Source organism: Antrihabitans cavernicola (genome assembly GCF_008297975.1).
Taxonomy (GTDB): Bacteria; Actinomycetota; Actinomycetes; order Mycobacteriales; family Mycobacteriaceae; genus Antrihabitans; species Antrihabitans cavernicola.
This window is the reverse complement of sequence record NZ_VLNY01000018.1, coordinates 1-57,671: the sequence shown is the minus strand read 5'-3', so window position 1 is coordinate 57,671 and position 57,671 is coordinate 1. Positions and strand designations below refer to the sequence as shown.

37 protein-coding genes and 1 pseudogene (1 of these 38 running past the window's edge) are annotated in these 57,671 nt (G+C 64.5%); 7 read left to right on the top strand and 31 right to left on the bottom strand.

Features of this window, described 5'->3' with window-relative positions:
• From FOY51_RS24180 to FOY51_RS24145, 9 genes are all read right to left on the bottom strand, one after another.
• Positions 1-19,005 carry part of the coding region annotated (locus FOY51_RS24180) for a non-ribosomal peptide synthase/polyketide synthase (RefSeq protein WP_149432840.1) on the bottom strand (this coding region is incomplete at its 3' end). Its footprint begins 7,188 nt before the window's first position, so 19,005 of the 26,193 annotated nt are shown.
• A 239-nt stretch (positions 19,006-19,244) separates the two neighbouring features.
• Positions 19,245-19,388: a hypothetical protein gene (locus tag FOY51_RS27320; RefSeq protein ID WP_187776451.1), complete on the bottom strand. Its 144-nt coding sequence runs from the start codon at positions 19,386-19,388 to the stop codon at positions 19,245-19,247.
• 40 nt (positions 19,389-19,428) lie between these two features.
• Entirely contained in the window at positions 19,429-20,175 is a 747-nt protein-coding gene (cobM, locus tag FOY51_RS24175) for a precorrin-4 C(11)-methyltransferase (RefSeq protein ID WP_149432839.1), read from the bottom strand.
• 16 nt (positions 20,176-20,191) lie between these two features.
• Positions 20,192-22,156 (bottom strand): acetoacetate--CoA ligase, encoded by a 1,965-nt coding sequence (locus tag FOY51_RS24170; RefSeq protein WP_149432838.1) that lies wholly within the window; start codon positions 22,154-22,156, stop codon positions 20,192-20,194.
• Positions 22,157-22,172: 16 nt separating this feature from the next.
• Positions 22,173-22,979 (bottom strand): HpcH/HpaI aldolase/citrate lyase family protein, encoded by an 807-nt coding sequence (locus FOY51_RS24165; protein WP_149432837.1) that lies wholly within the window; start codon positions 22,977-22,979, stop codon positions 22,173-22,175.
• Positions 22,976-23,473: a MaoC family dehydratase gene (locus tag FOY51_RS24160; protein ID WP_149432836.1), complete on the bottom strand. Its 498-nt coding sequence runs from the start codon at positions 23,471-23,473 to the stop codon at positions 22,976-22,978. Before FOY51_RS24160 ends, FOY51_RS24165 begins: the two co-directional genes overlap by 4 nt.
• Entirely contained in the window at positions 23,470-24,633 is a 1,164-nt protein-coding gene (locus FOY51_RS24155) for an acyl-CoA dehydrogenase family protein (protein ID WP_149432835.1), read from the bottom strand. The genes FOY51_RS24160 and FOY51_RS24155 overlap by 4 nt, the downstream gene beginning before the upstream one ends.
• A complete protein-coding gene (locus FOY51_RS24150; RefSeq protein WP_149432834.1) occupies positions 24,630-26,621 on the bottom strand; it encodes an acetyl-CoA carboxylase biotin carboxylase subunit in 1,992 nt (663 codons plus the stop codon). Before FOY51_RS24150 ends, FOY51_RS24155 begins: the two co-directional genes overlap by 4 nt.
• 5 nt (positions 26,622-26,626) lie before the next feature.
• Positions 26,627-28,165 (bottom strand): carboxyl transferase domain-containing protein, encoded by a 1,539-nt coding sequence (locus FOY51_RS24145; RefSeq protein WP_149432833.1) that lies wholly within the window; start codon positions 28,163-28,165, stop codon positions 26,627-26,629.
• Between the two features lie 136 nt (positions 28,166-28,301).
• Between FOY51_RS24145 and FOY51_RS24140 the strand changes: the two genes are divergently transcribed.
• A complete protein-coding gene (locus FOY51_RS24140; protein WP_149432844.1) occupies positions 28,302-28,853 on the top strand; it encodes an SACE_7040 family transcriptional regulator in 552 nt (183 codons plus the stop codon).
• 152 nt (positions 28,854-29,005) lie between these two features.
• Positions 29,006-30,406 carry an HNH endonuclease signature motif containing protein gene (locus tag FOY51_RS24135; RefSeq protein ID WP_149432832.1) on the top strand — a complete coding sequence of 467 codons (1,401 nt, stop codon included), beginning with the start codon at positions 29,006-29,008 and terminating at the stop codon, positions 30,404-30,406.
• Positions 30,407-30,415: 9 nt separating this feature from the next.
• Here the strand turns inward: FOY51_RS24135 and FOY51_RS24130 are convergent, their stop codons facing one another.
• The 10 genes and pseudogenes from FOY51_RS24130 to FOY51_RS24085 all read right to left on the bottom strand — a co-directional run bounded on the left by FOY51_RS24130 (position 30,416) and on the right by FOY51_RS24085 (position 41,580).
• Positions 30,416-31,078, bottom strand: coding sequence for a pyridoxamine 5'-phosphate oxidase family protein (locus FOY51_RS24130; RefSeq protein WP_149432831.1), 663 nt, complete (start codon positions 31,076-31,078; stop codon positions 30,416-30,418).
• 4 nt (positions 31,079-31,082) lie between these two features.
• On the bottom strand, positions 31,083-32,234 hold the full coding sequence (locus FOY51_RS24125; protein ID WP_353961387.1) for a YbfB/YjiJ family MFS transporter: 1,152 nt from the start codon (positions 32,232-32,234) through the stop codon (positions 31,083-31,085).
• Between the two features lie 23 nt (positions 32,235-32,257).
• Positions 32,258-32,803: a TetR/AcrR family transcriptional regulator gene (locus tag FOY51_RS24120; RefSeq protein ID WP_149432830.1), complete on the bottom strand. Its 546-nt coding sequence runs from the start codon at positions 32,801-32,803 to the stop codon at positions 32,258-32,260.
• A gap of 97 nt (positions 32,804-32,900) precedes the next feature.
• Complete coding sequence (locus FOY51_RS24115; protein ID WP_187776450.1) at positions 32,901-34,226, bottom strand: MFS transporter; 1,326 nt, start codon at positions 34,224-34,226, stop codon at positions 32,901-32,903.
• A gap of 220 nt (positions 34,227-34,446) precedes the next feature.
• Positions 34,447-36,381 carry a flavin-containing monooxygenase gene (locus FOY51_RS24110; RefSeq protein ID WP_149432828.1) on the bottom strand — a complete coding sequence of 645 codons (1,935 nt, stop codon included), beginning with the start codon at positions 36,379-36,381 and terminating at the stop codon, positions 34,447-34,449.
• 26 nt (positions 36,382-36,407) lie between these two features.
• Positions 36,408-37,553, bottom strand: coding sequence for an alpha/beta hydrolase family protein (locus FOY51_RS24105; RefSeq protein ID WP_149432827.1), 1,146 nt, complete (start codon positions 37,551-37,553; stop codon positions 36,408-36,410).
• Positions 37,554-37,601: 48 nt separating this feature from the next.
• Positions 37,602-38,378, bottom strand: coding sequence for an SDR family NAD(P)-dependent oxidoreductase (locus FOY51_RS24100; RefSeq protein ID WP_149432826.1), 777 nt, complete (start codon positions 38,376-38,378; stop codon positions 37,602-37,604).
• Between the two features lie 325 nt (positions 38,379-38,703).
• The gene (locus tag FOY51_RS24095; protein WP_149432825.1) at positions 38,704-40,122 is read right to left on the bottom strand and encodes an NAD(P)(+) transhydrogenase (Re/Si-specific) subunit beta; all 1,419 of its coding nucleotides are present in this window, start codon (positions 40,120-40,122) and stop codon (positions 38,704-38,706) included.
• Positions 40,122-40,454, bottom strand: coding sequence for an NAD(P) transhydrogenase subunit alpha part 2 (locus tag FOY51_RS24090; RefSeq protein WP_149432824.1), 333 nt, complete (start codon positions 40,452-40,454; stop codon positions 40,122-40,124). Before FOY51_RS24090 ends, FOY51_RS24095 begins: the two co-directional genes overlap by 1 nt.
• A pseudogene (locus tag FOY51_RS24085) lies at positions 40,454-41,580 on the bottom strand (NAD(P) transhydrogenase subunit alpha). The gene FOY51_RS24090 and the pseudogene FOY51_RS24085 overlap by 1 nt, the downstream one beginning before the upstream one ends.
• A 408-nt stretch (positions 41,581-41,988) precedes the next feature.
• Between FOY51_RS24085 and FOY51_RS24080 the strand changes: the two are divergent.
• Genes FOY51_RS24080 through FOY51_RS24065 form a run of 4 tightly spaced genes read left to right on the top strand, consistent with a single transcriptional unit; the run spans position 41,989 to position 44,128 of the window.
• On the top strand, positions 41,989-42,693 hold the full coding sequence (locus tag FOY51_RS24080) for a DUF8020 domain-containing protein (protein ID WP_149432823.1): 705 nt from the start codon (positions 41,989-41,991) through the stop codon (positions 42,691-42,693).
• Positions 42,694-42,703: 10 nt separating this feature from the next.
• Positions 42,704-43,069, top strand: coding sequence for a YidH family protein (locus tag FOY51_RS24075; RefSeq protein ID WP_149432822.1), 366 nt, complete (start codon positions 42,704-42,706; stop codon positions 43,067-43,069).
• Positions 43,066-43,386 carry a DUF202 domain-containing protein gene (locus FOY51_RS24070; RefSeq protein ID WP_149432821.1) on the top strand — a complete coding sequence of 107 codons (321 nt, stop codon included), beginning with the start codon at positions 43,066-43,068 and terminating at the stop codon, positions 43,384-43,386. The genes FOY51_RS24075 and FOY51_RS24070 overlap by 4 nt, the downstream gene beginning before the upstream one ends.
• Positions 43,387-43,420: 34 nt before the next feature.
• Positions 43,421-44,128 (top strand): sulfite exporter TauE/SafE family protein, encoded by a 708-nt coding sequence (locus FOY51_RS24065; protein WP_149432820.1) that lies wholly within the window; start codon positions 43,421-43,423, stop codon positions 44,126-44,128.
• 4 nt (positions 44,129-44,132) lie between these two features.
• Here the strand turns inward: FOY51_RS24065 and FOY51_RS24060 are convergent, their stop codons facing one another.
• The 8 genes from FOY51_RS24060 to FOY51_RS24025 all read right to left on the bottom strand — a co-directional run bounded on the left by FOY51_RS24060 (position 44,133) and on the right by FOY51_RS24025 (position 52,268).
• Positions 44,133-44,657 (bottom strand): DUF779 domain-containing protein, encoded by a 525-nt coding sequence (locus tag FOY51_RS24060; protein WP_235916701.1) that lies wholly within the window; start codon positions 44,655-44,657, stop codon positions 44,133-44,135.
• Positions 44,657-46,180, bottom strand: a complete 1,524-nt coding sequence (gene exaC / locus FOY51_RS24055) for an acetaldehyde dehydrogenase ExaC (protein WP_149432819.1) — start codon at positions 46,178-46,180, stop codon at positions 44,657-44,659. Before exaC ends, FOY51_RS24060 begins: the two co-directional genes overlap by 1 nt.
• Positions 46,181-46,266: 86 nt before the next feature.
• On the bottom strand, positions 46,267-47,556 hold the full coding sequence (locus FOY51_RS24050; protein ID WP_149432818.1) for a sigma-54-dependent transcriptional regulator family protein: 1,290 nt from the start codon (positions 47,554-47,556) through the stop codon (positions 46,267-46,269).
• Positions 47,557-47,620: 64 nt separating this feature from the next.
• A complete protein-coding gene (gene mftG, locus FOY51_RS24045) occupies positions 47,621-49,063 on the bottom strand; it encodes a mycofactocin dehydrogenase MftG (protein ID WP_149432817.1) in 1,443 nt (480 codons plus the stop codon).
• A 3-nt stretch (positions 49,064-49,066) separates the two neighbouring features.
• Complete coding sequence (gene mftF / locus FOY51_RS24040; RefSeq protein WP_149432816.1) at positions 49,067-50,464, bottom strand: mycofactocin biosynthesis glycosyltransferase MftF; 1,398 nt, start codon at positions 50,462-50,464, stop codon at positions 49,067-49,069.
• Positions 50,465-50,565: 101 nt separating this feature from the next.
• A complete protein-coding gene (gene mftE / locus FOY51_RS24035) occupies positions 50,566-51,255 on the bottom strand; it encodes a mycofactocin biosynthesis peptidyl-dipeptidase MftE (RefSeq protein ID WP_149432815.1) in 690 nt (229 codons plus the stop codon).
• A gap of 16 nt (positions 51,256-51,271) precedes the next feature.
• Positions 51,272-51,676: an SRPBCC domain-containing protein gene (locus tag FOY51_RS24030; protein ID WP_149432814.1), complete on the bottom strand. Its 405-nt coding sequence runs from the start codon at positions 51,674-51,676 to the stop codon at positions 51,272-51,274.
• Entirely contained in the window at positions 51,663-52,268 is a 606-nt protein-coding gene (locus FOY51_RS24025; RefSeq protein WP_187776449.1) for a CGNR zinc finger domain-containing protein, read from the bottom strand. Before FOY51_RS24025 ends, FOY51_RS24030 begins: the two co-directional genes overlap by 14 nt.
• Positions 52,269-52,289: 21 nt before the next feature.
• On the opposite strand from FOY51_RS24025, the gene FOY51_RS24020 reads away from it, so the two are divergent.
• Complete coding sequence (locus FOY51_RS24020) at positions 52,290-52,682, top strand: RidA family protein (RefSeq protein WP_149432812.1); 393 nt, start codon at positions 52,290-52,292, stop codon at positions 52,680-52,682.
• A gap of 32 nt (positions 52,683-52,714) precedes the next feature.
• Here FOY51_RS24020 and FOY51_RS24015 read toward each other — a convergent pair whose 3' ends face one another.
• The 4 genes from FOY51_RS24015 to FOY51_RS24000 form a co-directional block, all read right to left on the bottom strand.
• Positions 52,715-54,673 carry a mycofactocin system FadH/OYE family oxidoreductase 2 gene (locus FOY51_RS24015; protein WP_235916700.1) on the bottom strand — a complete coding sequence of 653 codons (1,959 nt, stop codon included), beginning with the start codon at positions 54,671-54,673 and terminating at the stop codon, positions 52,715-52,717.
• On the bottom strand, positions 54,670-55,482 hold the full coding sequence (locus FOY51_RS24010; RefSeq protein ID WP_149432811.1) for a mycofactocin-coupled SDR family oxidoreductase: 813 nt from the start codon (positions 55,480-55,482) through the stop codon (positions 54,670-54,672). The genes FOY51_RS24015 and FOY51_RS24010 overlap by 4 nt, the downstream gene beginning before the upstream one ends.
• A 5-nt stretch (positions 55,483-55,487) precedes the next feature.
• On the bottom strand, positions 55,488-57,431 hold the full coding sequence (locus FOY51_RS24005) for a mycofactocin system FadH/OYE family oxidoreductase 1 (RefSeq protein WP_149432810.1): 1,944 nt from the start codon (positions 57,429-57,431) through the stop codon (positions 55,488-55,490).
• Between the two features lie 6 nt (positions 57,432-57,437).
• The coding region (locus FOY51_RS24000) for an alpha-hydroxy-acid oxidizing protein (RefSeq protein WP_187776448.1) at positions 57,438-57,671 on the bottom strand (234 nt) is incomplete at its 5' end.

Here is a 57,671-nt window from a genome sequence, read left to right as displayed (position 1 = left end):
GAAGAACGAATCGTCGACACCCACCCGCTCCACACCCAACACCTCGGCGAACACCGCCGCAATGGTCTCCTCCACCGGCGTCCGCGGAGCCGTGAACGCAACCGCATCCGCGTACACCGGCTCCGGCAACGCCGCCCGATCCAACTTGCCGACCGGTGTCAGCGGAATGCGATCGAGCACCATGATCGTCGCGGGCACCATGTAGGACGGCAGGCGCCCTTCGACGAACGTGGTCAGCGCGGCCACATCGATCGAATGCTGAGCTGCCGCAACCACGTACGACACCAGCGAGACCACACCCGTGCTGCCGCGGTGGCCGATGGTCGTCGCGAAGTCGACGCTCTCGTGCGCTGCGAGCGCGGCGTCGATTTCACCGAGTTCGATGCGGAATCCGCGGACCTTGACCTGGAAGTCGCTGCGGCCCACGTACTCGACAGTTCCCGAGGTGGTCCACCGCACCACGTCACCCGTGCGGTACATCCGCTGGCCGGCGACGAACGGATTCGCCACGAATCGCTCTGCGCTCAGACCACGCCGTGCGTGGTAGCCACGAGCCAACTGGATGCCGGACAGATAGAGCTCACCTGCGACACCGACGGGAACCGGACGCAGTCGACCGTCGAGCACCAGCGACTGCATACCGCGTACCGGTGCACCGATGGTGACGGTTTCACCGACCACCAGCGGATCGCTGATGTTGGTCATGATGGTGGTCTCGGTGGGCCCGTAGCCGTTGAAGAATTCTCGCTTGCCCGCGGAATCCGTTGCGGCCCACTTGGCGACCAGTTCCGGCGGGCAGGCCTCGCCACCGGCCACCACGACTCGAAGATCGTCTATTCCGGTCGGATCGACCGAGGCCAACGCCGCCGGGGTGATGAATGCATGCGTCACGCGCTCGCGGCGCAGCAGGTCGGAAAGTTCCTCGCCGCCGTAAATCGTCGGCGGCGCGACCACAAGGGTGGCTCCTGTGCAGATCGCGAGCAGCAACTCGAGGACGGACGCATCGAAGCTCGGCGACGCGAAGTGCAGTGCGCGAGATTCCGGGGTGATGGTGTACCGCTCACGCTGTTCGGCGCTGAAGTTGGCAAGTCCGGCGTGGGTGACCAGAACGCCCTTCGGCATGCCTGTCGAACCCGAGGTGTAGATGACGTATGCCGGATGCGTCGGCAGCAGATCCCGTACCCGATCGGCATCCGTGATCGCCTCGACCGGAAGCGAATCGGCCCGATCGAGCACGTCGGCGTCGTCGAGTGCCAACCACCCCACGGTGTCCGGCAACGAGTCCCGTGCCGATGCCACGGTGACGCCGACGACGGCACCGGAATCCGACACCATGTGCGCGATGCGATCCGCGGGATAGTTGGGATCGACGGGCACGAAGGCCGCGCCTGCCTTGCTGACAGCCCAGGATGCAAGCACCGAGTCGGCGGATCGCGGGATGCCGACCGCCACAAGGTCTTCCGGTCCCACGCCTCGATCGATCAGTAGGCGCGCGAGCCGGTTCGACCGCTCGTCGAGCTCGGAATAGGTCAGCTCGGTGCCCTCGAACACCACGGCGACACCCGTGGGATTGGCAGCCGCTGCAGCGACCATCAGATCCGGCAGCGGGCGCGGCGTGACCGCCTCGGACCCTCTGCGCGACACCAGGTCCGCGCGCTCCGCGCGGTCGAGGATGTCGAGCTCGGCGACACCGATCTGTGGGTTCGCCGCAACCGCCTGCAATACGCGCAACCACCGCTGCGCGAACAGCGCAATGGTCGATTCGTCGAACAGATCCGTCGCGTACGTGATCGCGGTGGTCATCCCCGACGAGCTGTCCTCGGACAGAGTCAGTTGCAAGTCGAATCGCGCGATGTCCTCGTCGAGATCGAGTGCACCGACATTCAATCCGGGCAGTTCCAGCGTGGTCTGATCCAGGTTCTGGAACGCCAGCATCACCTGGAACAGCGGATGACGTGCCTGCGAGCGTTCGGGGTCGAGAACCTCGACCAGCCGCTCGAACGGCACATCGGCGTGTCCGAACGCATCGAGGTCCACCTGACGCACCCGGCCGAGGAAGTCGCCGAAGGATTCGGTCGGCTCGATGCCGGTGCGCAACACCAGTGTGTTGACGAACATGCCGACAACGGGATCCAACGCGGCCTCGCCTCGACCGGCGACAGGCGTTCCGATCGCCACGTCGTCGGATCCGCTGAGTCGCGCGAGCAGGACGGCAAGGACGCCGTGCACCACCATGAACAGCGTCGAGTTCTGTTCGCGAGCAACCCGTTCCAGGTCGGCGAGCAGATCTTCGCCAATGTGGAAGATACTGGTGCGGCCGCGGTTGGATGCGATCGACGGCCGCTGCCGGTCGGCAGGCAGGTCGAGCTCGTCCGGGATTCCGGCGAGAGCGGTGCGCCAGTAGTCGACCTGCTGAGACAGCAGCGACGTCGCGTCGTCCTCGGTGCCCAATGCGGCGCGCTGCCACAGGGTGTAGTCCGCGTACTGCACCTCCAACGGTGCCCAGGCAGGTGCCGAGCCTTCCACGCGCGCCGCGTAGGCGGCCATGACATCGCGGGTCAGCGGGCCCATGGAGAAACCGTCGGCACTGATGTGATGGACGACAACGGCGAGAACGTGCTCGGCATCGGTTGCACGGAACAACCGGGCGCGCAACGGAATCTGCTCGCTCACGTCGAATCCGGCGCTCACGAAATCGGTGATCGCACCGACAACGGCATCGGGAGCCACCGACACCGGCGCCAAGTCCGGAATCGCGCTCTCGGCACCGACGATCTCCTGATACGGAGTTCCGCCGTGCTCGGGGTAGCGCGTGCGTAGCGACTCGTGCCTGCGCACGACGTCGCCGACAGCGAGGCGGAGGGCGTCGACATCGAGGTCACCGGACAGCTTGATCGCGATCGGCAGGTTGTAGGCAGCGGACTGGGTGTCGTACTTGTTGAGGAACCACATCCGCTGCTGGGCGAACGACAGCGGAATCAGTTCCGGTCGCGGACCCGCGACCAGCGGCCGCCCGGCATCTCCGCCGGAGTGCGATTCTGCCCGTGCGGCAAGCGCTTCCACCGTCGACGCCTCGAACAAGGTCCGCACCGGAATGCGCGCGCCGAGGGCAGCACCGATCCGGGACACCACCCGGGTCGCGATCAGCGAGTTGCCGCCGAGCGCGAAGAAGTCGTCGTCCAGCCCGACCCGCTCCACACCGAGCACCTCGGCGAACACGCCTGCAACGACTTCTTCGACGGGTGTGGTCGGTGCGCGGAAATCGCGCGCCTCCACCGCCGGTGCGGGCAGGGCACGACGGTCGAGTTTGCCGTTGGCGGTGAGCGGTATTGCGTCGAGGACCACCAGCGCCGACGGCACCATGTACGACGGGAGCCGATCGCCCGCGCCGTTGCGGACCGCGTCGATATCGACGGCTGCGCCGGGTGAGGGCACCACGTACGCGACGAGGCGCTGATCGCCGGGAATGTCCTCGCGAACGACCACGGCAACCTGGCCGACCGATTCCTGCGCCAGCACAGCGGATTCGATCTCGCCGAGCTCGATGCGGAAACCACGGATCTTGACCTGATCGTCCGCCCGGCCCAGGTATTCGAGTTCACCTTCGCGGTTCCAGCGCGCAAGGTCACCCGTGCGATAGAGCGACGTTCCGCCCGTGCCGAACGCGTTGGCGACGAAGCGCGCCGCGGTCAGCGCGGGCTGCCCCAGGTAGCCACGCGCCAATTGGTCACCGGCGACGTACATCTCACCGGGCACACCCACCGGCACCGGACGCAGTCGAGTGTCGAGAACGAAGACGCGAAGGCCCGAGATCGCCCGGCCGACGATGCTGCTGGTCGCGGAAGCAGCTGTGACACTGTCGAGTTCGCGATACGACACGTGCACCGTTGTCTCGGTGATGCCGTACATGTTGACCAGGCGCGGCGCGGTATCGCCGTGCCTGTCGTACCAGTCGGTCAACCTGCGCAGCTCGAGAGCCTCGCCGCCGAACACCACATAACGCAGTGCGAGAGGGGGCGCATCGGCGTCCGCGAAGCGGTCTGCCTCTGCCAATTGGTAGAACGCCGACGGTGTCTGGTTGAGCACCGTGACCCGTTCGCGGCGCAGCAATTCGAGGAATTGCTCCGGCGACCGGGAGGTGTAGTAGTCCACGACCACGACGGTGCCGCCGTAGAGCAGCGGCCCCCACAGTTCCCACACCGAGAAGTCGAACGCGTACGAGTGGAACATCGTCCACACGTCGGAGCTGCCGAAGCCGAACTCCGACTCGGTGTTCGCAAACAGCGTCGCGACGTTGCGATGCGGGATCTGCACACCCTTGGGGCGTCCCGTCGAGCCCGACGTGTAGATCACGTAGGCGACATTCGATGGTGTCAGAGTGCCCAATCGATCCGCGTCCGTGATCGGTGCGGCGTCCTGCGCGTCGAGGTCGACTGTGTCGATCTCGACGATCGGCAAGTCATCCGGCAGCGCAATCTCCCGATCGGATGTAGTGATCACGCAGACCGGCAACGCATCGCTGAGCATGTATTCGATGCGGTCCGCCGGGTAGGTCGGATCGACAGGGAGGTAGCCACCGCCGGCCTTGACCGTCGCGAGCAACGCGACAACCAACTCGGCGGAGCGCGGCAACGACACGGCAACAAGGGATTCGGGACCGACGCCTGCCGCGATCAGAACTCGGGCCAGCTGGTTCGCGCGCTCGTCGAGCTCGCGGTACGTCAGCGTCGTGTCCTCGTATCGAACCGCGACGCCGCCGGGATTCTTCGTTGCAGCGGCGTCGAACAGCGACGTCAGAGTCTTGTCGACCTCCGTGCCACGTCCTGCCGAATTCCACAGTTCGAGCACCTGGCGTCGCTCGGCGGAATCGAGCATGTCGATGTCGCCGACGGCTGCATTGGGATCGGCAACGACGGCACGCAGCAGCCGAACCAGTCGGTCGGCAAAGATGACGACTGTCGATTTGTCGAACAGATCGGTGGCGTAGGTGAACAGCGCCGTAATCCCGGCGGGGCCGGCTTCCGTGACCGCTTCCCCGATGGTCAGCTGCAGATCGAATTTCGCAAGGCCGCTGTCGAATTCGACGACCCTGGCATCGAGATCGTCCATCGTGAACGCGGTGTCCAGCGCGTTCTGGAACGTGAGCATCACCTGAACCAGTGGGTGATGCGACTGCGAACGGATCGGGTCGAGAACCTCTACCAAACGCTCGAAGGGAACCTCGGCGTTGCCGAAGGCGGCGAGGTCGGATTCCCGTGCCTGCGAGAGCAATTCGGCAAAGCTGTCGCTGGGATCGATCTCCGTGCGCAGCACCAGGGTGTTGACGAACATGCCGATCACGTCGTCGAGTGCCTGCTCGCCACGACCTGCGACGGGGGTACCGATCGCGATATCGGTGCTCCCACTCATCCGGGCCGCCCACAGTGCGAGCGCCGAATGAACGACCATGAACAACGACGCACCCTGGTTTCGAGCAAGTTCGGTCAGCTTGCCGTGCAGTTCGGCATCGATCGCGAACTCGTGGGTACGACCTCGACCGGTCGTCACCTCCGGCCGCACCCGGTCGGCGGGAAGCTCGAGCAGGTCGGGCAGATCGGCGAGTGTGCGCTTCCAGTAGGCGATCTGAGCGGACACGACGGACAACGGGTCAGTCTCTGATCCAAGGATCTGCCGCTGCCACAGCGTGTAGTCCGCGTACTGCACATCGAGCGGCTTCCAGCTCGGCTGTTCACCGCGGGCCCGGGCGGCGTAGGCAACCAGCACGTCACGCATGAGCGGGCCGAGCGAGAAACCGTCAGCGCTGATGTGATGCAGCACGACGACGATCACATATTCGGACGTTCCCAGCTGCAGCAAGCGAGCACGGAACGACAACTCTTCGGTGACGTCGAATCGTTGCGAGGCGAGCGCGATGACGCGCGCCGCGAGTTCGTCCGGCCGCACTGCTTCGACCGGCAGGTCGACCGTCACGTCGTTGAGCGGCAGGATCACCTGGTAGCCGTCGCCGTCGACGTCGGGGTACACGGTCCGCAGCGACTCGTGCCGCGCCAGCACATCCGCGACAGCCGACCGGAGTGCGGCAACGTCCACGTCGCCTGACAAGCGCACCGCCACCGGGATGTTATCCGCAGGCGAGTCGGTGTCGAATCGATTCAGGAACCACATGCGCTGTTGCGCAAGCGACAGCGGAATCCGTTCCGGCCGATCACGTGCCACCAGCGCGGGACGGCGCCCCTCGCCCGCATGCGCTTCCGCGCGGGCCGCAAGGGCCGATACCGTCGACGCCTCGAACAGCACCCGCACCGGAACCTGGGTGTCCAACGCGGCGCCGATACGGGACGCGACCTGAGTGGCGATCAGCGAGTTGCCGCCGAGCTCGAAGAAGTCGTCGTCGCGACCGATACGCGTTGCGCTGTCACCGATCCCCAGCACCTCGGCAAACACCTCGGCGACGATCTCCTCGACAGGAGTTTCGGGTGCGCGGTACTTCTTGGTCTCGAAGACCGGCGCGGGCAGTGCGCGTCGGTCCAACTTGCCGGATGCGTTGAGCGGCAGATCGTCGAGAACGATGAACGCCGACGGCACCATGTACGACGGCAGCTGTTCTGCAACAGTGGCTTTCAGATCCGCTGCCACTACCGTCGTGCCACGCGCGGGGACAACGTACGCGACGAGCTGCTCGCCTGTCTGTGGATCGCTGTGCACGATCGCAACCGTTCGCGCAACGGTCCGATCGGCGAGCAACGCGGATTCCACTTCGCCGAGTTCGATGCGAAGGCCGCGCAACTTCACCTGGAAGTCGGTGCGGCCCAGGTACTCCACGTTGCCCGCGGTGTTCCAGCGCACCAGGTCACCGGTGCGGTACATCCGGACGCCGTCGGCACCGAACGGATTCGCGACGAAGCGGTCTGCCGACAGATCCGGTCGTCCCGCGTAGCCGCGGGCCACCTGTGCGCCCGCCAGATAGAGCTCACCCGCAACGCCGGGCGGAACCGGACGAAGCCTGCCGTCGAGCACCAGTGCCTGCGCGTTCCAGACCGGGTTACCGATGGGAACGATCTGACCGGGTTCGGCAGGCAGCTCGAACTCGGTGGCGTGCACTGTGAATTCGGTTGGTCCGTAGAGGTTGTGTATCGCGGCGTCCGACACGCGACGCACCGCCGCGACGGCCTCCCGCGGCAATGCCTCGCCCGCGATCTGCAGCACGCGTAGGGACGACACCGAGCCCGGGGCGATCGATGCCGCGAATACGGACAGCATCGACGGGACGAAGGACGTCATCGTGACCTGTTCGGCGGCAATGACATTCGCCAAGTAGGCCGGATCGCGGTGCCCGTCCGGGGTCGCGATCACCATGGAGCCACCGGTGGCCAACGCGCCGTAGAGCTCCCACACCGACACGTCGAAGGTGGGCGGCGTCTTGAACAGCACCACGTCGTCGTGGCCCATCGCGAATCGGTCGGTGATCCACCGAATCTGGTTGACCACTGCGGAATGCGGTACGGCGACGCCCTTGGGGCGCCCGGTCGATCCGGACGTGAAGATCACGTACGCGGTGTTGGCGGGATGCAACGTCCCGAGCCGCTCGTCGTCGCGAACCGGGCCGATCGGATAGCCACTCAGATCCAGCGTGGACACATCGATGGCACGCGGACCGACCGGCAGCGCGAAATCGTCTCCCGAAGTGGTCAGCACCAACTCGGCACGGGCGGTGTCGACTATGTGGGCGATGCGCTCGCTCGGGTGATCCGGGTCCAGCGGCACGTATCCTGCGCCTGCCTCGAGAACGGCATACATCGCGACCACCAGGTCCAGCGAGCGACGCATACCAAGGGCGACAAGAGAATCCGGTCCCACATCGGCGCCGATCAGATAGCGCGCGAGGGCGTGCACCCGGTCGGCGAACTCCGTGTATGTGAGCGTTTCACCGTCGGCGATCACGGCGACAGCAGCGCCGCTGCGCTCGACCTGCTCGGCGAACACGGACACCAGGGTGTCGCCGGCGTCGATCCGATGCTCGGTGGCATTCCAGGTGTCGAGCACCAACGTCTGCTCGGTACTGTCCAACAGGTCGATGTCGCCGACCACGACCGACGGATCGGCGACCACCGCGGCGAGTACCCGCAAGAATCGGTGCGCGAATGCCGCAACCGTGGATTCGTCGAAAAGGTCGGTGGCGTAAGCGAACGTCGCTTCGACCGCCGCCGGATTGCCTGCCTGGTCGTGGTGGTCGACGATGGTCAGCTGCAGATCGAACTTCGCCTGATCGTCGCCGGTCTCCAGCCCGGAAATCGACAAGCCGTCCAGCTCGAGGTGCAGCTGCGCCTGGTTCTGGAAGGCAAGCAACACCTGGAAGAGCGGGTGTCGAGCCTGGGAGCGAACAGGATTCAGGATCTCGACGAGGCGTTCGAACGGGAGGTCCGAATGCGCGAACGCCTGAAGGTCCGTCTCGCGGGCATTGGCCAGCAATTCGGTGAACGGTGCGCTGGTATCGACGTTGGTCCGCAGCACGAGAGTGTTGACGAACATGCCGATCAGATCGTCGAGCGCGCGCTCACCACGGCCGGCAACGGGAGTGCCGATGGCGATGTCGTCGGTTCCGGCGAGCCGTGACAGGAGCGCAGCAAGGGCGGAGTGCACCACCATGAACACAGTCGAATTTTGCTCGCGCGCCAGCGCATTGAGCCCGCGGTGAGTCTCTTGATCGATTTCGAACCGATATGCAGCACCACGATCGGACGCGGTAGCCGGGCGCGGCCGGTCGGAGGGAAGTTCGATCTGGTCCGGCAGCCCCTCCAGGGCGCCTGTCCAGTAGTTCACCTGATCGGAGATCAGCGATTCCGGATCGGTCTCCGCGCCGAGTACCTGCCGCTGCCACAGCGTGAAATCGGCGTACTGCACCGCCAGCGGCTGCCACCCGGGAAGTTCGTCGTGAGAACGGGCCGCGTATGCGGTCATCAGATCGCGCGTGAACGGTCCGACCGAGAAACCGTCCGCCGAGATGTGGTGCACCACAACGGCGAGCACGAATTCGGTGGTGTCCGACTGGAACAAGCGGGCACGGAACGGAACGTCGGCAGTGACGTCGAAGCCGCGAGACAGGAAGGCAACGACATCGGCCAACTGCTCGGCAGGAGTCACGCGCACCGGCGCGAGATCCGGGGTCGCGTCCTGCGCCTGCACCAATAGTTGATGGGGGCCCGCGGCCGAATCCGGGTAGTAGGTGCGCAGCACCTCGTGGCGAGCGACGACGTCCGCCACTGCCGCTTGTAGTGCGCCGACGTTCAGCGGTCCCGACAGCCGAATGGCTACCGGAATGTTGTTGACCGCGGATTCGGTGTCGAATCGGTTGAGGAACCACATGCGTTGCTGCGCAAGGGAGAGCGGCACCCGCTCGGGTCGCGGCTGCGGCACCAACGGCGCCCTCGCACCCGCGCCGGCCCGCTGCTCCGCACGCACCGCAAGTGCTGCGACCGTCGGAGCCTCGAACAACACCCGAACACCGATCTCGGTATCCAACGCGACACCGAGGCGAGCAACCACCTGGGTCGCGACCAACGAGTTGCCGCCGAGTTCGAAGAAGTCGTCGTCCACGCCGACCCGATCGACACCGAGCACATCGGCGAAGGTCGATGCCACGATCTCTTCGACCGGCGTGCTCGGTGCCCGAAACACCTTTGCCTCGAACACCGGAGCAGGCAGGGCCCTGCGGTCGAGTTTGCCGGAGGCGTTGAGCGGCAGACTGTCCAACACCACGAACGCCGTCGGCACCATGTACGCAGGCAGACCACGACTGATGTGCTCGCGTACCGCGTCGATGTCGACCGAGGTGTCAGCTGCCGCCACCAAGTACGCAACGAGCTGATCGCCCAGACGATCATCCGACCGTACGAGTGCAACGGATTGATCGACCCCGGCCACAGCGGTCAACGCGGTCTCGATCTCCCCCAACTCGATCCGCAGACCACGCAACTTCACCTGGAAATCGGTGCGGCCGATGTACTCCAACTCGCCCCGCGAGTTCCACGACACCAAGTCCCCGGTGCGATACATGCGGTCCCCAGCCGAACCGTACGGATTCGCCACGAACCGATCAGCCGTCAGATCCGGCCTGGCAACGTACCCGCGCGCCAACTGGACACCCGCCAAATACAACTCACCCGCAACACCGACCGGCACCGGACGCAACCGACCGTCCAACACGAACAACTCCGTGTTGAACACCGGCGCACCGATCGGGACCGACGCGATATCCGCATCGACCACCTCGTGGAACGTCACGTCGACCGCAGCCTCCGTCGGGCCATACAAGTTGTGCAGATCCGCACCGGTCAACATCCGAAGCCGTTGTGCGGTAGCAGCGGGCAACGCCTCACCCGAGGCAAACACCTGCCGCAACGACGTGCACTCCCTCGCACCGTCGTTGACTTCCCCCGTCGCTCCGCTCGCCCCGGCAGCAACGAACACCGCCAACATCGACGGCACGAAATGCGCCGTCGTCACGTTCATGCCGCGAATGACCTCGACCAGATACGCCGGATCACGATGACCATCCGGCCTCGCGACCACCAACCGGGCACCGGTCTGCAACGGCCAGAAGAACTCCCACACCGACACATCGAACGTCGCCGGCGTCTTCTGCAACACCACATCCGACTCGGTCAATGCGTACGCCGACTGCATCCACACCAAACGGTTCACGATCGCACCATGGGAGACCGCAACACCCTTCGGACGACCCGTCGACCCCGACGTGAAAATCACATACGCCGTACCCGACGGCAACAGATTCGCGGTGCGCTCCGCATCCGTGACCGGGCCATCGGCAAAGCCGGACAGATCGAGCTCATCGATCAACACCGTTCGCCCGGTGACAGCCAACTCGTCGGCACTGGTGGACAACACACACACCGGTCGCGCCGTCTCGAGGATGTAGTCGATGCGCTCCGCCGGATGATCCGGATCCAGCGGCACATACCCGCCACCGGCCACCGACACCGCATACATACCCACAACCAAATCCAACGAGCGGCGCATACCCAGAGCCACAAGCGATTCCGGACCCACACCCTCGGCAATCAACCACCGAGCCAACCTGTGCACCCGAGAAGCGAACTCGCCATACGTCAACGACTCACCCTCGAACGACACCGCCACCGCGTCCGGCGTCCGAGCCACCTGCGCCTCGAACAACGACACCAACGTCGCCGACGAATCGACGTCGAAATTTGTGTCGTTGAAGCCGTGAAGCACCAACCGCCGCTCGGCGGCATCCAACAACTCGATGTCCCCGACTGCGGGAATCGGTCCGGCGGACACGGCGTCGAGCACCCGCAAGAACCGTTCGGCGAATATCGCCATCGTCGATTCTTCGAAAAGATCAGTGGCATAGGACAGTTCGGCGGCGATTCCGGCCGCACCTGCACCGTTGACACTCGTCTCGGACAGGGTCAGCTGCAGGTCGAACTTCGCCATGTGGGCGTCGAACTCCACGCCCGACACGCTCAGACCAGGTAGCTCGAGGTTGACCTGTCCGGTGTTCTGGAACGTCAGCATGACCTGGAACAGCGGATGCCGAGCCTGCGACCGCGATGGGTTGAGGACCTCGACCAACCGCTCGAACGGCACATCGGCATGACCGAACGCCGCGAGGTCGGTTTCGCGGGCGCGGGCAAGCAGATCCGCGAAGGATCGGTTCGGGTCGATCTCGGTGCGCAACACCAGCGTGTTGACGAACATGCCGATCAGATCGTCCAGCGCAGCTTCACCGCGACCTGCGACCGGGGTACCGACGGCGATGTCGTCGGTACCCGACATCCGCGACAGCAGAACGGCCAACGCTGCGTGCATCACCATGAAGACGGATGCGTTGTTCGCCTGCGCCAGCTCGAACAGTCGCTGCTGCGTCTGCGGCGGAACGTTGAATTCGTACGTTCCGCCGCGATACGACGCGACCAGTGGACGCGGGCGGTCAGCCGGGAGGTCGAGCTGATCCGGGAGCCCTGCCAGGGTCTTCGACCAGAACGAAACCTGTTGAGAGATCAGCGAATCCGCTGAGTCTTCGGAACCGAGTACCTCTCGTTGCCACAGCGCGTAATCCGCATACTGAACGGGCAGCGCCGACCACGAGGGTGCCTCCCACGTGGTGCGCGCCGCGTAGGCGACCATCACGTCGCGCGCGAGTGGCCCCATCGACCAGCCGTCGGCCGAAATGTGGTGTACCACCATGCCGAGGATGTACTCGGTCTCGCTGACCTCGAAAAGCCTGGCGTGCAGGGGCACTTCGTCGGTGACGTCGAATCCGACAGACGCAAGCTCGACCAAGTGCTGGGCGAGATTGTCGTTGGTCACGGTGACCGGTGTCAGGTCGGGAACGATCTGCGCGGCGTCGAGCACCAATTGTTCCGGACCGTCGGCAGATTCGGGGAACACCGTCCGCAACGACTCGTGCCGATCGATCACGTCGATGACGGCGACCTGCAGCGCCGCAACGTCGAGTTGACCGGTCAGCCTGATGGCGATCGGGATGTTGTTGACGGCAGACGCGGTGTCGAATCGGTTGAGGAACCACATGCGCTGCTGTGCGAGCGAGAGCGGAATGCGTTCCGGGCGTTCGCGAGCGGTCAACGCTGCGCGGCCACCCGCACCGACGTGCGATTCGACGCGCGCCGCAAGTGCACCGACCGTGGGCGCCTCGAACAATGCGCGGACGGGCACACGGGTATCCAGCGCGGTACCGAGCCGGGACGCCACCTGGGTCGCGATCAGCGAGTTGCCGCCCAGCTCGAAGAAGTCGTCGTCGACGCCGACCCGATCCACATCGAGGACGTCACGGAAGACATCGGCAACGATCTGCTCGATCGGTGTTGTGGGAGCGCGGAATTCGCGAACCTCGTGGACGAGTGCGGGCAAGGCGGCACGATCGAGCTTGCCGACCGGAGTCAGCGGAATCTCGTCGAGCACGATGATCGCCGAGGGCACCATGTGCGCAGGCAGGCTGCGGCCGATGAAGCGGCTCAGGTCTCCTGTGTCGATCGTCTTGGTCGGGCCCGGCAAGACATAGGAAACCAGTGCGGTGGCACCGGTTTCACCGGTGTGCCCGATTGTGACAGCGAAGTCGACGTCATCACTCGCGCGCAGAGCTGCGTCGATCTCACCGAGTTCGATTCGGAAGCCGCGAACCTTGACCTGAAAGTCCGAACGGCCGACGTACTCAACGGTTCCGGCTGAAACATCCCCCGTCGCTCCGCTCGCCCCGGAAACCCACCGGACCACATCCCCTGTGCGATACAGCCGCTCACCGGAATCACCACACGGATCGGCGACAAAGCGAGTCGCCGTCAGCCCCGGTCGATCGTGGTAGCCGCGGGCAAGCTGAATCCCGGACAGGTACAGCTCGCCAGGAACGCCGATCGGTACCGGCCGCAAGCGCTCGTCGAGAACCAGCGAACGCATACCGCGAATCGGGGCACCGATCGTGACCAGGTCAGCGGGCGACAACGGGTCGCTGATATTGGTCATGATGGTGGTTTCGGTGGGTCCGTAACCGTTGAAGAATTCCAGGCCCGGCTGTGCCCAGCGCACGACCAACTCGGCAGGCACCGCTTCACCACCCGCGACCACGACGCGCAGGTCCGGCAGATCGGTCGGCTCGATCGACGCCAGTACCGACGGCGTGAGGAAGGTGTGGGTAACCCCCTCGGCGCGCATCAGCTCGGCGAGTTCTTCACCGCCGTAGATCGACGGCGGTGTGATGACAAGGCGCGCACCGGAACCGACCGCCATGAGGAGTTCGAGCACCGATGCGTCGAAGCTCGGCGACGCGAAGTGCAGGGCTCGCGAGTCGGCGGTGATGCGGTAGCGCTCGCGCTGCTCGGCAGCAAAGTTCGCAAGTCCGGCATGCGTCACGGTGACGCCCTTGGGCACGCCCGTCGAACCGGACGTGTAGATCACGTAGGCGGCGTTGCCGGGTGCCACCGATCCAACGCGCTCGTCGTCGGTGACCGGTTCGGTCGACCTACGCAGGTAGTCACGCTCGAACAGTTCGTCGTCGAGCGTCAGCCACTCCACCGTGTCCGGAAGTTCTTGCCGAACGACGCCGACCGTCAGGCCCAGTACGGCCTTCGAGTCCGTGATCATGTGCGTGATGCGATCCGGCGGATAATTCGGATCGACGGGAACGAAGGCGCCGCCCGCCTTGGCGACCGCCCACACCGCGAGAACCGATTCGAGGGAACGCGGAACACCCAGTGCAACAAGCGAATCCGGACCGACGCCGCGCTCGATGAGCACACGCGCGAGCTGCGAGGAACGCTCGTCGAGTTCGCCGTACGTCAGAGTGCTGTCTCGGTAGGACAACGCGATCGCATCCGGGTCGAGCGCGGCCGCGTCGGCCAGCAACTCCGGGAGGGTACGCGGCGATTCGGCGGGCGGCCCCGTGCGATCGATCAAGTCGGCCCGCTCGGCCGGATCCAGTACCTCGATGTCGCCGACCGCGTTCGCGGGGGCAGCGACCGCCGATTCCAGGATTCGGACGAACTGCTCGCCGACCTGCTCGATCCGCGCGGCGTCGAAAAGATCTGCGGCGTAGATGATCACGGCGGCAATGCCGTCCAGTTCGCCGTTGCCATCGGTGATCTCGGAGAGCGTGAATTGGAGATCGAACTTCGCGATGTCGACTTCGAGTTCGTGAGCGGACACCAGTAGATCGCCGAGTGTGATGCTCTGCTGAGACTGCTGCTCGAAGGACAGCATCACCTGGAACAGCGGATGCCGCCCCTGCGATCGGCGCGGGTTCAACACCTCGACAAGACGCTCGAACGGCACGTCCGAGTTGGCAAATGCTGCCAGGTCGGTGTCGCGTGTGCGGGCAAGCAGGTCGGCGAAACTCTCCGTGCTCTCGATCTCGGTCCGCAGCACCAGGGTGTTGACGAACATGCCGATCAAGTCGTCGAGCGCCTGCTCACCGCGACCGGCGATCGGTGTGCCGACCGCAACGTCACTGCTGCCGCTGAGCCGGGCCAGCAGCACCGCGAGCGCGGTGTGCACGACCATGAACAGGCTGACGCCCTGAGCGCGAGCCAGCGCCGCGATCTGCCGATGCAGGTCGTCGGAGATCTGGAACGAGACGCGATCTCCGCGGAAGCTCTGCGTCGCGGGCCGCGCGTGATCGAGCGGCAGATCCAGCTGCTCCGGTAGGCCGGCAAGCGTGGTACGCCAGTAGTCGACCTGTTGCGCCGCAATGGTATCCGGAATGTCATCGGAGCCGAGGAGGTCGCGCTGCCACAGCGTGTAGTCGCGATACTGCACGGTGAGGGGCGCCCAATCGGGTGCCGCTCCGTTCGCGCGCGCCAGGTAGGCGGCAAGAACATCGCGCGAGAGCGGGCCGAACGAGAAGCCGTCTGCAGCGATGTGGTGAACCACGAATGCGACAGCGAAATCGTCGTCTGCCAGTTGGAAAACCCGAACCCTGATCGGGAGTTCGTGCGAGACGTCGAAACCTGTCGAGGCGAACTCGGTGAGCAACGGCTGCAGTTGCGCCTCCGTCACCCGCACCGGCTCGATGTCGAGGTGGACCTCCGACATCGGCAGCACCCGCTGCAACCCGCCGTCCCCGGACTCCGGGAAGACGGTGCGCAGCGACTCCTGACGTTCGAGCAGATCGTTCAGCGCGGCCCGGAGCGCATCGACGTCGACGTTGCCGCTCAGCTGTACGACGAACGGCAGGTTGTAGGTCGGAACCGTGGGATCGAACTGGTTGAGGAACCACATCCGTTGCTGCGCAAGCGAAAGCGGCACCCGGTCCGGGCGCGGACGAGCGACCAGCGCCGGCCGGGTGGAATCGGTAGGCGCGCCTGCCGCGGCGCGGGCCGTGAGGCCTGCAACGGTCGGCGTCTCGAACAGGGCGCGTACACCCAGCTGCGTCCCGAATGCCGCACCGATGCGCGACACCGTCTGGGTAGCGACCAGTGAGTTGCCGCCGAGCTCGAAGAAGTTGTCGTCGATGCCGACTCGCGACACACCGAGCACATCGCCGAAGATCCCCGCCACGATCTGCTCGGCCTGCGTCCGCGGCGCGCGGTACGACGCGGCGTCGGCACTGAAGACCGGTTCCGGCAACGCTTTTCGGTCGAGCTTGCCACTGGTGTTGAGCGGGAACGCATCGATCACCATGATCGCTGCAGGCACCATGTAGGTAGGCAGCGACTGCGAGACGAACCGCGTGAGTTCCACCGGATCCGCCGTGTGACCCGGCGCGGGCACGACGTAGCTGACCAACTGCTGGCCGGTGGCGGTGTCGGCGACGAGCACGACTGTCTGGCTCACCGTCGGGTGCGCGAGCAAGTCTGTCTCGATCTCACCGAGCTCGATGCGCTGGCCGCGGAACTTCACCTGAAAGTCGGTACGTCCGATGTATTCCAGGACGCCCGTGTCACGCCAGCGCACCAGGTCGCCGGTGCGGTACATGCGAGAACCATGGGGGTCGAGCGGATTTGCGACGAAACGATCGGACGTCAGGTCGGGGCGACCCAGGTAGCCGCGCGCCAACTGCCGACCGGCCAGGTACAGCTCGCCGGGCGCTCCGATGGCGGCCGGTCGCAGTCGCGAGTCCAGCACGTACGCGGCCACGTTCCACTCGGGCACACCGATCGGGACTGTGGTGACGTCGGCGGCCGTCGCCTCCCAGTAGGTGACGCTGACCGCGGCCTCCGTCGGGCCGTACAGGTTGTGCAAACCTGCCGTGCTGATCCGGCGGAAACCGGCGGCAGTCTCCGGCGGGAGGGCCTCGCCGATGACGAAAACGTGTCGTAGCGTGGAACATTGACTTGCGGCGGCCTGCGCGACGAAGACGGTGAGCATCGACGGAACGAAGTCCGTCACCGTGACGCCGTGCTGTTCGATCGCGGCGGCGACATAGGCCGGATCGCGGTGGCCGTCCGGCGTGGCCACGACCAGCTTGGCGCCGACCAGCAGCGGCAGGAAGTAGCCCCACAGCGATACGTCGAAGGTTGTTGCAGTCTTCTGCAGCACCACATCCGACGAATTGAGGCGGTACTCGTCGAGCATCCACAGCATCTGGTTGACGATGGCGCGGTGGGTGACCGCGACGCCCTTCGGACGGCCGGTCGAACCCGACGTGTAGATGACGTAGGCGGTGTTGCCCGGTTGCAGTGGCAGCGTGCGCTCGTCGTCCACGATCGGGGCGGGGTCGTACGTCGACAGATCGACGGTGTCGATTTCGAGGACGTTCGCGCCGTCCGGCAGGTCGATCTCGTCGCGCGACGTGGTGAGCAGGCACACCGGCTTGGAGCTGTCGAGGATGTATCCGGTGCGCTCGGCAGGGTGATCGGGGTCGATGGGAACGTAGGCGCCACCGGCCTTGAGTACGGCGTGCATGCCGACGACCAGATCGAGCGATCGCCGCATACCAAGGGCAACAAGCGATTCCGGGCCGACACCATCGGCGATCAGGCGACGGGCAAGGCGGTTGACGCGGGCATCGAACTCGCCGTAGGTGAGGGCGTCGCCTTCGAATTCGAGCGCAATGTCGTCGCCGCCTGCAACGACCCCTGCGTCGAGCAGTCGCACCAGCGTCGTGTCCGGCACGTCGTGGCCGCTGGCGTTCCAGTCGACTACCGACGTAGCGCGTTCCTGATCGGTGACGACGTCGATGGACCACACCGTGTCTTCGGCATCGGCGGCGAGGAAACGCTCGAAGAAATCTATGAAGCGGGAGTGATGCAGCCGCGCTTCGTCGTCGGAATAGAGGTTGGGGTTGGTCTCGAAGTCGATGTGGGCGCTGGTGCCGGCAACCGACTGATAGAAGTTGACGCCGAGGTCTTCGATGCTGCCGGTCGAGAGCACGTTGAGCTGACCCAGAATCGGGCCGAACGCGATCTCGCTGTGGAACAGCATGATGTTCACCCAGGGTCCGAAGAACTCCTTGGTGTTGTTGTTCTGCGACGCGGTATCGCGTCGAATGTCCTCGTGGCGGTACCGCTGGTGACGCAGTGCGCCGGAGACGCCGACGGTGACGTCCTTGAGCAATTCGGCGACGGTCGTATCGCTGCCGACGCGTAGCCGCACCGGGACGACGTTGGACACCATGCCGCCCGATCGGCGCATCACTGCCGTCGTGCGACCGGTGACCGGAAGGCTGAGGATGACGTCTTCGTTACCCGTGATCTGCGCGAGGTACGCCCCGAACGACGCGATGAGCAACGAGGCGGGCGACGAGTCGTGTTTGGCAACCGATGCCTCGAGCAGGGAGTTCTCACCCGCGGGCAGTTCGGCGCTTGCGATGCCGTTGATCGGTGCGGGCGGCGCGGTGCGGCCGGTGAGGCTGGTGCCCTCTTCCAGCCCGGCGACGCGCTCGGCCCAATAGGTCTTGTCGGTCTGGAATCGGGTGCTGTCGCGGTAGGCGACCTCGGAGTCGTACAGAGCGCGCAGGTCGCCGGCCTTTGCCGGCGCGGGCTCACGGTTCTCGACCAACGCCGAGTAGTGCTCGGCGACGCGGCCCATGAACGTCATTGCGCCGAAGCCGTCGAGCGCGACGTGATGAACGCGGGAGTACCAGTAGAAATGGTCGTCGGCCAACTGCAGGGCGGCAGCGTAGATCAGCCGGTCTTCGACGATGTCGATCGGCTTGCTGTATTCGGCGCGCATCCAGTCGGCGGCAGCGGCGATCGGGTCTTCGACATCCCGGAAATCGACATAGGTCAGCGGCGCATCGAGCGAGAGATCGACCACCTGCAAGGGCTCGGCGTCGCGTTCGATGATCCGGAGAAAACCGGAGCCCACGTCCTCGGCTGCCGCCGCACTTGCCTTCTTCAGGGCCTCGGTATCCAGCTCGCCGTGGAGGTCGACGTACTGCGCGATGTTGATGGGGACTTCGGGATCGAGGTGCTGCGCGTACCACATTCCGAGCTGAGCCGGAGAGAGCGGAAAAGCATCGGCGAACTCGTCGACGGTTGTGCCGTCACCATCAATATCTACCTGGTCCAACCGTAACCTCGTTTCCGGAACGCCCCAAGGTTCCCCGACGACTACTCCCTCGTGCTCGACCGCAACCTTCTATACAACAGCTGCGAGCGAGGATTCGGGACAAGTTCGAATATCAATCAAGTCAAAAAGTTCATAACGTGTATCTACGGAGTGCACACATCCTGTTACAGGTGATCCGGCTGCCATGAATCCCACTCGTGCGCGGACCCGTCCATCGACGCAGTGATCATCCGACCAATCTACCGTTCGCGAAGCGACGGCGACCACAACGGTGCTCCCCCGGCGATCCAACTCTCGTCGAGGATCGAACCGAGGATCCGACGAACCTTGCTCACCGCCTGGTCGTCGCCGAGCCGCATCGCAGTATTGGCCGCGGCCAGCACGGCATCTTTCCACTCAACAGTTTGTACGAACGATCGTATTTTAGACCGGCCTGTTCCGGCAGGGATCGTAAAGGTGCGAGCGGGCTATCCGATCCGGCTCCAGGGCGGCACCGACGATGATCACCGCAGCTTGCCGAAGGTCGGCGGCGTCGACCTGGTCGGCGATGTCGGTGAGGGTGCCGCGCAGTACCAGTTCGTGTGGCTGGCTCGCGCGGTAGACCACCGCGACCGGGCAGTCGGGGCCGTAGTCCGGCAGCAGATCCGTCACGGCGTCGCGGATCCGCGTGATCGCCAGATGCAGCACGAGCGTTGCGCGGGTCTTCGCGAAATTGGTCAGCACCTCCGACTCGGGCATCGCGGTCGATCGCGCGTGGGCGCGGGTCAGCACCACCGATTGCACCAATTCCGGAACAGTCAGCTCTGCACGCAGCAGGGCGGCCGCGGCGGCATAGGCGGGGACACCGGGAGTGACATCCCATGGGATGCTCGCGCCGTCGAGTCGTTCCGTCTGTTCGGCGAGGGCCGAGTAGATCGACGGATCGCCAGAACAGAGCCGTGCCACGTCGTGACCCGCTGCGTTCGCGGCAACCAGGTGCTCGATGATCTGGTCCAGATTCAGCTTCTGGGTGTCGATCAGCGTTGCGCCGGTTGGGCAGTACGCGAGAACGGCGTCGTCGAGATACGTTCCCGCGTAGAGACAGACCTGGCTGGTGCGCAGCAGATCGACAGCACGCACCGTGAGCAGATCGGCGGCGCCGGGGCCTGCTCCGATGAAGTGGACGGTCATGGCATCAGCTTATGGACTACCGCTTCTGTGCCAGATACCAATCGATCAGCTCGGGGTCGTCGACGGCACTGCGGTCGACGATCCGCGCCGCGTCGGCACCCTGGAACATCCGCTTGATCGGCACTTCGAGCTTCTTTCCCGTTCGGGTGTGCGGGATTCCGGGCGCGACGATGATCTCGTCGGGAACGTGGCGCGGCGACGCTTCCTCGCGGATCGCGGTTTTGATGCGGGCGATCAGAGCGTCGTCGAGTTCGGCACCGTCGGCGAGGACGACGAACAACGGCATCCAGTAACCACCATCCGGTTGTTCTGCGCCGATCACCAGCGCCTCGGCGATCTCGGGTAGCGCTTCGATCGCCTGGTAGATGTCGGAACTGCCCATCCGAATTCCGTTGCGGTTCAACGTCGAGTCGGATCGGCCGTGCACGACGACGCTGCCGTGATCGGTGATCGTGATCCAGTCGCCATGGCGCCACACGCCGGGAAAGTGGTCGAAATAAGCGTCGTGATAGCGGTGGCCGTCGGCGTCGTTCCAGAAGCGCACCGGCATCGACGGCATCGGCTTGGTGATCACCAACTCGCCCACCTCCCCACGGACCGGCTTGCCGTCTTCGCTGTACGCATCGAGCGCGACACCGAGGAACGGGGCTGACAGCTCACCCGGCCACACCGGCACCGTCGGCGCACCGCCGATGAAGGCCGACACCACGTCGGTGCCGCCGCTGATCGACGCCACCTGTACGGTGTCGCCGACGTTGTCGCGCAACCAGATCGACGACGACGGCGGCAGGGTGGAGCCGGTGATGCCGACAGTGCGCAATGCACTCAGATCGTGGTCGGTCTTCGGAACCGAACCGGCCTTCGCGCAGGCCAGGACGTATCCCGGGCTGGTGCCGAGCACCGTCGCCTGCAGCCGAGCGGCCGTGGCCCACAGTGCGTCCGTGCTGGGGTACGACGGGCTGCCGTCGTAACAGACGACTGTCGCACCGGTCAGCAAGCCCGCGACCTGATAGTTCCACATCATCCAGCTGGGGCTGGTGTACCAGAAGAACACGTCGTCGCGACCGATGTTCGATTGCAGAGCAACAGCTTTCAGGTGCTCGAGCAGTACTCCGCCGTGCCCATGGACGATGCCCTTCGGCAGTCCCGTCGTGCCGGACGAGAACACCACCCACAGCGGATGGTCGAACGGAACCGCGACCGGCTCCAGCGGGTAGTCGCCCTCGACGGCACCGGCCCAATCGGTGACGCCCGCCGAAACCACGCCGTCCGAAAACACTGCGTCGGACAGCCGCGAGATCAGCACCGTCTGTTGCACACTCGGCAATCCGGCACGGATGTGTTCGATTTCGGTACGCCTGTCGTGCTCTTTGCCGCCGAAGCGGTAGCCGTCGGCCGTGACGAGAACGGTCGGCTCCAGTTGGCCCAGCCGATCCAACGCCGCCCGCGCCGAATAGTCTTGGCCACACGCGCTCCAGACAGCACCGATACTCGCCGTGGCGAGAAATGCCACGACGGTTTCCGGGATGTTGGGGAGGTAGCCGACGACTCGGTCGCCCACTCCCACGCCCAGTTTGCGCAGCGTCGCCGCGAAAGCGCCGGTCTGCCGGATCAGTTCGGTCCACGAAATCGCAGTATCTGCACCGTTTTCGGTCGCATAGACCAACGCGGGCCGGTCGTCGCGCACGTTGCGCAGCACTTGATCGACGTAGTTCACGCTGGTGCCGGGGAACCACACCGCACCTGGCATGTCGGTCGTAGCGAGGGCGACGTCCGGCACTGTCGACTGAATCTCGAAGAACTCCCACACCGATCGCCAGAACGCGTCGACATCGTCGACCGACCACTGCCAGAGCGCGTGGTAGTCGGATACGTCTATTCCGGTACGAGATTCGACGAACGTCGCGAACTCGGTGATCCGGGCATTACGAATGTCCGTATCCGACGGCACCCATTGCGGCTGGGCCGATTCCGCAGTCATGTCGGGCTCTCCTAGGTCAGGTCGCACGATGAACGATTCGTTCCGCATGGCGCAGAACGGGAGCGTCCACCATCTTGCCCTCGAAGGCGAAGACCCCGCGCTCGTTTGCGACAGCCGCGAGAACTCGTTTCGCCCATGCCAGCTCGTCGGCTGTCGGCGCGTATGCCTCCTTGATCACCGCCACCTGCGTGGGATGAATCGCTACCTTGCCGTCGAAGCCGACCGCGACCGCGTCGTCGGTCTCGGTTCGCAGACCACCGAGATCCTTGATGTCGACATACACCGAATCGAGGGCGAACCGGCCGTATGCCTTGGCAGCAAGGAGCGTCGTCGAGCGAACCTGCTGCGGAACGGAGCGGTACAGCCCGTCCGCACCTCGGCTGGCGTTTCCGGCGAGCCCGGCAATCAGATCTTCGGCACCCCACATCACGCCGATCGCGTTGTCGGCCTGGATCGATTGCACGACCGTGAGGGCACCGAGTGGCGACTCGATCAGCACGATCACTTCACGCGGCGAGAGCAGTGCGACCTGCTCGGGTGACTCGCATTTGGGCAACATGATCAGGCGGTACGCGGTCTGTTCCACGGCCGCCAGGTCCAGCGCGAAATCGTCGGTATCGGCCGAATTGACCCGCACCACAGTGCTGTTCGGATCGAGCGGCGTGTCGATCAGCGCCTGCCGTGCCGCGGCCTTGTCGCCTGCCGAGACACCGTCCTCGAGGTCCAGGATCACCACGTCCGCCGCCGCCGCTGCTTTTGCGAACCGCTCCGGTCGATCGGCTGGGCAGAAGAGCCAACCCGGGCCGGGCGCAACCCACGTCATGCTGAACCAGCTTCCGTCGCCCCGGTCGGCTTCTTTCGAACGAGGGTCTTGCGCGTCGCGGTGGCCACGATGTCGCCGTGCTGATTGAGGGCGGTGTGCGCGAACGTCACGATCCCCTCTCCCGGACGGCTCTTCGACTCTCGCAGGTCGGTGATCACCGTCTCGGCGTACATGGTGTCGCCGTGGAAGAGCGGCTTCGGGAAGGCGATGTCGGAGAACCCGAGGTTCGCGACGATGGTGCCCTGGGTCAGTTGCGCGACCGAAAGCCCGACCAACGTGGACAGCGTGAACATCGAGTTCACCAACCGCTGGTTGAACGGCGGCAAGGCCTCGCTGAACGCCGCATCCAGATGCAGCGCTTGGGTATTCATGGTCAGCGTGGTGAACAGGACGTTGTCGGCCTCGGTGATGGTTCGTCCCGGCCGGTGCTTGTAGACGACATCGGTTTCGAACTCCTCGAACCAGAGGCCGCGTTGGACGACGTGGCGCGTCACAGTCCCGCCTCCCGCGCGATCAGCATCAACTGCACCTCGGTGGTGCCCTCGCCGATCTCCAAGATTTTCGAGTCGCGGTAGTGCCGAGCGACGGGGTACTCGTTCATGAACCCGTAGCCGCCGAAGATCTGCGTGGCGTCGCGCGCGTTGTCCATCGCCGCCTCGCTCGCGACGAGCTTGGCGATGGATGCCTGCTTCTTGAAAGGCTTGCCCGCCAACATGAGTGCGGCTGCGTCGTAGTAGGCGGTACGCGCGACATGTGCACGCACCTCCATGCGCGCGATCTTGAAGGCGATGGCCTGGTTGCGGCCGATGGTCTTGCCGAACGCCTCGCGCTCCTTCGCGTACTTCACGCTTTCGTCGACACATCCCTGTGCCGCACCGACACTCAGCGCGGCGATCGCGATGCGGCCCTCGTCGAGGATGCGCAGGAAGTTGGCGTAGCCACGGCCACGCTCCCCCAGCAGGTTCTCTTCGGGGACGCGAACGTCTTGGAAGGTCAGCGGGTGGGTGTCGGAGGCGTTCCAGCCCACCTTGTTGTAGGCGGGCTCGGCGGTGAAGCCGGGCGTCGACGTCGGCACCAGAATGGTCGAGATTTCCTTCTTGCCGACATCGTTCTGGCCCGTGACGGCGGTGACTGTCACCAGCCGGGTGATATCGGTGCCCGAGTTGGTGATGAACTGCTTGTTGCCGTTGATGATCCACTCGCCGCTGTCCTGCTTTGCGGTCGTTTTGGTGCCGCCCGCGTCGCTGCCAGCGCCCGGCTCGGTGAGACCGAACGCGGCCAACGACTTGCCACTCGTCAACTGCGGCAACCACTCTTGTTTCTGAGCGTCGTTGCCGAAGCGGTAGACCGGCATGGCGCCGAGCGAAACGCCCGCCTCCAGTGTGATGGCGACGCTCTGGTCGACCTTGCCCAGTTCTTCGAGGGCGAGACACAGTGCGAAGTAGTCGCCGCCCATGCCACCGTACTCCTCGGGGAACGGCAGACCGAACAGGCCCATGTCGGCCATACCGTCGACAACCTTGTACGGGAAAGTGTGGTTGGCATCGTGTTCGGCCGCGACGGGGGCAACCACGCTCTGCGCGAAGTCGCGGACGGTCTTGGCGAGCTGGTCGTATTCCTCGGGCAGCTGGCCGGTGGTCAGGTAGTCGGTCATGATGCGGCATCCTTCGTGTTCGGTACTACGCGGGCGAGAATTTGATCCACCTTGACCTGTTCGCCTGTGGCGGCGAGCAATTCGACGGTGCCGTCGATCGGCGACGTCAACGAATGCTCCATCTTCATCGCTTCGACGACGACAATGGCGTCGCCTGCCTTGACACCGGCACCGCTCTCGACCTGAACAGCGATGACCGATCCCGGCATCGGACTGGTGATTTCGGCATCCCCGGCGTGCGTGTCGCCTTCGCGGACACTCACCTCCTGCACCTCGCGCAGAACGGTTGTTCCCGTGCGGCTTGCCAACCAGATCAGGCCGCCGTCGTCTGCCACCAGGTATTCCGTGCGCACGCCGTCGATGGTGACCGCAAGCGTCGGCCCCACCGAAACCGCACTGACCGTTCGACTTTCGCCGCCTTCGACGGTGACGGTCGCGCTGGTCGGAGTTCCGGTGATGCGCACGTGGTCGGTACGACCGAGCGCACCGAGTCGGATGCTGGTCGGATACGCGTCGCCGACTCGCCAGCCGGTCGGGCTGTCCCACGGGTCCGTGCCTGCCTTGCCCCAGCCTTGCAGCCACCTGCGCGCGGCGGCCGCGATGAAGTGATCATCGGTCGCCGCAGCCGGGGTGAAATCTTCGACTCGGCGATCCAGCAGTCCGGTATCCAGTTTGCCCGCAACCACATCCGGGTCCGCGAGGAGGAAACGCGCGAACTCGATGTTGGTGACGACGCCGAGGACCGCGGTGTCGGCGAGCGCCTTGTCGAGGGCACGGAGCGCGCCGGGGCGGTCGGCGGCGTACGCGATCACCTTCGACAGCATCGGGTCGTAGTCGCTGCCGACGACGGTGCCTGTGCGAAGACCGGAGTCGACGCGAACGCCGGGCCCGGTCGGCTCGTGCAGGGCGAGGACACGGCCACCGGTCGGCAGGAAGCCACGGCCGGGATCTTCGGCATAGACACGGGTTTCGATGGCGTGGCCGGTCAGCGTGACATCGTCCTGCGACACCGTCAGCTTTTCGCCTGCGGCGACCCGAACCTGCATTTCGACCAGGTCGTATCCGGTCACCATCTCGGTCACCGGATGTTCTACCTGCAGGCGAGTATTCATTTCCATGAAGAAGAACTCGTCGGGTGCGTCGGCGGAGACGATGAATTCGACGGTGCCCGCGCCCGTGTAGTCGACGCTGCGTGCCGTGTTGCAGGCTGCTTCACCGATCCGCGCACGCGTTGCTTCGTCGAGCAACGGTGACGGCGCTTCCTCGATCACCTTTTGATGCCTGCGTTGCAAGCTGCATTCACGCTCGCCGAGGTGAATGACGTTGCCGTGTTTGTCGGCCATCACCTGCACCTCGATGTGCCTGGGCCGCAGCACGAATCGCTCGAGGAACAGCGTGTCGTCGCCGAACGACGACGCCGCCTCACGACGCGCACTCGCCAACGCTTCGGCAAGCTTGGCAGGATCTTCGACCAGGCGCATGCCCTTGCCACCACCGCCGGCCGACGGCTTGACCAGGACGGGGTAGCCGATGTCATCTGCAGCTGCGATGAGGTCGGCGTCGGTCAGGTTGGGCTTGGCGATGCCAGGAACGACGGGAACGTCGAACTTCACCACCGCGTTCTTGGCGGTGATCTTGTCGCCCATCACCTCGATGGCGCGCGCCGATGGACCGAGGAACGCGATGCCCGCCTTCTCCAGGGCGGCAGCGAAATCCTTGTTCTCCGAGAGGAAGCCGTAGCCGGGGTGTACGGCTTGAGCGCCGGTTCGCTGCGCTGCCGCGACGACCTTGGCGATGTCGAGGTAGCTCTCCCGCGCAGCTGCCGGTCCGAGCAGCACTGCGGTGTCGGCCTCATGCACATGCAGTGCGTCGGCGTCGGCCTCGCTGTAGACGGCGACCGATCGAATTCCCATGGCGCGCAGGGTCCGGATGACGCGGACCGCGATCTCGCCGCGGTTGGCAACCAGGATGGTGTCGAACGTTGTCATAGCTGTCACATCCTGAAGACGCCGTAGGAAACCGGCTCGATCGGCGCGTTGGCGCATACGGAAAGGGCAAGGCCGAGAACGGTTCTGGTATCGGCGGGGTCGATGACCCCGTCGTCCCACAGTCGCGCGGTCGAGTAGTAGGGGTTGCCTTGGCGCTCGTACTGCGCGCGGATGGCATTGGGATCGTTGTCGGAGCCGACCGAGCCGAGGACCTGCGCGGCCTGCTCGCCGCCCATCACCGAGATACGCGCGTTCGGCCACATCCACAGGAAGCGAGGCGAATACGCGCGGCCGCACATCGAGTAGTTGCCCGCGCCGTAGGAGCCACCGATCACCACCGTCAGCTTCGGCACCCGGGCGCAGGCGACGGCGGTCACCATCTTGGCGCCGTGCTTGGCGATGCCGCCCGCCTCGTAGTCGCGGCCGACCATGAATCCGGACAGGTTCTGCAGGAAGATCAGCGGGACACTGCGTTTGTCGCAGAGTTCGATGAAATGTGCGCCCTTCATGGCGGATTCGCTGAACAGCACACCGTTGTTGCCGATGATGCCGACCGGGTGACCGTGGATACGTGCGAAGCCGGTGACCAGCGTCTTGCCGTATTCGGCTTTGAACTCCTGGAACTCACCGCCGTCGACGATTCGGGTGATCACCTCGTGCACGTCGTAGGGCGTGCGTGGGTCGGTGGGCACCACGTCGTACAGCTCCGTTTGCGGCGCAACGGCTTCGACGGTCGGGACGACGTCCCATGGCCGATCCTTGCGCGGGCCGAGCGTCGCCACGATGCGGCGGACGATGCGCAATGCGTCCTGATCGTCGTCGGCGAGATGATCGGTCACGCCGGAGGTCTTCGAGTGCAGATCGCCGCCGCCGAGTTCTTCTGCGGTCACGACTTCACCGGTCGCGGCCTTCACCAGAGGCGGGCCGCCGAGGAAGATGGTGCCCTGATTGCGGACGATGATGGCCTCGTCGCTCATGGCAGGCACGTAAGCGCCACCCGCGGTGCACGAGCCCATGACCGCCGCGATCTGTGGGATCCCCTTCGCGCTCATGGTCGCTTGGTTGTAGAAGATGCGGCCGAAGTGCTCGCGGTCCGGGAAGACCTCGTCCTGGCGCGGCAGAAAGGCGCCACCCGAGTCGACCAGGTAGATGCACGGCAGCTGGTTCTGGAGTGCGACCTCCTGCGCGCGAAGATGCTTCTTAACCGTCATCGGGTAGTAGGTGCCGCCCTTGACGGTCGCATCATTGGCAACGATGACGCACTCTCGGCCCGAAACCCGGCCGATGCCGGTGATCACCCCCGCGCCGGGCGAATCGTCGTCGTAGAGGCCGTTCGCGGCCAGCGGGGACAGCTCCAGGAACGGGCTACCCGAGTCCTGGAGAGTGTTGACCCGATCGCGCGGCAAGAGCTTGCCGCGGGCGACGTGGCGCTCGCGAGAGCGCTCCGGGCCGCCCAATGCTGCAACGGCCAGCTTGTCGAGGAGCTCGGTCACCAGGGCAGCGTGCGCCGTCCGGTTCTTGGTCGTGGCCTCGCCGACTGTCATTCCGCCATCCTCGCAGATTGGTTAATAGCCAATAACTGAAATCTAAGATAATCTCCATTAACCGAGTTGTCCAGCGAGCGCCCTGAAGGAGGTGGCCGTGAGTACCGAAACGGTCGCACTCACCAAACGCGAACAGATGAAGGCAGACCGCCGCCAGCAGTTGCTCGCAGCCGCGGGTCGCTTGATCGCCGAGCGCGGCTACATGGGTGTCCGCCTCGAAGACCTCGGTGCCGCGGCGGGCATCAGCGGCCCCGCTGTCTATCGGCACTTCCCGAACAAGGAAGCGTTGCTGGTCGAACTCTTGGTCGGCATCAGCCAACGTCTGCTCGACGGCGGCACAGCCGTTGCGAGTCAGGCTGATTCGCCCGAAGGCGCCCTTGCCGCCCTGATCGAGTTCCATCTGGATTTCGCATTCGGCGAGCCCGACCTCATCCGCATCCAGGATCGCGATCTCGAAAGCCTCCCGGTGGCAGCGCGACGCCAGGTGCGCAAGACCCAGCGTCGCTACGTCGAGCTGTGGGTAGGTGTTCTGCAGCAAACGGATTCGACTCTCATCGAGCAAGTTGCACGGGTGAAGGCGCACGCCATCTTCGGCCTGATCAACTCGACGCCACACAGCGCCAATCAATCTGCTCCGGCAGAAGCTCGCAACATTCTTCGAACGATGGCAGTTGCCGCGCTTGGCTAATCCTCCCCCCGTGATCACGAGTAAATGGTCGCCGAAATCGCAAATTTGCCACCATTCGGTCGTGATCACGGGAGTAGCAGCTCGTAGCAATTCCCATGAGCCCCAACAGTTTCAGAGAATTTCTTGTCAGTGGGTCCAGCTAGAATTAGCACATGCATTCGATCACCGAAGGACCCGTCGCAGCGCTCGCTGCTGCGGTGTCCGCGGCGCTCGATGGCGACTTCACACCACTGACCGACGACGACATCGCGGAGGCGATGAGGATCGTCGAACGCGTGAACCGGAAGTTGGCGGCAGTCTCCACCCGGCTGATCGTGCAGGCCACCGAACGGTCGATGCCACGACACGCTGGCTGCACGTCGATCGCGTCGTATCTCCAAGACGTGCTGCGGCTCTCCCGCTCCGATGCGACCGCCCGCGTCACCGCAGCAAAAAAGTTGGGGACCTGGCACGACATCGGCGGACACCCGATTCCCGTCGACTTGCCCGCCACGTCGGCCGCCCAACAGTCCGGTGATATCAGCCCCGAGCATGCCCGCAAAATCGCCGCCGTCATGCACGACGTCCCGGCAGCACTACCGCGAGCCCTCCGTGACGACGCGGAGAAAATCCTCGCCCAGTGCGCACAGGACGGCACCCCCGAAGACGTGCAGAAAGCCGGCGAGCGGCTGCTGACTTATCTCGACCCGGACGGGAAACTCACCGACGACCACGACCGAGCCCGACGACGCGCATTTCGGATCGGACCCCAAGGCGCCGACCTGATGTCACCGGTATCCGGATGCATCGACCCCACCCTGCGGGCTCTCATGGACGCATTGTTGGCCAAGCACGCCAGACCAGGAATGAACAACCCCGACAACCCGGCATCACCAACAAGCGAGAACACCGATACCACCGACGCCGCCACAAAAGACGTTCGAACCGCAGCCCAACGCAACCATGACGCGCTGAAACGGATCTGCGAAATAGCCCTCGAATCCGGGAAATCCGGCACCCACCGCGGACTCCCCGTCACCGCGATCATCACCATGACCCTCGATCAACTCGAAGAAGCCGCCGGAGTCGCCACCACCGCCACCGGCGGCCGTATCCCCGTCCCCGACGCACTCAAAATGGCCGAAAAAACCAGACCGTGGTTGGCGATCTTCGACCACGCCGGACGACCGCTGCACCTCGGCAGAACCAGCCGCCTCGCCAGCGGTGAACAACGACTTGTGCTGATCCCCTTCGATCGCGGGTGCACCAAACCCCGCTGCGACAAACCGCCCTCGCTATGCGCGGTCCATCACCCCGAAGAGTGGGCTGATGACGGCAAAACAGATATCGAGAACGAAACCTTCGCCTGCGACGGCTGCCACGCCCTCATCACCAAAACCGAAACCGGATGGAAGACGATCAAGGCCGGAGACGACCGCAAGTACCCTGGCCGCACCCTGTGGATTCCACCCAAACACATTGATCCAGAACAGAAACCGAGAATCAACCACGCCCACCACCCCGAAGAACTACTCGACCAGGCAATCGAATCGGCTGGCGATGACGATCCGTAGAACCCCTGCCTACTCCGCCGCCTTCAACCCCTCCACCTCAGCTTCGAGCGCGGCTATGCGCTTGTTCAACTCTGCCTCGCGCTCATCTGCCTTGCGCTGGTAGACATCAGACAGATCCTTCAGATATTCGCGGTCGTAGCGCGGGATGATACTGCGGGTGCAATTCCAGTCGAATGCCTCGACATCGATGACGATGCTGCGCTCGCACGTCGCGGCGATGCGCGTTTCTCCTATGCGCTGCAGGCGATCCAGCAGTTCTGGATCATCGTCACCATCGATGACCTGAGCGCGCCCGTAGAGCTTCAATCGTTGCTTGGTCGGGTAGTCGACGATGAAGAGCGCCACCCTGCCGTCGGCGTCGATGTTCGATGTGGTGACGTACTGATTGTTGCCACGAAAGTCGGCGAATCCGAGCCGCGAGTCGTCGAGCACTTGCAGAAATCCCTTGGGACCACTGCGATATTGCATGTAAGGCCAGCCGGACTCGGTGACTGTCGCAATCTGAAACTGATCGCGCGACGCGATCAGCAACTCCTCACGCCGATCGAGCCTCATCGGCCCGTCGTCGGGTCGCTCGGTCTGCGAGCCGTACGCCGTGTAGCTACCGCGCCGTTGTTGGCGCGCAACGGTATGCGGTCCGAACGCGAGATGGTGATAGTGGTTGTTGACCACGGACTCACTCCTTCACTGTCGCCAATACCGCAACGGCGATGGCCGCAACACTCGCAGCGACCAACACCGCCGACGCAATCGCGAAGGCCGACGCGTACGAGCTCCCGATCACCGGCGCAACAACTAACGGCCCGAGTACCTGACCGACACTGTAAAGAGCCGTCAGAGTCGCCGCGGTCCGACCGATCGGCAATCGACTACCGAAGTCCATCGCCAACATGACAATACCGATGAAGGTCCCGCCGAACAGGATCGCGCAGATCATCGCGACGGCCGAATTCGACGTCAGCGCAGGCAACACGGTACCGATCGCTTGCAGCACGAGCGCCGAGACCAGCGCCCACTCCACGCATGTTCGACGCGCCACCGTAGACCAGAGGACGGTCGCCGGTACTGCCGAAACTCCGACCAGGATCCACACCAGCGGGCCGGTGGCCGAGCTGCGCTCACCACCCACGGCAGCAACCAGAAACGTGCCGACGATGATGTAGCCGAGCCCTTCGAGAAAATACGATGCCAGCAGCAACCGCCACACCGTGCGGACACGCGCCGTCACCGCTGACCCGTCGACCTCCGCACGACTCCGTGGCTCCGACGCGATCTGCAGATTCAGTGCCGGAGCAACCAGCGCCGCGGTGATCACGGCAGAGCACAGCCACAACGCATTCCACGACAGATGCTGCCCCGCAACAAATGTCAACAACCCAGACACCGCGATCCCGACGCCCACACCGGCAAACGCGATCCCCGGTGCTGCGCCGTCCGCTCGATGTCGCGTGACCGTGCTCGCGCAGCCGACGAAGATCGCCGCACTCGCCCAACCGGCGAGGAATCGCGCGACCGAGAATGCGGCGGTGCTATCCAGGAAAGCCATCGCCGCTTCGCTGATCACCAAGATCAGCGCCCAGGCGCGAAACGACCGGGTGCTGCTCAGCTCCGGCCGCACCGAGAGCAGCACAGCGCCCAACAGGTAGCCGCCGTAGTTGGCGGTGGCGATCACGCCACCGTCGTTGGCGCTGATGTGCGCCGACGCGATCATGATCGGCAGCAGCGGCGTGAAGACGAACCGGCCGACGCCCATGGCTGCGGCCAAACCGGCCGCGGCAGTCACGGCAATCCTGCGGCCGTTGGGTGCGACAACCTCCAACTTGTTCACACGGCTAACGGTACGGAGCCAGATCAGCGATTGCGGAACAGGTCGATCTCACTCATCTCGGCATCGGTGAGTTTGAAGCTGGCTTTCATCGTGTCGCGGAAGAGCACCCACCCGAAGTTCACGCATACCTCTTCGACGATGTGCCGCTTGGCATCGAGCTCCGACACCTCGGGGTGATGACGACGGATCGCTTCGAGCTCGTAGTTCATGACCGGATATTGCCAGCCCAAGGACGCGTACGACTGACCGCCGTCCGCCGAGTAGTTCGCGGCTGCTCGCCACCAGAGCTCATGCCCCTCTGCAGTCAGTGGCGGCAGTGGTTCCGACCGATCGACGGTCGCTTCCCTGTGTGCGATGTAGTTCGATGTGAGCGCTTCCATCGCTTCCCGGAACAGTTCTTCCTTGGATTCGAAGTAGTGGTAGATCAGTCCGTAGTGCACACCCGACTCCGCTGCGATGTGCTTACCCGTGATGCCGCTCGGCGGCCTTTGGGACAAGAGTCGCTGCGTAGCCTCGATGAGCTTCTGCCTCGAAGCAGTCTGGGAGGCATTCTTACTTGACTGAGTCATTAGTCAAGTGTATCCGCCAAGAAATCAGCCCCGGCACTCTGCGACTGCGGGCGTTGCCCTGAGTCAACCGTGCGCCGGGGCCGATCCGAGATGCGCGCTAGACCTGCTCGGCGAACGTCATCATCTTCAACGCGTCACGTCGCGGGTCGATCAGGACCAAGCCGGCGATGCCGCCGACGCAGACCAACGCACCCGAGATGAGGAGGGCGATCGTGTACCCCCTGTCACCGGCCCCAGCTGCCGAGACGATCCAACCGAAAATCATCGGGGCGTACACACCCGGGGAGGTCAGGATCGCCACGTAGATCCCAAGGACGGCGCCGCGTTGAAGCGCCGGGACGAACTCGGAGATCGAAACGGCACCCGTGGTGAATGCCACCAGTCCGAGGCCGAACCCGATGCACAGCACGAAGATCTGGGCGGCTCCGGGCGTCGTCAGGGTGACCAGGGCGACGAACACTCCCGCAATGGCGGTGCTTGTAGAGGCCATCATGCCGCGGGCAACGCGACTGCTCACTCCGCGTTTCATCAGGTAATTCGTGGCTACGGCCTCGAGGATGAGGAAGGCAATCGCGGTCAGAGAAATCGCCATCACGACATTGGCCGCACCGGTTGCGGAGTATCCCTGCGCGTTGCGGAGATACGCAGGCATCCACGCCGACAAGATGGCGAGGGACCAGTAGGCGGAGAGACCGACACAGACACATCCGATGAACGAACGGCAGCCAAGGATCTTGCGATACGGGATCCGGATGCTCCCGTCGAACACGGAATCGGCTGCCACGACGTCGGGATCGCCCTTGGTTTGACCGCCGTAGGGTCCGTCCTTACCGATGAACGCCCAGGCTGCGAGCCAGACCAGGCCCGCCATGCCGACCGCGAAGAAGGCCCAGTGCCAACCCCAATGGTTGACGATGTAGGTCAATCCGGGGGCGGCGACCGCGATACCGCCGAACGAGCCGACATTCTGCAGCGCGACCGGAAGGTTACGTTCCTCGTTGCGGAACCATTTTGCGGCGGCATGGAACGAGAGGCCGGCAGACGGGCCCTCCCCCAATCCGAGCACGATCCGGCACAGGAAGATCAAAACGAAGGTCGGGGCCAACCAGATGGCGAACTGGCTCAGTGACCAGATGGTCACCATGCCGATGAGGAGCCATTTGACGGGTACCCGGTTGGCCAGGAAGCCCGCGGCGACGGCTGATGCGGCGAACAGGAAGTACACCGCGCCGGCAAGAGTCCCGTACTCACCGGGCCCGATGCCGAGATCTTTCATCATCGGCACGGCAACAAGGCCCAAAATCGCCTTGTCTGCCCAGTTGACCAGGGCGAGGAAGACCAGCATCGTGGAGACTGCCCATGCGCGGGTACTGGATCTCGTTGCGGTCGGGGCGTTCGATGAGAGTTGAAGTTGTGTAGTCATCATTGACCATCTCGTTCGGTTGTTCGGGGTTGATTTTAGGGGTTCGAACAGCAAGAGAGGAATGGGTCGTGGTGGTCGACGGTGCTGTCGATCACCCCCACTCGGTGGGGAATGTCGTCGTAGCGGTGAGGGTTCAGCCATGCCGCGCGCTGCGCTCGCGGCGCCGATGCCGATCCGGATGAACGTCGTTGTCCCCCTTCACGGCATCGGCCGTGCGCGATCAGCGGGTCAAGACCGACGCGGGGGAATCGAATGCCGGGGTCAGTTCGAAGTCGTCGAGTACGACGTCCTGGGTCATCGCCCAGTACTCGAACGATGTCCACGGCATGTTGGTGGTGACGCGGCCGGAACTGTTGCGGTACCACGTGCCACCCGCGGACACCGACCAGATCATCTGGGCCAAGCGGTTGTCCAGACGCTCGTTGTAGGCGGTGCACGCCTCGTCCGTCACCTCGGTGACCGTGACGTTCTGCTCGACCATCGTGGCGACAAGGTCGACGATGTAGCGAGACCAGTTCTCCGCCTGACCGAAGATGCTGCCGCCGGTGCCGATGTTCGTGTTCGGTCCGTACATGACGAAGAAGTTGGGGAAGCGCGGCACGGCCATACCCAGGTATGCCCGTGGATCGTCGTCGCCCCAGATGTCCCGGATGGATACACCCTCACGCCCGTAGACCGAATACGAGGCCAGCATCTTCGAAGCCTCGAATCCCGTTGCGAACACGGCGATGTCGACAGGATGCCGGACGCCGTCGTCGTCGATCATCGCGTCGGATTCGAACCGCAGGCCGCGCGCGGGAACGACCTCGACGTTGTCTCGACGCATCATGCGGTACCAACCGTTGTCGCGGAGCATGCGCTTGGTGAACGGCGGGTAGTCCGGCAATGCCTTGGGCAGCAGATCCTGATGATCGCCGAGCTCGTCCTTGATGTAGTCGGTCAGGACCTCACGCATCCGGGCGTTCTCCGCACTGATGGAGCCGTCTTCGCTGCTCCAGGTGGGATCGACCTCCTGCGCCGGGCGCATGACGTCGTTCTGCGAGAGCAGTGTGCGTGCCCGGAACCAGCGACCGTAGGCCGGTACGTTCGCGAGGAGCCACTTTTCACCCTCCGTGACGTTCTGTCCGTAGTTCTTGATGCCGACGTTCCAATGCGCGCTGCGCTGGAAGACTGTGAGCTTGTCGACCACGTCCACAATGTTGGGGCCGATCTGGTTGGCGCTGGCACCTGTTCCCACCAACGCGACCCGCTTGCCTGCGAGGTCCACCGAGTGATCCCACTCCGCCGCATGGAAGGCCGCGCCCCCGAAGTCCGCCAACCCGGGGAAATCCGGGGTGCTGGGTCGATCCAGCAGGCCGGCGGCACTGATGACGACGTTCGCGCGGATGTGGCGAAGTTCGCCATCGGTCGAGCGGGTGGTCACAAGCCAGAGGTTCTCGTCGTCCTGCCAGTTCGCCGACAGCACCTCGGTGTTGAAGGTGAAGTGGTCTTGCATCCCCGCATCGGTGACGCAGTTGCGCAGGTACGCAAGGATTTCCGGCTGCTTCGCGTAGTAGCGACTCCACTGTGAATTCGGGGCGAAGGAGTAGGAGAAGTAGTGGCTCGCGATGTCCACACCACAACCCGGGTAGGTGTTGTGATGCCAGGTGCCACCGCTGGCGTCGCCCTTCTCGACGACCTCGAAGTTGATCCCCAGCCGGTGCAATCGGCGGGCAGCGGCGATGCCCGACAGGCCGGACCCGATGATCAGAACGGAGAACGAGTCGGCGCCCTCCGGACGTCCGTCGGTCCAGTCGACCTCGTCGACGGTGTTCAGGCGCATCTCTTTGCGCATGAACAAGTGTTCAGGCTTGGGTATCGGCGATCCCACGGCGTGGTCGAGGAGGACATCAACCAAATCCGAGGACGGTTGCGTCGCAACGCTTTCGGCGAGGATAGCGGTCGCGAGCTGCTCACGGATCTCGTGCGCGATCTCGTCCGGGAATTCGTGCTCCCACGGCGAGGCGCCGGTGATGTATGCGGACCACCGTTTCGCGAGCGTGGCGTCGTCGGTGAGCTCGCACAGCGTGAGCAGCTCGGACGCCAGTTCACCGTCTGCCAGCGCGGCGAGCAACTCCTCATGAGTCGGGGTGGGGTCGTTGGATGTGTGATTCACGGATACTCTCCAGATCGAAGGGGCTGTTACTTTGCAGCGGCGATTGCGGGATCCATGCGGTCTCGCAGCCAAGTGCTGATCAGGTGGTGCTTGTCGCCGGGATAGCGATTTATTACGTGCTCGCCGCCTTCGAAAAGCGCCATGCGCTTGTCCGCAGACGGAACCGATTCGAGGATTTTCGTCCCGTCGTCTACCGAGACCATGGGATCCGCGTCGCCCTGCAGCAGCAGGAAAGGACTGGTCGAGGTAATGCGGTCGGCGGTGAGCGTCATCGACTCGAAGGCCTCGTGCACTTGATCGTCGGTCGGGTTGTCGCCGCAGAAGGACGCCAGCTTGCGCGCATAGGTGGGGCGGGCGAGCTGCGCCGCCATATTTCCGACGGGACCGTTGCTGCACACGGCAGAGAACACGGGATACCGCGACGCGATGAGCAATACCAGTGCGCCAGCCATGCTGTTGCCGACGGTGGCGACCGGCATGCCCGCAGCGCGTTCGAGGAGGAATCCGCACACCTGCAGGTAAGCGTCCAGCCAGTCCGGAGTGAGGTAGTGCTGATGGGTGAACCGCGTCTCGCCCTGCCCCGGCCCGTCGATCACCACAGCGCACATACCCTCGTCGACCAGAGCCAGTGCCAGACCCTCCCAGTCCATCGACCACCCGTCTACGCCGCCGTGGACCAGCACGACCGGGTGCGGTCCGGCATCGTCGGGAGTGATGACCCAGGCGGCAATCGGCCCACCGACCGTGTCGATGACGACGTGTTCGTACCTGGAATCGTCGGCACGCGCGCGAGTGAAGTTGGCCGCCGCGGCAGCGTAGGTCCGCTTCCGGTCGTCGGTGTTGTCGAGCACCATGGCCTGGCTGATCCGTTGTAGCGCGGATGCTCGGCCATACAGGCGGGCCTGCGAGCGCCGGGTCCGCGGCAACTCGGAATTCTCAGCGCGGGTTGACAATTGGTCTGCCAGCGCCAGCGCCGATCGCTGCCACGATCGCCCCTCGCCGGCCAGTTCCAGGAGGCGAAGTGCGTCACCTGCCTCCAGCCCGTACGCGAGCAGCCGGTGCAGTGTGAATTGGCGCAGCGCTGCGCTCGTGACCGAGGCATCACCGCCGGCCCGTGCCTCCATATCGGGAAATGGAAAGCGGTCGACGGTCAGAAGTGCGGTCGATGACATGGGAATCTCCGAAAGTGTCGATGGTGGCGTTGAATTCGGGGCCGTCGGTCAGGCGCCGCCGGTCGCTGCCGTCATGGCGTCGGAGATCACGCGCAGTCCGGCGTGACCGAGCAAGCCGCCGTCGACGGGGATGTCGACACCGCTGATCCACGAGGCACCATCCGACATCAGGAATGTCACCAGTGATGCGACGTCGGTTGCGTTCCCCACTCGGCCGAGGGGGATGATGCTCAGGTAGGCATCGATGAACGACTGAGGTGTCTGGTTCTGCATCGGTGACTCGATGTAGCCCGGCAGGATGCTGTTCACCCGAATGTTTCGGGGACCGAGTTCCATGCTCGCGATCCGTGAGAGTCCGCGCAGCGCCCACTTGCTCACGCCATAGCCCGCGGCGAGGTGCGCGCCGGCGCCGGCGATGGAGCTGATGTTCACGATCGATCCGCCGTCGGTCATCAGTCGGGACATGGTTTGAATCCCGAGAAATGGCCCCGTCGTGTTGATCTCGAGCAGCTTGTTCCAGTCATCGAGAGTGATCTCTTCGAGGCGGCCTGCTCGACCGCGAGCGCCGACGATCCCCGCGTTGTTGACAAGTCCGAATACCGAACCGAATTCAGCTGCCAGCTCGTCTGCAAGCGCGGTCCAGGCGCCTTGCGAGGTCACGTCGAGGCGACGGTAGAGGGCACCGTTCGGGAGCGCCCCTTCCGGCTCGAGTACATCGGCGACAACGACTTTCGCGCCGGCGTCGGCAAGCTGTTGCGCCTCGACGCGGCCTTGCCCCCGTGCGCCACCAGTGACGACGACGACGCGATTCTCAATTCCGTTCATAGCTTTCGGACCACCTTGATGAGTGTCGGAAACTGCTCGGCGCGCCAATCGGGGGCGGCAGCTCAGCAGGTCTCGTATGTGATGCAGACCACTAGAGATTAATTGTTGACTGACAAGTTAGTCAACCCCTTTGAGGAAGTTGTTTTCAGGATTTCAGGGCGATGCCGGACGAGCCCGAAACAGCAGCGCCGACGGGCGAACGACGCGTACGCACACCGACGCAGGAGCTGTCGGCGGACTCACAGGCGAGCGCGCCGCAGCACCAGCGATGTATGCGATGGGTTGCTGCACAATGCAACTGAGAGAATCAGCCAGCGTGCGAGCCTCAGAGGGCTTTCAACTCCTCGGTGACTGCACCGACGGATTTCTTGGCATCACCGAACAGCATCGAGGTCTGATCGGCGGTGAAAAGTGGGTTGTCGATGCCGGCGAAACCGGAGTTCATCGACCGCTTCAACACGATTACCGACTTGGCCTGATCCACGTTCAGGATCGGCATCCCATGAATCGGAGAGGACGGATCATTGCGGGCTGCCGGATTGGTGACGTCGTTGGCGCCGATCACCAGCACCACATCGGTGCGGCCGAATTCGCCGTTGATGTCGTCCATTTCCTTGAGCGCGTCGTACGGCACTTCGGCCTCGGCGAGCAGTACGTTCATGTGACCGGGCATGCGACCGGCGACCGGGTGGATCGCGTACTTGACCTCGACGCCCTTGCCCTCGAGCATCGTCGCCATCTCCTTGACCGCGTGCTGCGCCTGCGCGACCGCCATGCCGTAGCCCGGAACCACGATCACCTGATTGGCGTAGGCCATCTGGATCGCTGCGTCAGCGGCATTGGTGGATTTCGCGGTCTTGGCCTCACCGTCACCGGCGACCGCGGCAACGCCCGCACCGCCGAACCCACCGGCCACGATCGCCGGAATCGACCGGTTCATCGCCTTGGCCATGAGGTTGGTGAGGATGGTGCCCGACGCACCGACGATCATGCCCGCCACGATCATCGCCTGGTTGTTCAGCGCGAGACCTGCTGCGGCAGCGGAGAGTCCGGTCAACGCGTTGAGCAGCGAAATGACGACCGGCATGTCGGCGCCACCGATCGGCAGCACCACCATGAGGCCGAGCACACCGGCGAGCACCAGCACACCGATGATCCACAACTGCGACGCACCGTCACCGGACGCGCTGATGCCGATGACCACCGACGCGGCGGTTGCACCGATCAGCAGCAGCGCGTTGACCGGCTGCTGCAGCTTGCCCAGCGTGATCGGCGAGCCGGGCAGGATCTCCTGCAGCTTGCCGAACGCGATCAGCGAACCCCAGAACGAAATCGAGCCGATGATCGCCGCGAACAGCGAGCCGATGATGATGTGCACGGTCGGCTGCTCGCCGTGATTGAAGTGCGAAAAGCCGTTGGTATCGACGAACTCGGCCCAGGCGATCAGTGCGACTGTGCCGCCGCCGACGCCGTTGAACAGCGCGACCAGCTGGGGCATCGCCGTCATCTTGGTGCGGCGTGCCGGCGGAATACCCAGCGCCACACCCACGACCAGCCCAGCGACGATCAGAATCCAATTGTTGGTGTCGCGGATCGAAATCAGTGTTGCCACAACGGCGATCACCATGCCGACGGCAGCGATCTGGTTACCGCGCACAGCTGTCTTGGGACCGGTGAGGCCCATCAAGCCGTAGATGAACATCGCGAACGCGACGATGTAGAGGATCGAGACGAGGTTGTTCATCAGGCAGCGTCCTTTTTCTCAACGGCAGCTTTCGGAGCAGCAGGCTTCGCCTTGAACATGCCGAGCATCCGGTCGGTGACGACGAAGCCACCGACGACGTTCAGCGTTCCGAACACCAGCGCGACGAAGAGGATCACCTTCACGCCCCACGGTGCGGACGACGGCAGCTCACCGAGCACCACGAGCGCGCCGAGCACGACGATTCCGTGAATTGCATTGGTGCCGGACATCAATGGCGTGTGCAGAGTGTTGGGCACCTTGGAGATGACCGCGAAACCGACGAACCCGGACAGCACCAGGATCGCGATATTGGCCAACAAATCGGTGTACATCAGGCATTCACCTCACGGGTAACGCAGGAATCGGCGAGCACTTGATCGGAGAAATCAGGAGCCAGGACAGGCGTGAAGCCTGCGGAATGCCCATCAGCACCGCCGTCGACGAGCATCAACTCCACGAGTGCGGAGATGTTCTTGGCGTACAGCTCGCTCGCATGCTCGGGCATGCTGGCGGGCAGGTTCAGTGGCGAGGCGATGGTGACGCCGTGCTTGACGACGGTCTCGCCCGGTTCGGTCAGTTCGCAGTTGCCGCCGGTCTCCCCCGCCAGGTCGACGATGACGCTGCCGGGCTTCATACCCTCGACCGCGGCGGCCGTCACCAAACGCGGTGCCGGTCGGCCCGGGACGAGCGCGGTGGTGATGACGACATCGAAGCCTTTGATGGCGTTCTCGAGCGCCTGTTGCTGTTGTGCGCGTTCGTCTTCCGTGAGTTCACGGCGTAGCCACCTGCACCGGCGGCGTCGATACCGAGATCGAGCCACTGCGCGCCGACGGAACGCACCTGATCGGCAACCTCGGGACGCACGTCGTATCCGGTGGGGCGACCGCCGAGGCGTTTCGCTGTCGCGAGTGCCTGCAGGCCCGCGACGCCGACGCCGAGGATCAGCACCGTTGCCGGCTTCACTGTGCCTGCGGCCGTGGTGAGCATCGGGAAGAAGCGGGTCGACTCGGACGCGGCGAGCAGGACGGCCTTGTAGCCGGAGGCGTTGGCCTGCGAGGACAACGCGTCCATCACTTGGGCGCGCGAGATGCGCGGAATCGCTTCCACCGCAAAGGCCTGCACTCCGGCCGACTTCAGCGCGTCGATCTTGTTGTCAGCGCTGCGTGGGGCCAGGAACCCGATCAACGTCTGGCCGCTCGACAGCTTCGCTACCTCGGCGCAGCTGGGCGGTGCAACCTTGACGACGACGTCCGCGGACCAGGCGTCGCCGATGGCTGCGCCGGCGTCTGCGAACAGTTCGTCCGGAATCAACGCGCCGAGACCGGCCCCCGCTTCCACAACCACTTCGACGCCCTTCCCCACAAGTGCCGAAACAGCCTTCGGCACCAACGCCACTCGTCGTTCGCCGTCGTTGGACTCGCGCACAACTCCGATGCGCGCCCGGCCGGGACTGGTCATTGTCGTTTCCACCTCTGCTTTCTCCACTTGGTAGGACCTCTCTCATCTGGCGATCGACTGCCATCGGGTGACGTTGCGACGCAGAAATCCGGCATCGCTTGCGACTCTCGGGATCTGCGGTCTCGCGGCCCAATTCCGGCACTTACACCGCTGAGATGCGAAGGGCGTCAGCTCAATTGCTGACAACACTGCCTTGTGCTCGCCGAAGGGTGTGTCAAGAAATTAGCGGTTGACTGACAACTTAGTCAACTGTTACCGTCATCACACCCCGCCGATGCAGTCGGGGCTCACCTCACCGCTTCGGTAATGCCGTCGCGACCGTGACAGTTCGACCATCGATCGCCGACCTCTGTGGTACCGGTCGGCACGCAATCGGCTGTCACCAATCACAAGGAATGGGTTACCCATATGAAGATCAGGACGTTTGCCGTGACGTCGGCCCTGGTGATTGCCTCGGCGGGCGCCGGCGCCGGTGCCGCATACGCCAACCCGGTCAATTCCAATGCCGCTGAACCGCAGTCGAGTGTCTCCGCCGACGCCACGCAGCACGTGATCCACTTCAACGCGGACCGCTCAGGAGACTCGGTGCTTTTCACCACGGACGCCGGCACTCTGACGACGTCGGCCAACCAACTCGAAATTCGCGACACCCGCGGCACCGTGGTCTCGACCGTGCCGTTGACATACATCCTCGACGAAAAATCCTTCCCGATCGCAGCACGAGTCAGCGGCAACACCGCCACTCTGACACCGAATACTGCTCCGGCACAGGGCATTCCAGTGCGCGCCAGCCTGCCGCTCCATCCGGCAGATCTCTCGACGGCCGTCACCACAGTCGCCCCGGAACTGACCGCCGCCACGGCCGCGGGCGCGATCGTCGGCGCCATCCTCGGCGGTGGCGGTGGATGCATCGCCGGTGCAGTCATCGGCTTGGCCGCCACCGCACCCTTGGCCGCCCTGCTCGGGGCCGGCCCGCTCGCAGGCTGTGCCATGGGCGCGCTCACATTGGCCCCCGTCGGCGCCATCGCCGGCTCCATCGTCGTCGGCGGGCCAGTCTTGATCGCGGCGGCCTTCCAATTCGCCCAGCTCCTCCAGCAGCCTCCGAAGAAGTAGCACCACTGCAATGACAGAAGTCGACCAACGCGACGCCACGCACCCCGTCGAGCACGAACCGGACTATCGCTTCACCCTCGCCAACGAACGCACCTTCCTGGCCTGGATACGCACCACTCTGGGGCTGCTCGCCGGCGGCGTGGCCGTGCATCAGCTGATCGCACCCTTCCACGTCGCCGGTGCACGCACCGTCATCGCCGTCGGCTGCGTCGCGTTGGCCGCAGTACTCGCCACTGGCGCCTACTTCCATTGGCGCACAGTGCAACAGGCGATGCGACGAGACCAACCACTACCCAGCCCCACGCTGGTGCCGCTACTCGCAGCCAGCGTCGGACTGATCGCCGTGATCGCCGCCATCAGCGTCCTGATCGGATGACTTCCCAACCCGCGACTCGCGACCCGGGTCTGCAACCCGAACGCACCACCCTGTCTTGGCGGCGCACCGCCCTGTCCTCGGCAGCTGTCGCCGCCCTACTGGGGCACCACGCCGCCGAACAAGGCTGGGGACCCGCCGCGATCGCGCCACTCGTCGCGATCGCGGCGATGGGGGTCGTGACATTCGTCTGCTTCCGCCGCGGCCATCAACTACACCACGGACACGCAGTCGCCGACCGCGCATCGATAGGCACGGTCTCCGCCGCGATGGTGGTCTGCGCCCTGATCGTCATTGTCTCGATGATCGACGTGCGGTGACCGGGCGAATGAAGTCGTCAGACTTGGACGTCACATGACGCATTGGCTCTTGGTCTCGAGCGTCTTTGCATTTGCGGCTCTGGTGCAGAGCTTGACCGGGGTTGGATACGCATTGGTCGCTGCACCACTGTTGATGATGCTGGCACCGGAATTGGTCCCAGGGCCCCTCTTGTTGCTGGAATCTCTTCTCGTCCTGTGGCTGGTGATACGAGAACGCCATGCTGTGGACCTGCGCATCCTGCGTGGAGCACTGCTTGCATCCCTCCCCGGTGCGGCGATCGGCGTGCTCATTCCGCTGACGTTTCCGGCGCCTGTCATCGCCGCTGTGCTCGGGGTCGGAATCATCGTGCTCTCCGTCATGGCGTTGGGCGGCACGATGATTCCGATGACAAGGTGGACGATGGCGAGCGCCGGCTTCGGCGCAGGTGCCATGAACTCGATCGCCGGGATCGGCGGCCCCCCGTTGGCACTCGTGTATCGCCCCCGGGATGCCGCCGAACTGCGAACAAACCTGTCGCTGTGTGTGCTCATCATGTCGATCTTCTCGATCGCAGCACTTCTACTGCGGCAGGTCACCACAGTCGGATCGCTCGCCGAGTCGGCGCGTTATGTTCCCACGTTGTTCGTCGGATTCTTCTTGGCGCGAGCGATGATTCACCGGATATCCGCGGCAGCACTAGCTCGCGCAGTGCTCTGGATGTCACTTCTCGCCGGGGTCAGCCTGTTGTTTCGAACGAAGTGACCGTTCAGGTCAGACGCTGCCCCGGCACCGGGCACGCATCCGACGCTTCTGCAACCACCTGGGCTTCGGTCGGAAGCTCGGGCCGAGATCCGTTCTCCCAATCCGCACCGACCAACGGCGGTGACGCTGCGAGCGAAGCGTTCTCCGCCTCGGTGAACGCTCGCCCGCGGCTCAAGAACCGCTTACCCTCCGGCGTTTCCAAACTGAAGCCGCCACCGCGACCGGGAACCACGTCGAGAACCAGCTGGGTGTGCTTCCACGCCTCGAACTGCGAACCCGAAATCCACACGGGCACAGCGTCGTCGCCGTCGGGCGTCGAGTCCGGCACAACGCCGACGTCGAGCCGCTGGTCGAGCACGCCGAGCAGCACATCTCGATCACCGACGATGAATTCGCCTGCGGGATAACACATCGGGGACGAGCCGTCGCAACAGCCGCCGGACTGATGCATCATCAGTCCGCCGTGGTTACCGCGGAGGCGACGCAGTAGATCCATCGCCTCCGCGGTTGCTACGAGCCTCGGGACCATCAGAAGAAGCCTTGAGCCTTCTGGGCGTAGGACACGAGGAGATTCTTGGTCTGCTGGTAGTGATCCAGCATCATCTTGTGGTTCTCACGCCCGATGCCCGACTGCTTGTAGCCGCCGAACGCCGCGTGTGCCGGGTACTGGTGGTAGGTGTTGGTCCACACGCGACCCGCCTTGATGTCGCGACCCGCACGGTAGGCAACACCACCGTCGCGCGACCACACACCTGCACCCAATCCGTACAGGGTGTCGTTGGCGATGGAGATGGCGTCGTCGTAATCCTTGAACGACGTGACCGACACGACCGGCCCGAAGATCTCCTCCTGGAAGATGCGCATCTTGTTGTTTCCGGTGAAGATCGTCGGCTGCACGTAGTAGCCGCCGTTGAGGTCACCGCCGAGCTGCGCGCGTTCGCCACCGGTCACGACCTGCGCACCCTCGCCCTTGCCGATCTCGATGTAGGACAGGATCTTCTCGAGCTGATCGTTGGATGCCTGCGCACCGATCATCGTCTCCGTGTCCAGCGGATCACCTTGGCGCACAGCCTTTGTGCGAATCGCGGCCATCGCAAGGAACTCGTCGTAGATGTCGGCCTGAATCAGCGAACGCGACGGACAGGTGCACACCTCGCCCTGGTTCAGCGCGAACATCGTGAAGCCTTCGAGCGCCTTGTCCTGGTAGTCGTCGTTTGCGGCGAGGACGTCGGAGAAGAAGACGTTGGGGCTCTTGCCACCGAGCTCGAGGGTGACGGGGATCAAGTTCTGCGACGCGTACTGCATGATCAGTCGGCCGGTGGTGGTCTCACCGGTGAACGCGATCTTCGCGATGCGGGGGCTCGACGCGAGCGGCTTGCCCGCCTCGGTGCCGAATCCGTTGACGATGTTGAGAACTCCAGCGGGCAGCAGGTCGCCGATGATGGAAATCAAGTAGAGAATCGACGCCGGAGTCTGCTCGGCCGGCTTGAGTACGACGCAGTTGCCCGCAGCCAACGCCGGTGCAAGCTTCCATGTCGCCATCAGAATCGGGAAGTTCCACGGAATGATCTGTCCCACAACGCCCAACGGCTCGTGGAAGTGATAGGCAACGGTGTCCTCGTCGATCTCGGACAGCGAACCCTCCTGTGCCCGAATGGCTCCCGCGAAGTAGCGGAAGTGATCGACTGCGAGCGGAATGTCGGCGTTGAGCGTTTCGCGGATCGGCTTGCCGTTGTCCCAGGACTCGGCGAGCGCGATGGACTCGAGGTTCTCGGCGATCCGATCGGCGATCTTGTTGAGGATCACGGCGCGGGCGGCGGGCGACGTTTTGCCCCATGCGGGCGCTGCCGCATGTGCTGCGTCGAGTGCGAGTTCGACGTCCTCCGCGGTGGAGCGGGCGACCTCACAGAAGTTCTCGCCGGTGACCGGCGTCGGGTTCTCGAAATACTGGCCCTTGACCGGCGGGACCCACTCGCCGCCGATCCAATTCTCGTAGCGCGGCTGAAATGACATGACGGCGTCCGACGACCCCGGGCGGGTGTAAACAGACATCAACGGCTCCTTTTGGTCACGACACAAGTGGTGTGATTCGCAACACTAGGAGCGCAAGGGTTGCAACTACGTTGCGTCGAGAAACATCAGTTGCGGTATTGCCGGTCGATCAGTTCGATCCTGGCCTTGACCTGCGCATACAGTGGCGATCCGCGATCGATGGTGGAGAGGTAGGCAGTCCACGCAGCACTGTCTTCACGACCGTCGACGGTGGATGTCCACCGTGCGAGCAACGCCGCATCGCCTGCCCGCAGCAGCGCTGCCTGCACGCGTGCTCGGAGTTCGTCGCGTACGCGGCCGACGCCTGGCGCGTCCGATCCAGGGAGCACCGGTCCTGTGTAGACCTGCATGGCGAAGGCGACGTCGCCACGATCCAACGCGGATCGCACGTCGCCGACGTCGGTAAGGAGTTCGTCGGTCAGTCGGTACGGCCGCGAGGCCAACCCGGTCGCACCGAACACGCGGCGCAACCGCGAGAGCTCGGCACGAATCGTCACGCCGTCCAGTTCCCCCTCGTCGAGCAAGATCGCCAATTGATCGGCGCTGAGCCCTTCGGGGTGCTCGCTCAGCATCAATAGAATCTCGGCATGCCTGCGGGGCAACGCAATTCGCTCGCCGTCACGGATCAGCACCGGATGTGTCGTACCGAGCAACTTGAGCCGCGGTACGTTCTCGCCCAGCACGTGTGGTGCGTTGAGCAGGTGGAAGCGCAACTCGGACTCGGCCGCAACCACGGTCGCCTTGATCAACTGCAGGACCTCGGGGACTGCGACACGAGGGCCACCGGTGATGTCGATGGCGCCGAGGATGCGACCACTGGTCGGATCGTGAACCGGTGCCGCCGAACAGCTCCAGTCGTGGACGGCGCGGCTGAAATGCTCGGCTCCGAAGATCTGCACGCTGTGATCGAGGGCCAACGCCGTACCGGGCGCGTTGGTGCCCGCCGTGTCCTCGCTCCAGTCGACGCCTTCGGCGAAGTTCATATCCAGCGCACGATCTTTCGCCGACGAGTCGCCTTCCACCCACAACAGCCTGCCGTGTGCGTCGCTGATCGCTACCAGCAAACCGGTGTCAGCCGCGTCCTCTACCAGCAGTTTTCGAATAACCGGCAGGATGAGTGCCATCGGGTGGGCCGAGCGATAGCGTTCGAGTTCGACGCCACCTAAGACGGAGACGCCGATGCGCCGGTCGGGATCGACACCGTTGCTCCGGCTGCGGAGCCAGGAATCGAGCACAACGGCCCGCACGCCTGCTGCATCCGCACTGTCGACGAAGGCCTGGTGCGCTGCCGATACTTTGCGAGCGAGCAGCGCAATGTCGTCCTCCGGGTGTACCGCCACCCAAGGGTTGGCGTGCGCCACCGGCTGCATCGGCATTTCGTCTTTCCTTCGCGTCGTACGTACCACTGTAACGCGGGTCACGGTAGTGGGACGAACGCCGCTACCTCAACAACGCGGCAGCTCGCTCGGCAATCATCACCGCGGTGGCGTTGGGTCCGCGGCTCAGATTGTTCGGAATCACCGAAGTATCGACGACGTACAGAGCGTCCACCCCATGCACCGCGCAGTTCTCGTCGACAACGCCGTCCGCACCCATCGGACACGTACCCATCATGTGCTGCGAGGTGCCGAGATTGGCCGACATCCAGTCGTCGGTCGGATCGATGTGATCGAACGTCAGCACACCACGCGATGCCAGAGCTGCGAGCAGTTCCTGCGCCAACTGCACACCTTCCCGCAGTCGTGTGCGATCGGCGGCCGCTGAGAGATAGCGGTATTCGATATCCGGCGGCACCGCTGGATCATCGGAGCGGACCGTAACGACGCCTCGAGATTCCGACTGCATCAGGGCGACGCCGAGATACGGGACGTCCATGCCGCTACCCGGAACCAGCAAATCCATTGCGGCAGTGTACGGGCGGAGCTCGACGCCACCATTGCCGAGTATTACCTGCAGTGCTGCAACGGCTTTCGATTCGCTCGACGCGAGAAGCCGATACGGCACGGCGACTTCGGGATGATCGGCGAAAGCCGCACCGACCGCAGGCAGTGCGTAACGAGTGGACACGCCCGCAGCCCGCAGCCGCTCCGGATCGCCGATACCCGACCGCATCAACAGCGCAGCGGACTCTATTGCACCAGCGCACAACACAATTCGATCGGCGTAGTACCGATCGACGACTCCGCCTCGCTCGACAACGATGCCCACAGCGCGACCGGATTCGATAACAAGTTGCTGGACAACGGTTTTCGTCTCGACCCTCAGGTTCGATCTGACCAAGGCGGGAGCAAGGTAGGCCGCTGCGGTAGTGATCCGAGCGCCCCTGTCGATGTTCATGGGAACCGACCCCACTCCGTCGAACCCGGGAGCGTTCAGGTCGGCGCAACGCGCGAAACCCGCCGACACACATACCTGCGCGAATTCCGCACTCAGCGGGACGAATTCGTCCGCACGGTCGCGTCGAACGCGAATCGGCCCTGCGCCACCGTGATATTCGCCATCGAAGTCGAGATCGTGTTCGGATTTCCGAAAGTACGGCAACACCTTGTCGTACGACCACGCTCCTCCCCAGCCGTCGAAGTCCGCAGCAGTGCCGCGCACGAAGTAGCCGCCGTTGACCGCAGACGACCCGCCCAGGACGCGCCCGCGGACCGCGACACCCGAACGCGTTGCCGTCAGCGCGGCCGGATACCGACGGGCCCAGACGCTCTCGGGGCCGACAGCCATCGCGGTCGGATCACGCAACGAGTCAGGCGTCTCGTCGAAGCCAGGTCCGGCTTCGACGAGCAGGACCGTACGGTCGGATTGCTCGCTCAGCCGTGCGGCCAACACGCACCCGCAGGTGCCACCGCCGACGATCAGCACCTCGGCCGTCCGGCCCACGTGTCAGCGTCCGAGCGTGGGTTTCAATGCCTCGACACTGCGCGCACGCACTGCCCCCTGCCACAGACCCGCGCCGTATGCGACGTCGTCGATGCGCTTGTAGGCCGTGTAGGTCACCGGACCGAGCCCACCGGTCTCCTTGTGCTTCAACCAATCTGCGACACCTTCGGCCAAGGCCATGGCAATCGCGATCTGTCTGATTCGACTGGAGAAGATCATGGCCAGCACCGTTATCGGCCAATAATGTCGGCACATGGCCGACGCAAGTTGCCACAGACCTGCCATGAATCCTTGGGCGACATAGATTGCCGCCACCCGCGTCGGCTGATCGAGTTCGGTGAAGATCTTGCGCAGCTTCAGCATCGTGATCGACATCGCCGCGATCGCGCCGAGCAACCCGAGCCGAGTGAGAGTAGCCATCAGGACAACAGCTGCGACCGTCCACGGCGAGATAGCGAGCGGTGCAACCTTTCCTTCGTGCCGAGCCGCCAGCGGCGCTGCGCCGGTGCCATAGAACATTTTGCGTTGGAACCACTCACCGAACGAGACGCGGTGATCGTGGGCCACCTGAGCGGCGGGCTCGTAGCGTAGCCGCCACCCAGCCTGCTCGAGGCGCCAGCACACGTCGACGTCTTCTCCCACGTGCATGGTCTCGTCGAATCCGCCTTCGTCCAAGAGCACCCGGCGGCGCACCAGCATCGCAGCACTCGGAACGTAGGACACCGGACCGTGCGCGCGAACCGCGGCTTCGCGGCGGCCGAGATCCAGCGACGACCTGCTGTGTTCGTAGCGCGCAAGCTGATTGGAATCCGAGTCGAGCGCGACGATGCGTGGGGCAACCAACGCAACGGCGGGATCGCTGAAGTGACCGAGCATCACTTCCAACCAGCCGTTGCGCGGAACTACGTCCGAGTCGAGGAATGCAACGAACTCCGTTGTTGCCGAACGCAATCCGGAGTTGCGCGCCGCTGCGGGGCCGCGCGATGCATCGTGGCGCAGCACCGTGACGTTGCACTGACCCCCGTAGCCAGCGGGCACCTCGACCGGAATATCGGATCCATCGTCGACGACGATCACATGGTGCCCACGGAGCGCGGCGAGCAAACGCTGGAGGCCGCCGGCGTTGTTGCGCAGCGGGACGATCACAGTCACGTCGTCGGTGGAGGGCAGCAGCATCGGCCGTGGGTTCGCAACACCGGAGTCGAGCAGTCGCCGCGCAACCACCGCGGTGTGCGGGTCGGTGACCTCGAGAAATCCGTCGCCGATCATGGCGGCAGCAGACGGGGCGAGCTTGAGCATCCGAGTCGGTGAACCACCGATGAGGACTCGTCCACCGGAATAGGCGCGGACGCTTGGATCTATCCGCACCCCAAATCCGTCGGGGAGTCGGCCTTGGCGCATCAGGCGATGGTATTCGGACTTTCGGCTTCGGGTACACAGTGCTGGAAAAAAAGGGCTTCGATACTGAAAATTCATCGAACGACACGCCGTAAACCGGCGTTTCAGCGCAACATACCGTTCGTGTCGGGGCTCCATCGGTTCACGGCCGCGGCCGATCGAGTCACAAGCGCGTCGTACAACTGCCGGCCCTCGGCTGGGGTTGCGCCTGTCGGATCACCGAGAACACCGCTCGCGGAGACACCGGCAACGCCGCGCTCGCGCAGCCTCGGCATCAGGTCGCCGATCGGTTCGGTTGCGCCGACCACGGCACGATCGAGTCGAACACGATCGGGCGCGAGGTGCAGCAGCAGCGACGTCTCGGTTCGGCCCGCATGCGCATCGGAATTCGGTACGACGCATGGCAACCACACCACATCGCGGCCCTCGAAACGCAATCGCTGCACGGCTTTTACCAGTGCCCCGGCATTTCCGCCGTGCCCGTTGACGAACACCGCTCGCCCTGTCCACGTGCACACGGAGCGTCCGTACTCGAGCAGCAGCACCTCCAGTGCCTCCAGTCCGATCGACACCGTGCCCGCGAAGCTCTGATGTTCGCCACTCGCTCCGTACGCAATCGGGGGCGCTACCAGCACATTCGGCAGCTGCACGGCGACTGCCGTCGCGATGGCAGTGTCGGTGTCGAGTGGCAGATGCGGCCCGTGCTGCTCGAGCGAACCGACGGGAACGGCAACGGTTGCGTCCGCGTCCACATCCGGCCACGTCTGTTCGCTCAGCCATCTCGGCGCAGTCATGATCGGACCGTATCCGTCACGTCGTCGCTGCGAGCGCAGATTCCAACGCGTCCATCACCGACTGCCAATGTTCGCGCTGCAACTCACGCTCGGCCGCGTCGGCAAGCCGCTCCTGATGGAACCTCACCAGTGTGCCGTTCGGCCCGCGCCCCACCGCGACCTGAACCGTTGTGTCGTGATCCCAGCCGGAAGGCTTCCACGTCAGGCGGATTCGATCACGATCACGTCTGCTACGAAGTTCACCCACCGCGCCGTCGCTGGATTGCCATTGCTCACCCTTTTCGGTGGGCACCGACACATCGGGTCCTAGCCACACCGACGGTCGAGCTACCAGGATGTTCCACACCGCATCGATCGGATACGGCAGCGTCTTCGAAACACCGATCTCCCATCCGGCATCTCTGGTCTTACCTACCGGCATCAGCTTTCTCCAATCGTCGTCGGTTCCTGACCTTGTCTCGGTTTCCACATCTGGACATCGCGCACCACCGCCGCCCGCCGGGCCTGGAGGTGTCGACGAACAAGATCGCGCAATCGTCTGCGGCACAACGCTTCAGCCGATCCGCCAGCGGACCCCCGAACAATGCAATCGCGTCGCGAGCGATGGTAGAGAGCACTTGACTACCGGCCACCGGTCCGTGCACGGACACCGACCCGTTTCGACTCAACCGTGGGGCAACGTCCGGCTGGGCAGCCAATCGATTGAGGGTGCCGACAGCCGAACGAGCCAATGGCACCCCATCGATGCACGAATTCGCGCTCTCCCACAACGCTTCTCGCAGTATCCACACCGACTCGAATTCTGCATCGGTCACCACAAGACCCTTTTTGGCCTCGACCAGTCCTGCCGCGATCACCCAATCCGCAAAGTCCGCAGGGTTGTGCAACGTCTCCCATTTGGATCGCAACCCGGCCCCACCTGTATAGATCAACTGCAGGCAGACCGCACCGGTCGCAACCGAAAAGCGCGTTCCCTCCCGGGAAACCATCGGGACCGTTGACCGCGCACTCATGTAACCACTATAACTGGTTACGTGAGCATCCAGCATGTCGATCCCGAATCTTTACCCGCGAATCCTGCGTTCAGCCATGCGACGATCACAGACGCAGGAGCGCGCATCATGTTTGTCGGCGGCCAGAACGGCGTCGACAAAACAGGCAACGTCGTCAGCGACCGGTTGGGCCCCCAGACCGAGCAAGCCTTGCGCAACGTTCTCGCAGTGCTCGATGCTGCCGGTGCAACGCAGGACGATGTTGCCAAGTTGACCATCCACGTCGTTGCCGGTTCCGATATCCGCGAAGGTTTCGCGGCTTCGCAGAAGGTGTGGGGACGTCATGCCACTGCCATCACGGTGCTTGTGGTTGCGGGCCTGGCCAATCCGGCATTCCTCGTCGAGATCGATGCCGTGGCCGCGTTGTCCGACTAGACCACTGACCGACTGAAAACTGTGCGTGAAGTTCAGTGCTGGGGCACTGAAAAACACGCACGGGCGACGGAGTCGCCTTCGAGGATCGCGGCGTTCGCTCGCCGAGGCGTGACCGCGTCCCCGATGCGGTACAACTCGAAGTCGCTACCGCGCAGCTTGTTCCACAGTTCGGTTTCGGGTGCTTGGTGCAGCGAGCAGACGATCCAGTCGACGTGATGCGTGCTGCGAATCCCGGTGGGGTGATGCAGCAGCGTGAGTGTGTTGGTCACGTGCTCGATCGGAATCACGTCCGTCAACTCGACGATTCGCCTGTCGTACGCGCGTCGCTGCCAGCCCTCCATGTCGAGCGTCGAATCGAGGTCCTGACCCACCACCATCGCATTGGTTGCGATGGTCACCTCGCAGCCGCTGTCCGCGAGATGCTCCGCGACCGACGTGCCCTGATGAAAGCCCAACTCGTCGTATACCAACACCGAACCGGTCGGACAAGCGCGCCCCTCCAACACGTCTCGAACATCGATCACGGTCGCCGAACCGCCCGCCCATGCCGGGCGCACCGGTCGTGCACCGGTCGCGATCACCACCGCCGCAGGCGACTGCGTGCGCAGGAAGTCGGCATCGATGTTCACACCCGCATGGACGTCGACGCCGTATCGTTCGCACTCACCGGCCAAGGTATCGACCAGTGAGCGCAACTCGACTCGACCGGGAACCCTAGCCGCGGTGCGGATTTGGCCGCCGAGCTCGCGCGCCCGTTCGTAGAGCACCACCCGATGTCCCAGCTGAGCGGCGGTCGAAGCAGCTTGCAGACCGGCTGGTCCCGCTCCGACGACATGCATCGACGCCCGCCTGCGTGGCGGTTGCAGCGCGATCGACTCCTTGCCCGCGCGCGGGTTCACCACGCAGCCCAGCCAACGCCCGGTCCCCACCCGTCCCACGCACTCCTGGTTGCAGGACAGGCACATCCGGATACGATCCGCCGAGCCGGCCCGCGCCTTCGCCACGAAGTCCGGGTCGGCGATCTGGCCGCGCACCACGCCGACCAGGTCGCATACTCCTTCTGCCACAGCCGAATTCGCCTGTTCAGGGTCCTTGAACCGCCCGACCCCGATCACCGGGATCGACACAGCCTCCCGGATCGCCCTCGGCACATGATTCGCGTATCCGCGCGGCGTCGCCATCGACGGCTCAACCAGGTGCAGGGTCGCGGTCGCGACGCCGACTGTGGTGTTGAGGTAGTCGACCTGCCGGGTGGCCGCGAGCATGCGCGCGACATCGACCGCCTCGTCGAGTCGGGTCCCGTTCTCCACGTGCTCCTCACCGGAGATTCGCACGCCGACCGCGATGTCGTCGCCGACCGCCGCGCGAACCGCAGCGACCACCTCGAGCAGCAGCCGTGCACGGCACGCGAGGTCGCCGCCGTAGCGATCCACTCGCCGATTGGTTGCGCCGGAGAGAAATCCGCGCAAGATCGACGACTGGGAACATTGCAGCTCGACACCGTCGAACCCGCCCTCGACACAATGCCGAGCCACGAGGGCGAAGCCGTCGATCACATCGGCAATTTCATCCGTGTCCACAGCATGCGGGACCTCGCGAAACAACGGATCGGGCACCGCACTCGGTGCGACGATCGCTGCCCGCGTGTACATTCCGGACGACTGCCCACCGTTGTGGTTGAGCTGTGCGAAGATCCGCGTTCCGTACCGGTGCACCGCATCCGTGATGGTCCGATAGTGCTGGACAACCGCAGGGTCGTATCCGCGAATCAGCTTCTCGTACGGCCTGTCCCCCGGCGCGGTGATCTGCTCCTCGGTGATGATCAGGCCTGCGCCACCTTCGGCGCGCGCCCGATAGTACGCAGTGTGCTGCGGGGTCGGCATGCCGTCGGAGGCGAAGTTGGTGAGATGCGCCGCGAAGACCACCCGATTCGCCAGCCGAACAGGACCCAGCGAGATCGGCGCGAAGAGCTGCGGGTACGGCGTCGTCACACTTTCGTCGCACCCATGTCGATGCTGAGTTGGGTGCCGGTCACCATGCGAGCGCCGTCGCCTGCCAGATACAGGATGGCTTCGGTGATGTCGTCTTCGGCGGCGATCGGACTGTCGGTCAGGATCGATCCGAAGCTGGCGAGGTAGCGCGGATGCTTCTGGAACATCGCCAACGCGTCGTTGTCGAGACCCATGGGGGTGTTGACCCCGTACGGGTGGATCGAGTTCACCCTGATCTTGAACTCACCCAGTTCGATGGCCGCACTCTTGGTCAGCCCGACGAGGCCATGCTTGGCCGCTGAATAATGTGCTTGCCCCGGAAGCGATTTGATCCCGGCGACCGAGCTCACCACGATGATCGAGCCGCCGTTGTTCGCTTCGATCATCGTGGGCACCGCCGCCTTCAGCGTCTTCCACGCGCCGGTCAAGTTGACATCGATCAGCGTGCTCCACTGATCGTCGGACATCTCCCAGAATCGGTTCCAGTTGCAGATGCCGGCGTTGGCGATCACGATGTCGAGGCGCCCGAATTGGGCCACGCCGCGCTGCACCACATCCGCAAGGGCCGCGCTGTCGCGCACATCGGCCACTTCGAGAAGTGCTTTGCCGCCCTCTGCCTCGATCAGTTCGCGGGTCACAACCAGATCTTCGGGCGTTGCATGCACATATCCGCTGTCCTCCGACACCCGAGCACAGATGTCGACACCGATGATGTTCGCGCCTTCTCGCGCAAGACGTATCGCATGGTTGCGACCTTGGCTGCGCGCAACGCCCGTGATGAACGCGACTTTGCCGTCGAACTGCCCCATGTCGTCTATCCCTTCGATCCTGTTGTAGCCGAATCCAATTCCATCATGGCGTGCAGCGCAGCGGAGCGACCTTCGCGAACAGCCTCCAAAGCGGTTCGCGGCGCAACACAGTCGCCGACGCGGACACCGCCGGGGATCTGGACGGACCGGTCGGGCAGTCGATGCGTGCAGTCGATCAGCACAGCACACGGTATCGACGTTGTCACGCCCGTGAAAGTGTTCTCCAGCAGAGCCGACCGGTCGATGACGGACCGCACAACAGACGCTCGGTGCCGCACGATCCCAGCCTGTTGGAGCCGAACGTTCGACGCCGCCAAGTCGCCGGTGCGGTCGAGTTGCTTACCGACCACCAGATCGGGCGTCACGATTGCGACCTCGTGGCAGTCCGATCGCAGCATTTCGGCTACGCCGACACCCACCGGACCGCCGACCGGATCGAACACCAGCACCGGTCCGGATACTTCCGCACCGTCGAAGACCTCGGGAGGGGTCAGCACTGTGGCGGACGCATCCGTCGCGATACCCGGTGGCGCGGCAACGCTTCCCGTCGCGATCACAACGACGGCGCCGCCGAGCCGAGCAGCGGCCACCTCGTCCGCGTCCGCTGTCTCCCCACGCCGGACACTCACGCCGAGTCGGGCGCATTCCGCGGCAAGCCACCTCGGTAGCTGGCGCAACCGCGTCCGGCCTGGGCCGACCGCACAATGCCGAAGCATTCCGCCTGTGTCCGGCGAGCGTTCGACGACCGTCACGGCGAACCCGCGGCCCGCAAGCACCCGCGCCGCTTCCAGTCCCGCAACACCGCCACCGACGACCAGAGCAGGACCGGAACCGTCCGCATCGCCTTCGATGAGATCCACAGTCTCGTGCCCTGCGGTGGGGTTCACCACGCAACTGACGATCGGGTTTCGGTTGTCCCGCACCAGGCAAGCCTGATTGCACAACAGGCACGGACGCGGCGATCGTCCGAGTCGAGCCTTCGCAACCAGATCCGGTTCGGCGATCTGCGCTCGAGTCATCTCGACCACGTCGGCGACACCCGTGTCGAGCACCCACTGGGCGGTGTCGATGTCGATCACGCTGCCCTGCAAGGCCACTGGGACGGCGTCGGCGATCGTCGCGCGTATCTCCCGGCAGAGATCGACATTGAAGGCCGGTTCTGTGTGCGCATCCGGCCGGTAGGCCGCAGTCGAGTACGGGCCGCCGCGGACCACGACGAGCAGGTCGAGCATGGTGGCTATCGCACGCGCATCGAATGCCGCCAGCTTCGGCGTGATGCCCGCCCACGGCGCCAATTCGTCGCAACACAGCCGCACTGCAAGGATTCTGTTGCGACCCAACTCGTTTCGAACCGCCGCAAGCACGCGGCGGGTGAGTAGCGTCGGATCTTCGCCGTATGCATCATCGCGGTTGTTGGTCAGTCGCGAATGGAACTGGCGGAGCAGGCTTGTCGGGCCGATATCGATTTCCACACCGTCCATGTCGGCGTCTGCCGCCAACCGTGCCGCCGAGCGAAATCCGTTGACGACGGCATCGATCTGGCCCGGTTCCATCTCCATCGGCAGCTCGCGCGTGGCCACATCCGCGACCCGTGACGGACCCCAGAGCGCCCCTTGCGTGAACGCGCTGCTGCCTTGTAATCCGTTGTGCGTCAAGCCTGCGAGGACAAGTGTGCCGTGCGCGCGAGCAGCACGCACGGTTGCCGACCAGCCCTCGGCGCACGCGGTCGCGAGCGGCGCACGCTCGTACGGGTGATCGCTCGGATGCACCGACGCGTTCTCGGTGACGATGATGCCTGCGCCACCACGGGCCCGGCGCTCGTAGTAGGCGACAGAACGCTCACCGAAGGAACGGTCGACGCACAGATTGGTCTCGTGCGGCCCGAACAGCACGCGCGACTGAGCGCGACGCCCGGCGACGGACATCGCGTCCGTCAGCCACGGTGACATCCGAGATCAGGATTCTCGACGGTGGGAAGCCACGCCGAGAGCCCGACCGAATCCGGGCTGGATCACCAAGTCCGCCGACGACAGGTCCTCGATCGACGAGTGGCCCGTGCCGAGGAGCGCGGAATCGATTCCGGACCTGAGTATGTCGAGGACGTTCTCCACACCGGCCTGACCGTTTGCCGCGAGACCCCACAGGTAGCCACGGCCGATCATGACGGCTTTCGCACCGAGCGCTACCGC

Excerpts from the sequence above, each read along its gene's own strand:
- FOY51_RS24065 (WP_149432820.1), top strand. The coding sequence starts at position 43,421 with ATGACGCATTGGCTCTTGGTCTCGAGCGTCTTTGCATTTGCGGCTCTG.
- FOY51_RS24030 (WP_149432814.1), bottom strand. The coding sequence starts at position 51,676 with ATGCCGGTAGGTAAGACCAGAGATGCCGGATGGGAGATCGGTGTTTCG.
- FOY51_RS24115 (WP_187776450.1), bottom strand. The coding sequence starts at position 34,226 with ATGACTACACAACTTCAACTCTCATCGAACGCCCCGACCGCAACGAGA.
- FOY51_RS24080 (WP_149432823.1), top strand. The coding sequence starts at position 41,989 with ATGAAGATCAGGACGTTTGCCGTGACGTCGGCCCTGGTGATTGCCTCG.
- FOY51_RS24150 (WP_149432834.1), bottom strand. The coding sequence starts at position 26,621 with ATGACAACGTTCGACACCATCCTGGTTGCCAACCGCGGCGAGATCGCG.
- FOY51_RS24005 (WP_149432810.1), bottom strand. The coding sequence starts at position 57,431 with ATGTCACCGTGGCTGACGGACGCGATGTCCGTCGCCGGGCGTCGCGCT.
- FOY51_RS24135 (WP_149432832.1), top strand. The coding sequence starts at position 29,006 with ATGCATTCGATCACCGAAGGACCCGTCGCAGCGCTCGCTGCTGCGGTG.
- FOY51_RS24170 (WP_149432838.1), bottom strand. The coding sequence starts at position 22,156 with ATGACTGCGGAATCGGCCCAGCCGCAATGGGTGCCGTCGGATACGGAC.
- FOY51_RS24120 (WP_149432830.1), bottom strand. The coding sequence starts at position 32,803 with ATGACTCAGTCAAGTAAGAATGCCTCCCAGACTGCTTCGAGGCAGAAG.
- FOY51_RS24050 (WP_149432818.1), bottom strand. The coding sequence starts at position 47,556 with ATGCCGATGCAGCCGGTGGCGCACGCCAACCCTTGGGTGGCGGTACAC.
- FOY51_RS24140 (WP_149432844.1), top strand. The coding sequence starts at position 28,302 with ATGAAGGCAGACCGCCGCCAGCAGTTGCTCGCAGCCGCGGGTCGCTTG.
- FOY51_RS24105 (WP_149432827.1), bottom strand. The coding sequence starts at position 37,553 with ATGTCATCGACCGCACTTCTGACCGTCGACCGCTTTCCATTTCCCGAT.
- FOY51_RS24090 (WP_149432824.1), bottom strand. The coding sequence starts at position 40,454 with ATGTACACCGATTTGTTGGCCAATATCGCGATCCTGGTGCTGTCCGGG.
- FOY51_RS24155 (WP_149432835.1), bottom strand. The coding sequence starts at position 24,633 with ATGACCGACTACCTGACCACCGGCCAGCTGCCCGAGGAATACGACCAG.
- mftF (WP_149432816.1), bottom strand. The coding sequence starts at position 50,464 with ATGCGCCAAGGCCGACTCCCCGACGGATTTGGGGTGCGGATAGATCCA.
- FOY51_RS24070 (WP_149432821.1), top strand. The coding sequence starts at position 43,066 with ATGACTTCCCAACCCGCGACTCGCGACCCGGGTCTGCAACCCGAACGC.
- FOY51_RS24145 (WP_149432833.1), bottom strand. The coding sequence starts at position 28,165 with ATGACAGTCGGCGAGGCCACGACCAAGAACCGGACGGCGCACGCTGCC.
- FOY51_RS24025 (WP_187776449.1), bottom strand. The coding sequence starts at position 52,268 with ATGAGTGCGCGGTCAACGGTCCCGATGGTTTCCCGGGAGGGAACGCGC.
- FOY51_RS24060 (WP_235916701.1), bottom strand. The coding sequence starts at position 44,657 with ATGGTCCCGAGGCTCGTAGCAACCGCGGAGGCGATGGATCTACTGCGT.
- FOY51_RS24095 (WP_149432825.1), bottom strand. The coding sequence starts at position 40,122 with ATGAACAACCTCGTCTCGATCCTCTACATCGTCGCGTTCGCGATGTTC.
- FOY51_RS24100 (WP_149432826.1), bottom strand. The coding sequence starts at position 38,378 with ATGAACGGAATTGAGAATCGCGTCGTCGTCGTCACTGGTGGCGCACGG.
- FOY51_RS24165 (WP_149432837.1), bottom strand. The coding sequence starts at position 22,979 with ATGACGTGGGTTGCGCCCGGCCCGGGTTGGCTCTTCTGCCCAGCCGAT.
- FOY51_RS24010 (WP_149432811.1), bottom strand. The coding sequence starts at position 55,482 with ATGGGGCAGTTCGACGGCAAAGTCGCGTTCATCACGGGCGTTGCGCGC.
- exaC (WP_149432819.1), bottom strand. The coding sequence starts at position 46,180 with ATGTCTGTTTACACCCGCCCGGGGTCGTCGGACGCCGTCATGTCATTT.
- FOY51_RS24075 (WP_149432822.1), top strand. The coding sequence starts at position 42,704 with ATGACAGAAGTCGACCAACGCGACGCCACGCACCCCGTCGAGCACGAA.
- mftE (WP_149432815.1), bottom strand. The coding sequence starts at position 51,255 with ATGACTGCGCCGAGATGGCTGAGCGAACAGACGTGGCCGGATGTGGAC.
- cobM (WP_149432839.1), bottom strand. The coding sequence starts at position 20,175 with ATGACCGTCCACTTCATCGGAGCAGGCCCCGGCGCCGCCGATCTGCTC.